General features: G+C 40.1%; 34 protein-coding genes. 14 read left to right on the forward strand and 20 right to left on the reverse strand.

Annotation, left to right across the window (positions count from 1 at the left end):
* The first annotated feature begins 261 nt into the window (after window positions 1-261).
* Complete coding sequence (locus tag RMY63_RS31635; protein WP_322732486.1) at window positions 262-630, forward strand: hypothetical protein; 369 nt, start codon at window positions 262-264, stop codon at window positions 628-630.
* 273 nt (window positions 631-903) lie between these two features.
* Window positions 904-1,236 (forward strand): XisI protein, encoded by a 333-nt coding sequence (locus tag RMY63_RS31640; protein ID WP_322732487.1) that lies wholly within the window; start codon window positions 904-906, stop codon window positions 1,234-1,236.
* A 314-nt stretch (window positions 1,237-1,550) separates the two neighbouring features.
* On the opposite strand, the gene RMY63_RS31645 is transcribed toward RMY63_RS31640, so the two are convergent.
* The 7 genes from RMY63_RS31645 to RMY63_RS31675 form a co-directional block, all read right to left on the reverse strand.
* Entirely contained in the window at window positions 1,551-2,834 is a 1,284-nt protein-coding gene (locus RMY63_RS31645; RefSeq protein WP_322732488.1) for a hypothetical protein, read from the reverse strand.
* Between the two features lie 105 nt (window positions 2,835-2,939).
* On the reverse strand, window positions 2,940-3,578 hold the full coding sequence (locus RMY63_RS31650) for a 4Fe-4S single cluster domain-containing protein (RefSeq protein WP_322732489.1): 639 nt from the start codon (window positions 3,576-3,578) through the stop codon (window positions 2,940-2,942).
* A 147-nt stretch (window positions 3,579-3,725) separates the two neighbouring features.
* A complete protein-coding gene (locus RMY63_RS31655) occupies window positions 3,726-3,932 on the reverse strand; it encodes a hypothetical protein (RefSeq protein WP_322732490.1) in 207 nt (68 codons plus the stop codon).
* A 172-nt stretch (window positions 3,933-4,104) separates the two neighbouring features.
* Entirely contained in the window at window positions 4,105-5,916 is a 1,812-nt protein-coding gene (locus RMY63_RS31660) for an AAA family ATPase (protein ID WP_322732491.1), read from the reverse strand.
* Between the two features lie 185 nt (window positions 5,917-6,101).
* Window positions 6,102-8,540, reverse strand: a complete 2,439-nt coding sequence (locus RMY63_RS31665) for a LamG domain-containing protein (RefSeq protein ID WP_322732492.1) — start codon at window positions 8,538-8,540, stop codon at window positions 6,102-6,104.
* A gap of 192 nt (window positions 8,541-8,732) precedes the next feature.
* Window positions 8,733-9,113, reverse strand: coding sequence for a zinc ribbon domain-containing protein (locus RMY63_RS31670; protein WP_322732493.1), 381 nt, complete (start codon window positions 9,111-9,113; stop codon window positions 8,733-8,735).
* 246 nt (window positions 9,114-9,359) lie between these two features.
* Window positions 9,360-11,204, reverse strand: coding sequence for an AAA family ATPase (locus RMY63_RS31675; protein WP_322732494.1), 1,845 nt, complete (start codon window positions 11,202-11,204; stop codon window positions 9,360-9,362).
* 296 nt (window positions 11,205-11,500) lie between these two features.
* On the opposite strand from RMY63_RS31675, the gene RMY63_RS31680 reads away from it, so the two are divergent.
* Window positions 11,501-11,884 carry a hypothetical protein gene (locus RMY63_RS31680; RefSeq protein WP_322732495.1) on the forward strand — a complete coding sequence of 128 codons (384 nt, stop codon included), beginning with the start codon at window positions 11,501-11,503 and terminating at the stop codon, window positions 11,882-11,884.
* Window positions 11,862-12,221 carry a DUF5615 family PIN-like protein gene (locus RMY63_RS31685; RefSeq protein ID WP_322732496.1) on the forward strand — a complete coding sequence of 120 codons (360 nt, stop codon included), beginning with the start codon at window positions 11,862-11,864 and terminating at the stop codon, window positions 12,219-12,221. Before RMY63_RS31680 ends, RMY63_RS31685 begins: the two co-directional genes overlap by 23 nt.
* On the opposite strand, the gene RMY63_RS31690 is transcribed toward RMY63_RS31685, so the two are convergent.
* Complete coding sequence (locus RMY63_RS31690) at window positions 12,218-14,119, reverse strand: ArsA family ATPase (RefSeq protein ID WP_322732497.1); 1,902 nt, start codon at window positions 14,117-14,119, stop codon at window positions 12,218-12,220. The two genes, RMY63_RS31685 and RMY63_RS31690, sit on opposite strands and share 4 nt — an antisense overlap.
* A 194-nt stretch (window positions 14,120-14,313) precedes the next feature.
* Window positions 14,314-14,994, reverse strand: a complete 681-nt coding sequence (locus tag RMY63_RS31695) for a GvpL/GvpF family gas vesicle protein (protein ID WP_322732498.1) — start codon at window positions 14,992-14,994, stop codon at window positions 14,314-14,316.
* Window positions 14,995-15,123: 129 nt separating this feature from the next.
* Between RMY63_RS31695 and RMY63_RS31700 the strand changes: the two genes are divergently transcribed.
* Window positions 15,124-15,480: a gas vesicle protein gene (locus RMY63_RS31700; RefSeq protein ID WP_322732499.1), complete on the forward strand. Its 357-nt coding sequence runs from the start codon at window positions 15,124-15,126 to the stop codon at window positions 15,478-15,480.
* A 31-nt stretch (window positions 15,481-15,511) separates the two neighbouring features.
* Here the strand turns inward: RMY63_RS31700 and RMY63_RS31705 are convergent, their stop codons facing one another.
* The 5 genes from RMY63_RS31705 to RMY63_RS31725 all read right to left on the reverse strand — a co-directional run bounded on the left by RMY63_RS31705 (window position 15,512) and on the right by RMY63_RS31725 (window position 18,164).
* Complete coding sequence (locus RMY63_RS31705; protein ID WP_322732500.1) at window positions 15,512-15,757, reverse strand: gas vesicle protein GvpG; 246 nt, start codon at window positions 15,755-15,757, stop codon at window positions 15,512-15,514.
* Window positions 15,758-15,771: 14 nt separating this feature from the next.
* Window positions 15,772-16,506, reverse strand: coding sequence for a GvpL/GvpF family gas vesicle protein (locus RMY63_RS31710; protein ID WP_322732501.1), 735 nt, complete (start codon window positions 16,504-16,506; stop codon window positions 15,772-15,774).
* Between the two features lie 37 nt (window positions 16,507-16,543).
* Complete coding sequence (locus tag RMY63_RS31715; protein ID WP_322732502.1) at window positions 16,544-17,017, reverse strand: gas vesicle protein K; 474 nt, start codon at window positions 17,015-17,017, stop codon at window positions 16,544-16,546.
* A gap of 95 nt (window positions 17,018-17,112) precedes the next feature.
* Window positions 17,113-17,514: a gas vesicle protein GvpJ gene (gvpJ, locus tag RMY63_RS31720; RefSeq protein WP_322732503.1), complete on the reverse strand. Its 402-nt coding sequence runs from the start codon at window positions 17,512-17,514 to the stop codon at window positions 17,113-17,115.
* Between the two features lie 497 nt (window positions 17,515-18,011).
* Window positions 18,012-18,164 (reverse strand): hypothetical protein, encoded by a 153-nt coding sequence (locus RMY63_RS31725; protein ID WP_322732504.1) that lies wholly within the window; start codon window positions 18,162-18,164, stop codon window positions 18,012-18,014.
* 575 nt (window positions 18,165-18,739) lie between these two features.
* Between RMY63_RS31725 and RMY63_RS31730 the strand changes: the two genes are divergently transcribed.
* Entirely contained in the window at window positions 18,740-22,585 is a 3,846-nt protein-coding gene (locus RMY63_RS31730) for a LamG-like jellyroll fold domain-containing protein (protein ID WP_322732505.1), read from the forward strand.
* Window positions 22,586-22,808: 223 nt separating this feature from the next.
* Entirely contained in the window at window positions 22,809-27,968 is a 5,160-nt protein-coding gene (locus RMY63_RS31735; protein WP_322732506.1) for a LamG-like jellyroll fold domain-containing protein, read from the forward strand.
* 139 nt (window positions 27,969-28,107) lie between these two features.
* Here RMY63_RS31735 and RMY63_RS31740 read toward each other — a convergent pair whose 3' ends face one another.
* From RMY63_RS31740 to RMY63_RS31760, 5 genes are all read right to left on the reverse strand, one after another.
* Window positions 28,108-29,301, reverse strand: coding sequence for a catalase (locus RMY63_RS31740; RefSeq protein ID WP_322732507.1), 1,194 nt, complete (start codon window positions 29,299-29,301; stop codon window positions 28,108-28,110).
* A 32-nt stretch (window positions 29,302-29,333) separates the two neighbouring features.
* On the reverse strand, window positions 29,334-30,968 hold the full coding sequence (locus tag RMY63_RS31745) for a peroxidase family protein (RefSeq protein ID WP_322732508.1): 1,635 nt from the start codon (window positions 30,966-30,968) through the stop codon (window positions 29,334-29,336).
* A 75-nt stretch (window positions 30,969-31,043) separates the two neighbouring features.
* On the reverse strand, window positions 31,044-32,066 hold the full coding sequence (locus tag RMY63_RS31750; protein WP_322732509.1) for a DUF2235 domain-containing protein: 1,023 nt from the start codon (window positions 32,064-32,066) through the stop codon (window positions 31,044-31,046).
* 45 nt (window positions 32,067-32,111) lie between these two features.
* Window positions 32,112-33,524 (reverse strand): hypothetical protein, encoded by a 1,413-nt coding sequence (locus tag RMY63_RS31755; protein ID WP_322732510.1) that lies wholly within the window; start codon window positions 33,522-33,524, stop codon window positions 32,112-32,114.
* Between the two features lie 510 nt (window positions 33,525-34,034).
* Window positions 34,035-39,224 carry a hypothetical protein gene (locus RMY63_RS31760; protein ID WP_322732511.1) on the reverse strand — a complete coding sequence of 1,730 codons (5,190 nt, stop codon included), beginning with the start codon at window positions 39,222-39,224 and terminating at the stop codon, window positions 34,035-34,037.
* 985 nt (window positions 39,225-40,209) lie between these two features.
* Here RMY63_RS31760 and gvpA point away from each other — a divergent pair.
* The 7 genes from gvpA (at window position 40,210) to RMY63_RS31795 (ending at window position 44,467) form a co-directional block, all read left to right on the forward strand.
* A complete protein-coding gene (gene gvpA / locus RMY63_RS31765; RefSeq protein WP_322732512.1) occupies window positions 40,210-40,428 on the forward strand; it encodes a gas vesicle structural protein GvpA in 219 nt (72 codons plus the stop codon).
* A 161-nt stretch (window positions 40,429-40,589) separates the two neighbouring features.
* Window positions 40,590-41,045 carry a gas vesicle protein GvpC gene (gvpC, locus tag RMY63_RS31770; protein WP_322732513.1) on the forward strand — a complete coding sequence of 152 codons (456 nt, stop codon included), beginning with the start codon at window positions 40,590-40,592 and terminating at the stop codon, window positions 41,043-41,045.
* Between the two features lie 2 nt (window positions 41,046-41,047).
* On the forward strand, window positions 41,048-41,971 hold the full coding sequence (gene gvpN, locus RMY63_RS31775; RefSeq protein WP_322732514.1) for a gas vesicle protein GvpN: 924 nt from the start codon (window positions 41,048-41,050) through the stop codon (window positions 41,969-41,971).
* Window positions 41,968-42,156 carry a hypothetical protein gene (locus RMY63_RS31780; RefSeq protein ID WP_322732515.1) on the forward strand — a complete coding sequence of 63 codons (189 nt, stop codon included), beginning with the start codon at window positions 41,968-41,970 and terminating at the stop codon, window positions 42,154-42,156. The genes gvpN and RMY63_RS31780 overlap by 4 nt, the downstream gene beginning before the upstream one ends.
* A 203-nt stretch (window positions 42,157-42,359) precedes the next feature.
* Complete coding sequence (locus RMY63_RS31785) at window positions 42,360-42,632, forward strand: hypothetical protein (protein ID WP_322732516.1); 273 nt, start codon at window positions 42,360-42,362, stop codon at window positions 42,630-42,632.
* A 165-nt stretch (window positions 42,633-42,797) separates the two neighbouring features.
* A complete protein-coding gene (locus RMY63_RS31790; protein ID WP_322732517.1) occupies window positions 42,798-44,021 on the forward strand; it encodes a vWA domain-containing protein in 1,224 nt (407 codons plus the stop codon).
* A gap of 35 nt (window positions 44,022-44,056) precedes the next feature.
* Window positions 44,057-44,467 (forward strand): FHA domain-containing protein, encoded by a 411-nt coding sequence (locus tag RMY63_RS31795; protein WP_322732518.1) that lies wholly within the window; start codon window positions 44,057-44,059, stop codon window positions 44,465-44,467.
* 361 nt (window positions 44,468-44,828) lie between these two features.
* On the opposite strand, the gene RMY63_RS31800 is transcribed toward RMY63_RS31795, so the two are convergent.
* Window positions 44,829-45,356: a hypothetical protein gene (locus RMY63_RS31800; protein WP_322732519.1), complete on the reverse strand. Its 528-nt coding sequence runs from the start codon at window positions 45,354-45,356 to the stop codon at window positions 44,829-44,831.
* Window positions 45,357-45,704 lie beyond the last annotated feature (348 nt).

Consider the following 45,704-nt stretch of genomic DNA (forward strand, 5'->3'; position numbering starts at 1 on the left):
TCGTAAATCAAGTTTCTGGTTCGTAAATCAAGTTTCTGGTTCGTAAATCAAGTTTATGAGTCGTAAACCCACTTTGATTCTCAAATTTCAGCAAATATACCCGTATTTGTCCAGTTTACTAATTCTAATACTTTCTTTCAAAGTTCTGTAGCTTTACTGTGGCTAGTGTGTCTGCTTCTTGCGTATTTTAATGATATATAAACAACTCAGTGCAAAACCTGGTTACGATTCTTTATCTTGAAATCCAAAGAGGAAAACTTTATGACGCAACGCAAACGTAACTCCATCGCACTCACCAAAGCTGAACGACGAATTGAAGGAATGCAGACTATTAACCTTCAGTTAGACTTTGGTAATGGGTTCTCAATCGCTACGTATAACACTAAAGTTTTGGAGTTACGAGAAAAGCTAGCCGCCTATAATCAAGCACGAACGATGGTGGATAAGACACAGAATGCATTAGTAAATGCAGAACGTGATTTGAATGATTATTCTGAGCAAATGCTGCTGAGTGTTGCATCTCGCTATGGCAAAAATAGTGATGAGTATGAGATGGCTGGTGGAACGCGCAAATCAGACCGAAAGAAAGCACGCTCGACGGTAAACCAAACAGTGAAGCTTGTAGAGTAATTTTTTAAATCAGTCCCCAAGTGCGATCGCTACATTTAATCTGAACAAAATTTTGAGTAATAGCGCACACTCTAGCTTGTCGCTGCTAAGAACCAAATTATCAAGCTAATTGTCTTTGATGATGAAAGTGAGGCAATCGTGCAATGGATACCCGATTAAACCAATTCGCAATTCGCAATTCGCAATTCGCAATTACGTTTTGTGACGGGGATTTTACCCCGACACAAAACGTGCTGCCGTCGTTAGGCAGGGGAATTAAACCCCAAAAAAACTTTGTTAAAATACCAAGACATTATCAAGACCGTACTTCAAAATCATGCCAATTATCATCGAACTGGCCTACCCGATGGTTATGCTTCTCAAGTTTTATTTGATGATGAGCGGGGACAATACTTAGTTTTAGATATAGGTTGGAGTGGTGACAAATATCTCCATGCCACACCCATCCATTTAAGTTTAATTGGTGAAAAAATTTGGATTCAATGGGATGACACAGAAGAAGGTGTAGCAACTAATTTGCTTGAAGCTGGAGTTCCTAAAGAAGATATAGTTCTTGGTTTTCGTCATCCTAAAGTACGGCAATATACAGGTTTTGCTGTGACGTGATGGACAAAAGGGGAAGGCAAAAGTCAAAATTTAAAAGAATATTATCTTTTATCTTTTTATATAGCGGTTCTTGCTTAGATGCAACACACTTTGACCTCTCTCCAAACCTCTCTCCTAAAAGGAGAGAGGCTTTGAATCTTACTCCCCTTCCCTTGTAGGGAAGGGGTTGGGGGTTAGGTCTGTATTGCACTTAAGTGAGAAGTGCTATATTTTCCAAGCAAGAAGACTAACGCAAACAGATTCTTCGTCAAAGCTAGGTATAAAAGTTTTAAACAGTTCCACTCCTCCCTCCTCAGAACTTCCCCTTCCCCTTCCTAAATACTACGACTACGCGATCGCTTCTGAGTTGGCAAATTCTCGGCTTTGCGAAGGACGCGCTTGGGGTCTTTACCTTGCCATAATACTTCACCCATCTTGACACCAAATTTATCTTCTAAAACATCGTGCATCTCGGTTAGCATTTGTTCGGCTTCATCGCAGACTGCGGAGGTATTCCCATCTACAGTAGTAACGCTGTGTTTGACATAGCCATCTACGTCATAAAACACTTGTCCAGCGATGGGAATACTAACGCTAACTCCTTTACCTGTGTTAGTCGTGGCTCCTAAAATAATAGATGTAGCGGGATGTTCTGGATGTTCTGGTTGATGAAAGGTGATATTGAAACCCATTTCTTGTAAAGTTTGAGAAATACTATCAGCAATATAATCTCGCTTGTCTGCTTGGAGTTGGGCTGCATTAGCTGTTTCGAGAATTGTTTCCTGCTGCTGGCTAATCTCTGTTAACTGGGAAATTACTTGTTGGCTTTGACCGTTAGTAATAGCTTGTTGCACTGTATTGATTTGAGTTTCTATTTCTGTTACTGCTGCTGCTTGCCATTGCATAACTACTGGATCGGCTTTCAAACCGGTCAGAATGATTTTGAGTTCTGTGAGTTGTCGGTTTGCTTGTGCTTGTGAATGGCGTGAGTTTGACTGACGCTGGACAATTTGGCGTAAGTGTTTTTGAACTAAAGCTGTTGCTTCTGTTAGAGGTCGGCGTACTGCTATCGGATCTCCAGAAGAAATAGCTTGTCGTAAAGTTTGCAAGATGCGCTGTAATTGTTGCCGACCTGCGGCATCGAATTTTAGAGATTCTGTTTCGGGAATTTGAGCTACTCGCCGTTCCAGTTCTTGGAGTTCAAATTGTTGTCGCTCAATGTCTTTTCGTCTTTGTTTTTCTGCTTCATCGCGGCGTTTGCGCTGCAATGCGGCTTGCATTGCCTGTTCAATTTTAATTAGTTCTTCGGAAATTGCTAGTAGTTTGGTTTCTGAATCTGCTTGAGCGATCGCTTCAAGTTGATTCTCACAGCGAGATTGTAATGCTACTGCTTCTTGAACATAAAAATTTGCCCACTGCCAATTTATATCTGACAGCAATCTCTGGACGCGAATTTGAGTTTGGTAACGGGATTCTTCTAGTTGCCGTTGTCGTTCTTGTTCTTGGGCTTCCTTACGCCTTTGTGCTTCTATTTCTGCGCGACGCTGACGTTCAGCTTCTAAAATTTTTTGCTTCCACTCGGCAATTTCTGCTTCTGAAAACTTAGGACTGCCACTCATAATAATTCAAAATTCAAAATTCAAAATTCAAAATTCAAAATTCAAAACTCAAGACATTTTCAGTCGGGTATTTAAACCCTCTAATTTACGATAATTCGTAATTTTTTAGTTAGAAAATATGATTCCTCGGCTTTGCATTTTTGCTGCAAACTCATCTCGGAAGCCTTTGCGGGCGGGAATGCCTGTAAAGTAAAATGCACCAGTGACATCTATACCGAATTCTATTCCGGTTGAGCGATCGCCTTGTGCTAATTTTTCGATTAAAATCTGTTGATATCGTTCTGTTAACATCAATAATCTTTGGTTGCTAGACCCCCGCCAGAGTAAGTCTTGATGTAGAAATTCTATATATGTACCATCGACAAGTAAATCAATGCACTTGAGTAATGCTTTTTGGGCATCTGTTCCGTGTTGTTGCAGATGTTCTAAACGATAGCCTGTGTAGCACATTACACCTAAATTTCTATATTGATGTATTCTATCAATTAGGTTTACTAAGGTTTGGGCTTGCAACATTGGTTCGCCACCGGAGAGGGTGATTCCTTCGATATCTGGTTGTGAAAAAATCCAGTCTGCTAGTTCGGTGAGGGATATTATTTCTCCGCTTGTTTTATCCCAGGATTCGGGGACTATGCAACCTTGACAGGCAAAGTCACAGCCTTGTACCCAAATTACAGCTCTTTTATAAGGGCCGAGGACTGTGACCGGAGATTGATGGCGGAAGATGCGTAAGTAATCATACATATAAGTAGTCGTACAAAATATATAAGCTGGTAACTTTCATTTTCTTATAAGACAAATTCAAATTTTAAACATCTTTCTTGCACTGGGAGAGAATTCGACTGTGTAAGTCATCAATTAAGCCACGTCCTGTTTTCTCTCTTCAGCAATTTATTTTTTAATTTCTTCCCAGAAAATAGTTCCGTGTAGTCTTATTTCTTCTCTAGCTTCTTTAACAGCTTTTAAATCCTCCTCATCTTCTTCATCTTCAATTGTTTTGAGTAAAGTGTAAATCTCGTCTAAAGTGCTATCATAAGCACTTTCTAATAGTGCATTAATTGCTACTATCAATATTTCTCTTTCACGGTTGGTTTTCATTAGCGTTTACCATAAGACTTACAATTGCGACAAGTGTACCAATTTTTTCCCATCCCCATTTGTTTGGCTTATTATTTGGGCTGCGTTGACTACTCATACTGTCTTTCTTTTTGTCTTCTTCTTTGCGTCTTTGCGCCTTTGCGTGAAATAAAAAATTATTTATGCAAGAGGTCTATTGAAATCGGCGTTCTAGGAGGAATTGATAGGCGATTTCAAAGTCGATCGCAAAGATGTAGGGTTCGGTGGTGTGGGTAAGTCCTTGGAGGCGATAGCGGCGGATGGCTTGCATGGTGGCTTGATTGCTCAGAAGGGCGAGTTCTGCGCCGTTCCAGCCTTCTGTACGGACTGCCCAGGCTGCTAGGTTGATGTCTGCGGCTAGGGGGCGATCGCAGTTATGAACCCGCAAGATTTCAAATCGGCTGGTGACATCGGGTAAGTCTACTTTCAGTTGCAAGTCTAGGCGGCCTGCTCTTAATAAGGCTGGGTCGATGATGTCGGGTCGGTTTGTGGCGGCGATTATTAATACGTTAGTACAAGGTTGGATGCCATCAATTTCGGTGAGGAGTTGACCGACCAGGCGATCGCTTACTCCGAAGTCTCCTTCGTGACCGCCTCTAATGGGGGCAAGGGCATCGATTTCATCGATAAAAATTATACATGGTGATACTTGTCTTGCTCTGGTGAATAATTCTCTGACTGCTTGTTCTGATGCGCCTACCCATTTACTATGTAATTCTGGGCCGTTGATGGCGATAAAGTTGGCTCTGGCTTGGGATGCAACAGCTTTGGCTAAGAGGGTTTTCCCGGTTCCAGGCGGGCCCCAAAGTAAAATCCCACGGGGAGATATTGCTTTTAACTGGCGGTAGAGTTCGGGATACAGCAGCGCACCTTCAACAGTTTCTTGCAAGATGGTTTTGACGCTCTCTAAGCCGCCAATCTGTTCCCAAGTGATGTTAGGAGTTTCAATTGTGACTGGACGGAGAATAGAGGGTTTAACTTCTTTTAAAGCTTGGAGAAAATCTTGCTGATTGATACTAAGTCCTTCTGGTATGGGCGAATCTAGAGGGGGATTGAAGCGGTGGAGGGCGTTGTAGGCTGCTTTTTGACAGAGCGATCGCAAGTCTGCACCGACAAATCCAACTGCTAAATCGCCAACTCCTTCTAAATCTACAGACCCATCTAGGGGCATTGTACTAGTATGAATCTTGAGAATTTCTAGGCGACCGAGGCGATCGGGAACGCGGAAATACACTTCGCGATCGAATCGACCAGGGCGACGCAGCGCCGGATCGATGTGATCCGGACGGTTGGTTGCTGCCAAAATCATCACTCCATTTAGTTGAGCAAAACCATCCATCAGGCTGAGAAGTTGGGCAACAACGCGCTTTTCTACCTCGCCTTCGACTTTGCTACGTTCTGGTGCGAGGCTGTCGATTTCATCAATAAAAATTAAGCAAGGAGCCGACAAGGTAGCTTTTTGGAAAATCTGCCGCAGTCGTAACTCTGCCTCACCGTAATATTTACCAATAATCTCCGGGCCAGCAATGGCTATGTAGTTGACACCGAGTTCTTCGGCTATGGCACGCACAGTCAAAGTTTTCCCTGTTCCTGGCGGCCCGATTAACAACACCCCCCGTGTTGGTTCTAATCCCAGTTTGGCTAACAAGTCTGGACGCTTTAGTGGTAAAGCCACCAAATCGTGCAGTTCTGCCAGCACTTCCCTTAAGCCACCCACGGCTTGTAATGACGGCTTAACAGCAGGTTCTGGGGATGGGGCAGGATGTGGGACTGGCGACAGAGGCTTATACCCAGATGTTCTAGGAGTCCGCATAGTTTTGACCGTCGATTCAGATTGAGAAAAGTTACTGTGCTGGGAGACTTCGATCCAGTCGCTATTATTGGGGTTGTTTGGGGCTTGCTGTTGAGCAGCTTTTTTTTGTGCCAGTTTTAGCAGTTGTTCAAAGTCTCGGAAAAATCTACTCACAGTTTCTGCATAATTAGTTAATGCTGGGTGTTGCTAAATCGGAATACAGTTAAGCTTTTTGGAAAAATGAAAATTCTTTTCTCCCCCTGTTCGTGGCAGTTGCCACAACGGAGAAAACCTCCAAGAGCGCACTGCCTCCCGTGCTTGCCTTATTCATACGCTGAGTCAGCAACGCCCAATATCACCTACCGACGTTGTTGTGCTTGTAGTTGTGCTAACACCTGGGCTGGTGAGAGACCTGTCATTGCTGGTAGTTGTAATAGTTGTGCTGGTGGGAGATTTGTTAAGGCTGAAAGTTGAGCTAGTTGGGGTGCTGAGAGACCAGTCATTGTAGATAGTTGGGTTACTTGGGCAGGTGTAAGTCCGGGTAAGGATACACCTCCTCCAGCAAGTTGCCCAGCTACTGGCGTTTGTGTTGCGCCCCCTACTCCGCCATGAGCTTGATTGGCTATCCCTAGTTGACTGATAAGCTGAGTTAGCTGGGTAACTAATACAGTAAGTTGCTGTACTAATCCAGCTAGTTGTACCACAACTTCAGCCGATGCACCGGCATGACCTCCTTGGGCAGCACCACCCTGACCAGTTAAACCACCAACTACTCCACCGACTCCGGGTAGACCTCCAGCTAGTCCAGCGACTTGACCAGTTAAACCACCAACTACTCCACCAACTCCGGGTAGACCCCCAGCTAGTCCACCAACTTGATTGAGTAATCCTCCAGCTAATCCGTCTCCACCACCTTGACCAGTGACACCACCGACTAATCCACCGACTACAGGTAGACCTCCAGCTAGTCCACCAACTTGATTTACTAGTCCGTCAGCTAATCCACCGCCACCACCACCTTGACCAGTTAGACCACCGACTAGTCCGCCAGCTACAGGTAGACCTCCAGCTAGTCCGCCGACTTGATTGAGTAATCCTCCTAACACTCCTTCGCCTCCTGAATTTTGATTAGTTAAACCACCGACTAATTCCCCAGCTACGGGGAGTTGACCAGCTACTCCGCCTACCAGTCCAGTAGCTTGTCCAACTAGTCCCTCGTTGCCACCTCCCCCTGCGACTTGGCCAGCGACACTTGTGACTGGATCTAATACTCCACCTAAGAGTCCGCCGCCTTGTGCCAATTGAGCAGATGATTGCTGGGGATTTGATTGGTTGCCTTTGGATGTTGACGAAGCACCAGTCAGTCCCCCAAGTTGGGATGTGAGGTTGGAAAGCATAGGCTTATGGATTTGGAGTTGCAGATAATCGATTAGGTGTGCGGCATCCGCACCGTTTGCTGTTGTGATTGAAATCGTATGCGGCCCTTGGCGAATACTTCCTAACGGGATTTGACTCTGTTTAAGCTTGCCTTTGTCTGCACCGGGCGTTTTAGCAATGAGTTGTCCGTCTAGAAATATATTGTCTTCTCCAGAGCCGTAGCGATCGTAAGAGAAGACTAATTGTTCATCAGTATAATCTTCTAGTAGACCAAAGTGAATATTTAGTTGACTGGTTGAATTAGGAATTTTGTTGGCATTAAAAGGCACTAAGCAAGAGGGAATAGTAGGACGGTTGAGGGGATCGGGATCTGTGCCTACTATGTAGTTATATTCAATTGTCCATCCACCTGTTGGGGCTGGCGTTCCGGCTTGACCTGGAAATCCAATTTGCCAAAGAACGGTTTGAGGGTCGGGTATAGCAGCAGTGGTTGGGCCGGGTTGCTGGGATGTCAGAGGTGTTTCCTTTACTGGTAATTGAGTTAAGGGTTTCTCAACACTTGGTTGTAGTGGAGGGGAAGGATTTGTGTTTTGTCCCTTTTGAGTAGAGAAATTAGCTGTAGTTGTTTGTCCCTTTTGTCCAGAGAAATTACCTGTAGTTTGTTTAGTCTGGTCAACACTTTGTCCTTCTTGCCCCCATTGCCCCCCGTTTTCTTGGATAGGTTCTGCTTGAACTTCTATTGACTGCTGGGCTGCAAGTGCCTGAATCTCTTTAGAAGCTAGGACTCGATCCCAAACATGAACTTCAGCAATCTTGCCACGGAAAAAACAAGGGCTTGCTCCCCACTGTTCTGTAGCACCTGCGCCGACACGGGTAGGATTGCGATCGTTGGGCTGGTATTGCACGCCCATTTCTCGCCCTACTTCTCGTCCGTTGATGAGGAAAGCCATCGTTTGTGAGTTGCGATCGTAGGTTCCTGCCAGATGTGTCCAAGCACCTATTTTTGCTTGTGTCCCGCTTAGTACCCGCCAAAATGCTTTTGGTTCGCCATTGCCTAACCAAAATTGCCATTGCCGTGCAGGTGTGATGCAAAAAAGATATCCTTTGCGTCCTGCTAGGGGTGAGCCTCCGACTGAGGCCAGAATAGACTGGTAGCCTGAACCACCCTGAACCATGACCCACATCTCGACAGTAAAACTACCAGGGTTGAGTTCGGGCGCGTAAGGCATATCTAATTTGTCATCTACCCCATCAAATGTGGGAGCGTTGGGAAAAGAATCACTCGGAGGTGTTTGCTGCATAGTTTCTTGAGAGGGCATTGCCTGCTGTGTCGTTCTTTTAGCAGGAGGTATGACGCTCTGAAGGGGATAAGTGATTGATACACCTGCAACTGCAATTCTCAGCTTTTCTAGTGACAGCATCTGCTGCTCCAAAAAACTTACCTAAACCTAACCAAACTAGTTAATTAAGTTAGCGTTTTCTTCCTGCTATCCTTCTCCTGACGGAGACACTACGCCCAGCCTTGCTTAAGAGCAGGGGTACGGGAACGCTATAAGCGAACGACCAAGGTAGACGGCTACTTATTGTCCACAGGCGTTAAGTTAAGCCAGAGCCTAGCTTACTGCTTTAGACGGTGCATTCTTCAAATTCATTGCAGCACTTTCGTCGCGGTCAAAATTGCGATCGCACTTTTGACAAAAGAATATTCTACCTGACAGATTCATCGATTGAATATGACTGAATTTGGAACAGGTTTTAGAAGAAGGAAACCACCTATCAACTATTTCAACTTTAGTTCCATAATGCATTTGCTGATAAACCTTTTTGATTGCATCTATTCGTTTAGCATCTCCAGTTTGGATGTGATTGAAATCCCAACTTGCTATGATTAAGTTCAATCCATAATTGTAAACAAATCCCTTAAATCCAGCCATGCAAAGCATCAAGGAGCATTCTTTGTTATTAAGTTTTAGCTCTCTGTTGATGGCAAACATAACTAAAAACAAGCTATCTTTACCTGAACTAAGTATATACGTGCTTCAGGCATTAATCAAGATAAAAGATAATTTATCTTGATTCATGATTTTGCACGTTTGGCACAGCTTAAGTAGGTCGTTGCTGAAAATTGTCGTTATAAAAAGGCAGGAGGCAGAGGACAGAAGGCAGAATTCAATAGCTTTTCGATAGACTTTACTTTCAGTTACATACTTCGGTTTTTTTGCACCATTTTACTCAAGCTCCTAAAGCGATCGCTGTTGCATTAAAATTTGATGGGCGTAGTTAAAATCTTCGTTTGTAATTTTGATTGCCGCTGGATCGGTCATTCCTTGGGAATGGTAGCGACGAATCGCTTCCACCGCAGCCCGATCGCCAAGCAATGCTAAATCGGCGCCGTTCCAATCCTCGGTTACTGTTGCCCAGTAAGCTAAGTTCACATCTTCTAAGGGACGGTCTTGATTACAAACTTGCAAAATTGCCCACCGGCTTTCTACATTAGGTAAATCTACTAATATCTGTAAATCTAATCTTCCAGCCCTTAATAAAGCTGGGTCTAAGGCATCAGGACGATTGGTAGCGGCAATCACCAAGATAGTAGCACCTGTGGGCAACCCGTCTAATTCTGTGAGCAATTGTCCGACAACGCGATCGCTTACTCCAGAATCGCCATGATAACGCCCTCTTGCAGGTGCTAATGTATCTATTTCATCGAGAAATATCACGCAAGGTGATGCAAGTCTGGCTTTGGCAAATAATTCCCGCACCGCTTGTTCGCTAGCACCCACCCACTTACTGAGTAATTCCGGGCCGTTGACACAGATAAAATTCGCTCTACCTTGGGAAGCAACGGCTTTGGCTAGCATAGTTTTGCCAGTTCCGGGTGGTCCCCATAATAAAATTCCTTTTGGCGATCGCGCTTTGGTTCTCAGGTATAGTTCTGGATGTAACAATGCGCCTTCTACGGCTTCGCGCAGGGTTTGTTTAATTTCCTCCAGCCCACCAATTTCTTCCCAAGTTACGTTGGGAGATTCCACTTCTACCGAACGTAAAACAGCAGGTTTAATTTCTTTGAGTGCCTGCAAAAAATCTGAGTGTTGCACTGTCATCTGGTCGGGAATCGGCCCTTCTATTGAGGGGACTTGACGGCGTAAGGCGCTATAAGCAGCTTTTTGACAGATAGCTTTTAAGTCTGCACCCACAAATCCCACAGCTAAATCAGCAATTTCTGCTAAATTTACTGTCGGTTCTTTCGGCATGGCACGAGTCAGAATTTCTAGTATCTCCAAACGACCTTGGCGGTCTGGGACGCGAAACAGCACTTCTCGGTCAAATCTTCCAGGGCGACGTAAAGCCGGGTCGAGATGTTCTGGACGATTGGTAGCAGCCAGGACAATTACCCCTTTAGTTTGGGAAAAACCATCCATCAAGCCCAGAAGTTGCGCCACTAGTCGTTTTTCTACTTCCCCTTCTACTTTGCTGCGGTCTGGGGCGAGGCTATCAATTTCATCGATAAAAACTATACAAGGCGCACTTTTAGCAGCTTTTTCAAAAATTCCCCGCAGTCTTTGTTCTGCTTCACCGTAGTATTTACCAATAACTTCTGGCCCGACTATGGCAATATAGTTAACTTCCAATTCTTTTGCAAGGACACGGGCTGTAAGGGTTTTACCAGTTCCGGGAGGCCCGACTAATAAAACTCCGCGCGTCGGTTCTAATCCGAGTTTTGTCAGTAAGTCAGGACGTTTTAAGGGGATGGCGATTAATTCTCTGAGTTCTTTGAGAACTTCTCCTAGTCCACCGACATCTTGTAAGGAGGCGGTTGCCGAGGAGTCTGGTGTAACTGGGTTTGGGGATGTGTAATTCGTTTGGGCAGATGTATCGCTGGGCGGTTGTGGAGTCCGAAAGCCAGTATTGCCGACGTGGACATTAACAGTACGAGGACGATTTACGCCAGTTGTACGAGGTATACTGCTAAGAGGACGAGTCCGAAACTGCATATCCGCCTTGATTTCTCCGTTTTCAATTTTTTCTTCTAAGGCTTTTGCTAGTTCTAGTAACTGCTCAAAACCTTTGAATATATCGCTCATCAAATTCCTCCCTTTTTTAGCAAAGCGTTGCGATCGTCTGGCAAAGAATTGAGAAGTTTTCTAGTTGATTGAGGGTGTTCTGCTGAAATATACCGATTTATCCCCCAATATCTCTTCCTCCGCAAAGTTGATTTATTCAACATCATACTCTGACTTACTCTTACGTCAGAAGCCCAGCACCTAGTTTTTGTCGTCATTGTGGATTTAAGCTTGAAGCTTTAAATGCTTTCTGGCTAAGTTGCGGCAAGAACGTTTCTGTCTAGAATGAACATTAAGCACTGTTAGGAAACGCTTTTATGTCACTACAAGAACTCAAAGAACAAGCTTTCAAATTGTCTGTGAGTGATCGCCTTGCCCTGATTAGTGCCCTGATTCAATCTTTACAAACTGATAGCCAAACAGAAGATTGGAAATATTTAGTCACACGTCCTCACCCTTGGCGACGACAACTTTATATTAAAGGACGTAAGCTGCTTGTCTCAACCGTTTGGCAAGATATGATTGCCAATAAAATGTCAGCCGAACAAGCAGCAGAAAACTGGGACTTACCCCTAGCAGCTATTCACGAGGCTATTAACTATTGCGAAAATAATCGGGAACTGCTGAAATTAGAGGCAGATGAGGAGCGATATCGTTTAGAAACAAAGGGAATTTCTGTTGAGCCTACGACTGCTGCTTGATGAGGACTCTCAAGCAAAGTATCTGGTCAATTTGCTTCGCACAGCAGGGCATGATGTAATCACTGTCAATGAAGCAGGTTTAGGAAGTTGCTCAGATTCAACCGTATTTAATTACGCTAGGCAACAAGGGTTAGTGGTGCTGACTCGCAACTGTGATGACTTTGAGCAACTTCATCAAGCTGAACCAGTTCATCCAGGTATTTTGGCAGTCTATCAAAACTCAGACTCATCAAAAAACATGAGCTATCGGTCAATTGTTGCAGCAATCTCCAATCTTGAGGCAATGAGCTATGTGCTTAAAAACCAGTTCGTTATTCTCAATCAATGGAATTATTAAAATAATAATTTTGCCGCTCCAATAATCCGGTCTTGCGATTCTACGGAACGGGGTAAAATTGGTAAGCGAATAATAGTTTGATTGATAAATAAACTAGCATCAAGCTCTACCTCTTTACTGTGACGATTATGCACAATATAACGCTGAGAAACGTGCATTTTTGCTAAAGATTCAGTTAGCCGCATTTGTTCAGCAATAATTGCTGCTTCTGCTTGAATCACACCAATGAATTCTGTATGATTTGGATCTTGTAATTTTTTCTGGGCTTGTACGACTTGTTGGCGCAATTTTCGCAACTTTCCCATAAAATCTATGCGCCCTAAAACACTTTGATATTTCATCCATAATTTAAATATCCATGCTAACCATTCTGCTAGTGCAGAGGGCATTTCTAAAAATCTGAGCAGATGACCTGTAGGGGCTGTATCTAAAATAATTAAATCTTGCTGTTTACTGTCTAATAAATCCATGATGGTAATCAGAGATAGCATTTCATCAATACCGGGTAAAGCTTGAGCTACAAGTTGTCGCCAAGCTTCGGGAGTATAAGCAATTTTGATTGCTCCTGGTTCACTTCCCTCACCACTCATCATTTCAGCTAATTCCCAAAGATAATCGTTACGAAACTCATCTAAAATGATTTTGGCATCGATTTCTTGACCGCTTAAATTAGCAGTTAATTGAGTAGGTTCGTGTCTTAATTTCTTACCAAAAGCATCTCCTAAAGAGTGGGCGGGGTCGATAGAAATCAAGCGAATATTTTTGTCTGGATAAGAGCTAGCTAATGCCCATCCTATGGCTGCTGCTACTGTAGTTTTTCCGACTCCACCTTTACCACCAATGAGGATTAGTTGTTTACCTTCGTTTATAAAATCACTGAAACTAGGAGATACTTTTACAGGCCATTGTATAGTTGGTGCGGGGACAATGGCGACGCTATCAACTTTTTTAATTTGGCTAATTAAATTATCTAAAGCTAGGCTTCCTAGAGGTTCTGTTATCTGTTGTGGAACAATAAATAGGGACTGGTTTACTGAAATATCTAGAAAATTATTCAATAAGTTTTGTTGTTCGCTGTAACGGTCTAAGTCTATATTTGTTTCTGTCAATATTTTGTTAATTATTAAACCACCACAAGTTATTTCTAGTTGCTGCAAATTATCTAAAAATCTTTTTGTTTCTAACAGGCTCATTGGTTCTGCGATCGCCACTACTAAGCAAGCAGTAAAATCCACATCCTGCAATAACCGTTTGCCTTCTGCTAATTCTGATTTCAATTTAACTAAGAAGTCATCAACTTCATCCGGTATATAGCGTCCTCTAAAACTTTTGGCGATCGCTCGATGTTTTTCTTGAAATAATTCTAAAGAATTTAATACTACATCTAAAAAATCTTTAATGCCTAACAAATTTAAAGTATGCCCAGAAGGAGCCATGTCTACTACTATGCGATCGACCGCCTTTTCTGTTAGCAACCTTTGAATTTCTAGCAAACCCATGACTTCATCTATACCAGGCCATTCTAAATCCCAAACAGGCGTTAAATCTTCTCCTTCAACAAAGCTTCCACGTTCAACTAGCAGTTCTAAATAATTACCGTATTTTGCTTTAAATTCTAATAGTAATTGTTTAGCATCCAATGCCTGAACGCTTAAATTAGGTAAATCGGGTAAAGGCGAAGCTTGTTCTGCTACTTCTATTTGCAGTACATCACCTAAAGAGTGGGCTGGATCTGTGGATATTAAAAGTATGTTTTGATTAGGAAATAATCTAGCCACTCGTCGAGCAAAAGCACAAGCAAGTGTAGTTTTTCCAACTCCACCTTTACCGCTAAACATGGTTAAGTACAGTGAGTCATATTGATGAATACTATCAAGAATTTGGGGATTTGAGTTCATATCAAGAAGGGGAAGGGGAAGGGGGAAAGGGGAAGGGTAAAACCTTGCCTCTCGTGGGCGAAATAATCTTTATCAAGAAGCGGAAGGGGAAGGGGAAGGGTAAAAACCTCGTCCCTCGTGGGCGAAATAATCTTTATTTTTAAAATTCTAGATTTAAAAAAGTGACATCAGACACAATTGCTCATATTCAATAATTAAATAAAGTCATAAGGAGGTAGTGCTTCTCCTAATTGTAACTCCCAACGGGGAGAGGCTTCTTGCCAAGCCAAAAGTTGTGCTGTTAGTAAAGATTCATTTTGACTACTAACTAAAAGATAAATTCGTGTTTCTTTACCTTCTTGCTGAACAATTTTAGATTCATGAATTTCAGTAATTGTCTGAGTTAGATTTTCCAATTCTGTTATTTGAGCAGTGTAAAAATCTTGCTGTGCTTGATAGCGTTGCTTTTTGGCTAATAAATACTCTCTTCCTCCCGATGCTACTGGTGTATTTGTTTCATCTAAAGTACGAGGAATAAATTTTAAAATATATTGATTTTTACCTTTGATTTGGCATAACTTTTCTAAATATTCCTCAGCATGGGTTTCTAAATGATTTAATAAGCTCTCTTGTGAAGCAAATGAAGTACCAAATCGCAAGGGTAAAACTGTAGTGTGGCGAAATACTTCACAAATTACGCGATCGTGAGACAAGACTGCCTTAATTAAGGTTTCGTCGTTATTTTGCAATGATTCCAAAGAAATGGCTGATTCTACCAGAGCAGAAACACCGGATTTGCTAATTAGGACTACAATATTGCTGATGCCTAGAGGTAAATTTAGATCAACAACTGGTGTTTGGATAAAAGCATAAACGTAAAGATTATATAATTCCACACTTAATACTTAAAGTTAAATCATTTTAATATTTAAATTATATTATAAATTAAATGTAAAAATTTTCATCTATATTAAAAAGGAGAAAATAACCACTTACAATAAAACTAATTTCCTTAAAAGTATACAATGAAGCACATTCGCAATGGTGGACTAAACAGACCTAAAATCAGCACAATGCCTCGTCTAAAGTCTGAGGCATCTGAGCAATTAAAGCTATATAAAATGGTATCAGACCGACAGCGTATCCAGCAAGAACTGAAATTTATGACTGAGCGTTTGGAACAATTAAAACAGCACCTCAGTGATTTAGATACTCAAATACAACAAACTGAATTATCAATTCAAAACTTGCGCCAATCACCTCCCAGCCAGACTCAGACTATGCGCGTTACTCCAACTAATAATACAATCGAAACTCTTTTCCACGCTTCTCACAAGGCTCACGAGTCCAATAGTTTTGATACTTTTTACTTAGATATTTAGTCACAATTTATCGTGTAGAAGAGGTTAAAATTTAATCAACTTCTTCTGCTTCTTCTTCCATTGCTTGAATTTGCAGTAAAAGTTCCTCTTCTTGAATTTCAAACTCTTCTTCAGATATTTCGCCAATATCAAAGGCCAGTTGCAAAGCTAACAAGCGTTTGTGCAAATTTTCATTTTCATCTAATTCACCACTAGCACGTTCTAGAAGTTGTTCTCCTATCCAGGTTATGCCTTCAAGTGGGCCGATGATAGGAAATAATAAGATTTTCATCAACATCAGGTTAATTTCCCTTAAGAAAGCTGGGCAAATGTATAAGGAGCAGTAAAATTGTTGTAGCGAATTCGCAGGCGATCGCTAAATTTTTTATCGATAGATTCTACTTTTTCACTAAAGATAGATTCACTATCCCAAGGAATTAAATAAGCTGTATTATAAATCATCTCTTCTGTCATCGGAACATTTTCTAATACTTCTTCTGCCAAACCGTTTAATTCATCTTGAAAAGTTTGGATAATAGCTTCCTTACGAACTTGCAAACCCTTTTCAATCATTTGACCAATATCGATGACTTCTTCCATTTTCAAAGTTTTACCTTCCATTGCATCGCGTTTTTCTCGCAATTGTGGATTGGACTCTAGCAATGCTTGAATTTCTTCTTGACTATTCCATATGACTTTGACGCTAACTTCCCGGCGTCCATCCAGTTTTTGAAATAACGCTTCTAATTCTTCCTTATAAGGAACAAGCAATTGTTCGTTAACTGTGTCCCAGGTTTTCACAACTAAGCCAAAACGTAGAGGTAAATGGGTACGAAACCCTTGACTCATTGCTTCTTCTAAAACTTTTTCATGACACAATAAATTGCGTCTGGAAGCAAAATATTTTTTTTGTTTAGCTTCAGAATACAAAAAGTTAAAGCCATCAAGAGAATAGCTCTTAACTGTTTGTTTATCCAATCCTTCTAATATGACATTTTCAGAAACAGCTTCGGGAAAAATTCCGTATAGGTAAATGCCTAAACTCATAAATATTTACTAACTTTTTTCTAAAGTTTTACAAAAACTAAATTGGTTTTGATGTCAGAACTAAGCGTAGCTTGGCGTGAATTAAATTTAAATTACCCAAACCTAAATCAATATCGCCATGTAACACTATGCCAATATTTAAAAGCCTGTCTAGCAGTTCCAAGATAGAAGGATTTTGGCTAGGTTCCCCTGGATAGTAGGTTCCGGGTGCAGGTAAAAGAGTACCAGCTTCTCCCAAATCTATATTTAAATCCTCTGGTTTTATTTCAAAAATTTTGCATAAGTGTAATACTTGTTCTTCTAGTTTTTGCAAACTTTCTGCTGCTTCATCTAGCTGCAAATCGCTGAGGAGTTGTTCATCCATGCGGCGAATAACTTGTGCTTCCATTAACTGGCGAATAACTTCCAGCACTGTTAACAATAAAGAAGCTAAACCTGCTTTACTGCTCAGTTTGCGAACATTCAGAATTTTTTCAGCAGAACTTTCTGAAGACTTGCCAACTAACGTCATAATCTCACTAATTTTATTTTTAAATTAAAAACGGTTGTAGCCTTTTATCAACATGTTTAACTAATATTCCTTAAATCAAAGTACAAAAATCTTATTTAAAAACCTTCCCCTTCCCCTCCCCCTTCCCTTATCCCAAAATCCACCTGGCTAGTAGCTAAAGCTTTAAGCGATCGCATTTCTGCTTCTAGACTTTGTAGTCTATCCTGGAGTTGTCGATTTTCCTCAATTAAAGTCTGGGCTTTGCTACTAAGGTAAGGATCGCCTTCCCACCAATTTATTCCCATTTCTCGTGCTTTATCTACAGAAGAAATCAATAAGCGAATTCGGATATGTAAAAGTTCGGTAGAGGCGATAGAGACAGAAATATCACCTGCGATTACAATTCCCTTATCTAATATTCGTTCTAGAATATCCGCCAAAGTCGAACCTTGGGTAGAAGTGGTAATTGTTCGACTCGAGTTGGTTTTAGAACTAGATGAAATTGGTGTAGAAGTCACGATAGCTTTGACTCTTTAGTGATATACAAAGTGTTTTTCTCTATTAGCAATTATTTACGTAACAGAGAATTAACAGACAATACAAAATATTTATAGCTTAAATTATGTCAATTTTAATTAAATCAAACAAGGTATCTAACAATATAAAGACCATATCATATTTATCTTATAAAAATATATCATATCTTATCTATCTTAAGAAATATATTAAACTTCATCCATCTCGATAACTGGAGTTTTTCAAGAAGATATAAGTAAATTGGCGTCAAAATTTGTAGCTCAAATAAAGAAAGTAGTAATGGGCGAAAAGTAAGAGACAATAAGGTTTTAGCCTAATTTATTTTTCTTTACATAGTTTGGTTTTATCATGCCTATTTAATATTAAATATCCTACCTTTCCTACTTTTCCTACCTTTCCTACTTTTGTCTACTGAAATTATTACTGTTTATGTAATGAGTTCGCTTTGCGAGAACAATTAGAGAACCCAGAGGAAGTTTTAGAGGAAGACCTGTACAGAACCCATTTGATATCTTTTTTCTAGCTGGCAGCTAGTCGTTTGAGCATCAATCGGACAAAGCTTGAGCTTGGCATTGGCACGAGCGAGTGTCCGGCCAAAATTTTTGACTAAACTTAAATAGGTTGACGTCAAAATTTGTAGTTCAAATAAAGAAAGTCGTAAGAGGCGAAAGACAAGAGTCAACAAGATTTTAGCTTAGTTTATTTTTCTTTATATAGTTTTGTTTTATTGTACCGACCTACTTAAAAAATTAGTTAAAATTAACTAATTTTTGATTTTTATATTACAAAAAAAATATTTTGTGCTATTTAGGGTATTATGTAACCGAGTAAATATTTTGGAATTAAACCTAGCAAACTAATTACTAACTACAAAATAGTAATTAGTTAAAACTGAAAGTTTACATTTTTAAATAGATTTATAAAGCGTAATCATATATTTTTTTGTTTCAATCTCTCCAGCATTGGGATTGACTCATAATTATTTTTGACAGCAATGGTTTAAACTTATGTATTTAGAAGTTGCAGAATTTTTATCCTTGATCACAGCTTTAACGTATCAGAATTTTTTTATTGTCAAAGCTTCAAATTTAAAGTGTAATAGCTGAAATCGCTAGCTTATTAATGTTTCTAAAGTATTTCCTATGTTGAGAACTATTCGGTTAAAGTTTTGCACTAATTCAGATGCAAATAGGAGTTAACTATACCATGCCAAATCAACAGATAAATTACTTGCCCTACTTTCTTAAATTTAACGGACAAAACGACCATATTGTTTTGTCTAAAATGAATGTAGATTATTCACAGGGTTTCACTATAGAAGCATGGGTTTATTACAATAGCTTTAAATTTTGGTCGCGTATCATTGACTTTGGTAATGGTGTAGACAAAGACAACATTGTATTTGCGAATGAGGGTAACACTAATACACTTATCTTACAGATTAAAAAAATTACAGTAGAAAGAATTAGAGCTAACAACGTCCTCGAAACTGGGAAGTGGATACACTTAGCAGCAACAATTGATAGCTCTGGTAATGGTAAACTCTACAAAAACGGTACAGAAATTCAATCTGGAAAAATTCAACTTCCTGGAAACCTTAACCGAAGTCTTAATTACATCGGCCGAAGTAACTGGACACAAGATGGTTATTTTGACGGACGAATGGCAGAAGTACGTCTGTGGAACCGCACGCGTTCAGTAGAAGAACTGCAACAAGACTTACACCACCGTTTAGAAGGTAAAGAAGCCGGATTGGTACAATATTGGCCTTTGAATGAGGGAACTAGCAATATTGCCAACGATAAATTTAATATTATTAATCAAGCAATAATTTATGGAGCTACTTGGCAACAACAACAAACCTCTATTCAAGCTGATACTCATACAAATCTTCCTGCTTATTTTCTCTCTTTTGATGGTATAGACGATTTTGTTGATATCGGCAAAAAACCAGAATTTAAAATCGAAAAAACTCTGACTGTAGAGGCTTGGGTTTATCCTGAACAACAAAAGCAATGGGCTGGTATTTTTGGTAATATTTTTGATACAGGTTTTACAGAAAGTGGATATGGTTTGTGTCTTGATGGTGCGAGTGGTGTGAATTTTGCTTGCACCCCGGAAAAGCGAGGAATCCAGTACCTCAGTAGCGGTAGTAAGACATTAACTTTATCTCAATGGCAGCATATTACAGGTACTTACAACGGTCAAGAGATGAAGGTTTATGTTAATGGGGTTCTCAAAGCAACAAAAGCAATCTCGGCTAATAAAATTAACTATAATCCTGAAAATAATTTAAGAATAGGTGTTTATCAAGATGATAACGAAGCTTATAATTTTAAAGGCAAAATAGCCGAGGTTAGACTTTGGAATTGTATCCGTTCTGAAGCTGAAATTAAATCTTGTATGTACGCCCGCTTAAAAGGAGATGAGCCTGAATTGGTCGGTTATTGGCCTTTAAATGAAGGCTCTACTACTACAGTTAAGGATGGTACAAGCCGTAGTAATAACGGCAAAATTACTGGAGCTATTTGGGATTGGCAACTATTCTTTATCAATGAAATACTGGCTCAACCTAAAGCATCTGTGCTTGAACAGGAAAATATTGAACTCACTCACAAAGTAAGTGAATTAGAAGAAAAGAATATTGAACAAGATAGACAACTATCAGAACTGAAGCAAAAAAATCCTGAACTCGATAAGAAAGTTGTTGAATTAGAACAAAAGAACGCTCAACAAGATAGACAACTATCGGAAGTTAAGCAGAAAAATCTTGACGAAGCTCAAAAAATTGCTGAGTTAGAACAAAAGAACGCTCAACAAAATATACAACTAGCTGAACTCGATAAGAAAGTTATTGAATCGGAACAAAAAAACGCCCAACAAGATAAACAACTATCAAAACTCAAGCAGAAAAATGCTGAACTCGATAAGAAAATTATTGAATCAGAACAAAAAAACGCTCAACCAGATAAACAATTATCAGAATTCAAGCAAAAAAATGCTGAACTCGATCAGAAAGTTGCGGAATCGGAACAAAAAAACGCTCAACAAGATAAACAACTATCAGAACTCAAGCAAAAAAATACTGAACTCGATAAGAAAGTTATTGAATCAGAACACAAGAACGTTGAACAAGACAAACAAGTATCGGAACTTAACCAGAAAAATATTGACCAAGCTCAAAAAATTAGTGAGTTAGAACAAAAGAACGCTCAACAAAATATACAACTAGCTGAACTCGGTAAGAAAGTTGCTGAATCAGAACAAAAAAACGCTCAACAAGATAAACAACTATCAAAACTCAAGCAAAAAAATGCTGAACTCGATAAGAAAGTTATTGAATCAGAACACAAGAACGTTGAACAAGACAAACAAGTATCGGAACTTAACCAGAAAAATATTGACCAAGCTCAAAAAATTAGTGAGTTAGAACAAAAGAACGCTCAACAAAATATACAACTAGCTGAACTCGGTAAGAAAGTTGCTGAATCAGAACAAAAAAACGCTCAACAAGATAAACAACTATCAAAACTCAAGCAAAAAAATGCTGAAATCGATAAGAAAGTTGTTGAATCAAAACACGAGAACGCTGAACTAAATAAACAACTATTGGAACTTAACCAGAAAAATCTTGACCAAGCTCAAAAAATTGCTGAGTTAGAACAAAAGAACGCTCAACAAAATATACAACTAGCTGAACTTGATAAAAAAGTTGCTGAATCGGAACAAAACAACGTCGAACAAGATAAACAATTATTAGAACTTAAGCAGAAAGAATCTGAGTTAGAACATAAAAATGCTGAATTCGTAGAAAAATTGTCGGAATTATCGCCAAAAATTATTGTAATTGATTCAAAAACAGTAATTCCTCAGAATGATTGGCAGCAATTACAAAAGCTGCAACCTGCGGATTTAAAGAGCGAATCATACTTTGGCGAAGAAACAGCTTTAAGTGGAGAATGGGCGATCGCAGGCGCACGCAAAGCCGATAGAGCCGATATTCAAGATGCTGGGATTGCTTATATTTTCCAATTGCAAAATCAGATGTGGCTACAAAAACAGCAACTCCAGCCTAATGATACCCGTGTGGGGGATCAATTCGGCTCTGCTGTCGCTATGAGTCAACAATGGGCAATTATCGGCGCACGCAAAGCAGATTATGGAATTATTAAAGATGCTGGTGCTGCATACATTTATCAATTAGCAGATGGAATCTGGCAACAAAAACAGAAACTGCAACCTCCTGATTTGAATGTCAACAGTTCTTTCGGTAAGGGAATTGCTATCAAGGGAAACTGGGCAATAATTGGTGCATCTCATGCCAAATCAACGACTATTCAAGATGCAGGCGCAGCTTATGTATTCTATCTAGAAAACGGTGTATGGCAGCAAAAACAAAAACTGCAACCAGAAGATTTAGGCGTTAATCAATGCTTTGGTAACGTCATCGCTATGACATCAGAATGGGCAATCATCGGCGGTGGCGATCGCTACACTTCTGCTAGTATCAAACGCCCCGGAGGAGCCTATATCTACCACCTAGAAAACGGAGTATGGCAGCAAAAACAAAAACTAAATTCACCACGACCTGGAATTAATGACTTATTTGGTTATTCCGTCGCCATTTCTGGAGAATATGCTTTTGTTGGAGCCGTCAATACTCCTATCACCAATATCTTGGGTACTGGAAGCGTTTACATCTACAAATTAATAGAAGGAGTTTGGCAACCACAACAACTATTGCAACCATCCCAACCTAAATATTGTGCCTTCTTTGGGGCAACAGTAGCGATCGCCAATGACATCGCCGTAATTGGCTCAACCCGCGCCGATTCATCCAAGCTCAAAGCTACTGGTGATGCTCATATCTTCAAACTAGAAAAAGGAGTATGGCAACTCAAAGAAAAACTTCAGCCCACCGATTTACATTATGAAAGCTACTTTGGTTTTTCTACCCCAACAGATAGGGAATGGATTTTTACAACTGCTGCTTGGGCAAATACTTCAACGGCAAAAAGAGTGGGTGCAGTTTATGTTTTTGGATCTCGATAAGGGAAGGGAAAATGTTAAAGGTTATTTGCTTTTTGTACTAACTAAAACTTTGTATTTTTATGGTTTTATTATGACTAAAAACTCAATATTTCTCAGTTAAACGGCAATACAGTCTAGGAGTAAGTTGGGTTGAGGAACGAAACCCAACATTATCATTTCTCTCCCTTCCTTTTCCCTTTCACCTTCTGCTTCCCCTTTTCTTCCCCTTCTTTTTCGGAGAACTATGTCAAATACGCAGATTAATTACTTACCCTACGTCCTCAAGTTTGATGGACAGAGCGATCGCATTATCTTACCCGAGCTAAATATTAACTATTCCCAAGGTTTAACAATAGAAGCTTGGGTATACTACAACAGCTTTACATCTGGTGCATCAATCATTGATTTTAGTAATGGTGCAGGCAAGAATAATATTGTTTTTGCTAATCAAGGAGCTAGCGATACTTTAGTTTTAAATATCAACAATCAAGAAATTATTGCTGAAAAAGCCTTAGAAACAGGTAAATGGCTACATCTAGCAGCAACAGTAGATGCGGCGGGAAATGTCAAAATTTATCAGAACAGCCAAGAAATTCAATCGGGAAAAATTCAACTACCAGAAAGTATCAACCGTACTCAAAATTTTATCGGCAATAGTCATTATTCAGAAGATGGCTATTTTAACGGACGGCTGTCAGAAGTGCGTCTATGGAAACACGCACGTTTACCAGAAGAACTGCAAAGAGATATGCACCGTCGTCTCGAAGGAAATGAAACGGGACTTGTTGGTTATTGGCCTTTAAACGAAGGCAGCGGCTATACAGCAAGTGAAGAAGGTAAAATTCAAGGTGCAACTTGGTATCAGCAAATTTTCTTTCCTATTGCTAGCCCTTTAAGTTATCCGCAACCTGTTCTCTCTTTTCACGGACAAAATGATTATATAGAGATTAAAGATCCGTTTGCTAACAATAAAGAATTCACTATTTCCTTGTGGGTTAAACCCAGCTTTCTCAATGATGAAGGTTGGCATGGGTGCATAGGTAAACAAGGAGATCAATATCGCAAACCAGGGTTGTGGTTATCTCCCAATCAAGGATTACATTACGATTCCTATGACTTAAATGGTAAACGTTATAGCGATGTTTTAAATAACTTTTTTGAAGTTGAAAACGAATGGATACATATTACTTGGGTGAAACAAGCAACAGAATACAGATTTTATCGTAATGGTGAACTGTTTATTACCAAAACCGCTCCCGAACTATTTTATACTAACCAGCACACCTGTTATTGGATAGGTCGAGTTGATAACTTCTGGTGGGGTGAAATTGCAGAAGTTTCTATCTGGAATTTCCCCAGAACGCAAGAGGAAATTAAAGCTGGTAGGTATCAACATTTAGTAGATAACGAACCAGGATTAGTGAGTTATTGGCCTTTAAACGAAGGTATTGGCCAGACAGCTACCGATCGCACCAGTCGAGGCAATGTTGGTAAAATTATTGGAGCCAATTGGCAACAGGAATACTCCATAAAAGCTTTTGAGCAAAAGGCAAACTTCATTGAATATGGTCTAGATTTTGATGGTGTAGACGATTATATAGAATTATTTCCAGAGAGTATCCCTTCAGGCAATGAAATTACTGTCACCTTTTGGGCTAAAGGTGGTAGTCGTCTGCCAAAAAACGCTACTATAATTGAAGCGATCGCCGAAGACCATCAACGAGTTTTAAGTATCCAACTTCCCAATGTTGATGGGATTGTTTACTTTGATTGTGGCTGCGATATATCCCAAGCAACAGAGAATTTCGATCGCCTAGAAAAAGCCGCCCAAGTTTATGAATATCAAGATGAGTGGACGCACTGGGCATTTGTCAAAAATGTCACGGCGGGAGAGATGAAAATTTATCGTAATGGACTCCTCTGGCATAGTGGTAACGAAAAAACAAAAGCTCTCCCAACAACCAGAGTTGCTAATATAGGCAGATTAGCTCGGAGCGCTTCTGCATATTATCACGGAACTCTAGCTGAATTTGCGATTTGGAATCAAGCCAAAACACTAATAGAAATTCAAGCAGATATCGGTAAATCTCTGAATGGTAATGAACCTAATTTAGTAGCTTACTGGCCTTTGCAAGATAGCTACGGCGATTTAACTGCGAATAAAGTTAGCGAACAAAACTACGGTAAAATTAAAGGTGCGAAATGGCACCCAAAAGTTGTTAATAATCAAGCCTTACATTTACCATCAAGCCTATATTTTCAAAGGTACGATAATCATATTGAAATCAAAGACCCTTTTGAAAATGATAAAGAGTTTACTATTTCTTTGTGGGTTAAGCCGACCTTAATTGAAGATGGTAATTGGCAGGGAATTATTGGTCATGAAGGAGATAAGTATCGCAAACCTGGAATCTGGTTAACTCCAGAGAAATCAGGATTAGTTTACGATTCTTACGATTTAACAGGTAAACGTTATTTTGCCTGGATAAATAACTTCTTTGAAGCTAAAGATGAGTGGATTAATATCACATGGGTGAAACAAGGGACAGAATACAGATTATATCGTGATGGCGAACTTTTATTAACTCAACCAGCCCCAGAGCAGTTTTTCCATAATAAAGATACTGCTTATTGGATTGGCAAAGTTGATAATTTTTGGTCAGGTGCGATCGCGGAAGTCGTAGTATGGAATTACGCCCGTTCTGCTACCGAAATTAAAAGTAAAATATACAACCCCCTCAGAGGAGATGAATTAGGGCTGGTTGGTTATTGGCCTTTAAATGAAGGTAGTGGCGATATAGTTAGAGATAGAAGCGATGTCCAAGGACAAGCCGCTTCGCGTCTACGCGCCAATCATGGCAAAATATCTTTCGCTACTTGGACACAACAAAACTTTATCAAACCTGCGGCAGTCAACGATGAACCAAACGTCATCAAATCTGGTCTCAAATTTGATGGTCACGACGACCATATTTCATTACCAAGAATGGATTTCGATTACACTTTAGGTTTCACAATCGAAGCTTGGGTATATTACAATAGCTTCCAAAAATCCTCACGAATCATCGACTTTGGTAATGGTATTGATAAAGACAACATCATCTTTGGGAATCTGGAAATAGATAATGATTTGATTTTAGATATTAAACGCGATGGCGTAGGGCAACAAATCATAGCCACCAATGTATTAGAACCTAACAGGTGGATGCACTTAGCAGCAATGGTTGGTGCTGATGGTACTGGCAAAATCTATAGGAATGGTGAAGAAGTTAAATCTGGAAAAATTCATTTACCTAAAAATACTAACCGCACTCTTAACTACATTGCTCGGAGTAACTACTCATTTGACGGTTATTTTGATGGCATGATTTCAGAAGTACGTTTTTGGAACAAGATTCGTACTCAAGAAGAATTACAAAAAAATATGCACCGCCGTTTATTAGGAAATGACCAAGGATTAATCGGTTATTGGCCATTTAATGAGGGATGTGGTAATAAAGTTTTAGATAAAACCAGCAATAGCAACACAGGTATTATCAATGGAGCCATTTGGCCCCAGTCTTATCAATCAGATTACTTGCAACCTATATTAACATTTGATGGTAAGGGTGATTATGTAGAAATTCCAGAACATACTAACTCTAGTAACCAAGTCACAGTTTCAGCTTGGGCAAGAAGCAATACGCCAATTTGGAATCAATATGGTTGCCTAGTTTCCAAACGCAATCCTTTTAGTTTACATCCCGAAGCTGGTGGCAAAACTTTCCATTTTTATATTCGTTCTGGTATGTGGAAATGTGCGAGTTTTACACCAAACATAGATATTACTAAATGGCATCATTATGCAGGCACATTTGATGGTCGCACTATTCGTTTATACATTGACGGCGAAGAAGTTGCCCGCACTGAAGCACCAGGACAATTAAATAATGATAACGGTCGGTTGTATATAGGCAGAGATGTTGATTCGCCATCCCGATATTTCAACGGACAAATTAGTGAAGTTCAGGTTTGGGATAAAGCACTTACCAAAGCAGAAATAGAAGATAATTTGCACCGTTCTCTGGTGGGGAATGAGCCAGGATTAATTGGCTACTGGCCTTTAAATGAAGGTTCTGGAGATAAAGTTTTAGATCGCACTCACCGCGCCTTGCACGGAAAAAGGATTGGTGCAGCTTGGGACGGACAAATTTTCTTCGTGAATGAACCCTTAATTACCAGACGCGGATGGCAACAAGTACAGAAGTTACAACCAACAGACTTAAATAGTAACTCTTTCTTTGGCGAAGAAGCCGCAATTAGTGGAGAGTGGGCGATCGTCAGTGCCCGTAAAGCTAATGCATCGCGTTTGCCAGAAGCAGGAGCCGCCTACATTCTGCAATTGCAAAATAAAATGTGGCATCTCAAACAGAAGTTGCAACCTCATGACTCGCGCGTAAGCGATCAATTTGGGTGTGATGTCGATATTAGTGGTGAATGGGCAATTGTGGGAGCTAGGAAAGCCGATACTGTAGGAATGCAAGATACTGGAGCCGCTTACGCTTTCCGCTTGGAAAACAGGGTATGGCAGCAAGTACAAAAATTACAACCCATAGACTTGGCTGCTCATGATTACTTTGGTAAAGGGTTAGTCATCAGTGGTGAGTGGGCTTTAATTGGGGCTTACAACGCCAGAGCAAACGGTAATCGAGGCGCAGGCGCAGTGTATGTTTTCCGCCTAGAAAATGGAATATGGCAGCAGATACAGAAGTTGCAACCAAAAGATTTAGGTGTTAATCAATGCTTTGGTAACTCGATCGCCATTAGTGGAGAGTGGGCAATTATCGGTGGTGGCGATCGCTATGCCTCTGCTAATGTCAAACGTCCTTTTGGTGGTGCTTATATATACCGATTAGAAAATAGCGTCTGGCAGCTCAAACAGAAACTACAATCTACTCAAGTCGATGGGAAAGATTTATTCGGTTACTCCGTCGCCATTGCTGGAGAACACGCTTTTGTCGGGGCAGTTGGTACTAAAATTGGCAATGTTCTATCTGCTGGCAGTGTTTATACTTACCAACTAGAAAAAGGAGTCTGGCAACCCAAACAAAAACTGCAAGCCGAGCATCCTAAATATTGTGGCTTCTTTGGTGCGACGGTGGCGATCGCTAAAGATATGGCGATCGTTGGTTCCACCCGTGCCAATTCTGCCAAAATAATCGACACCGGAGATGCTTGCGTTTTCCACCTAGAAAAAGGCTTATGGCAGCAAAAACAAAAACTGCAACCAACTGACTTGCATTACGAAAACTATTTCGGTTTCTGCACTCCCATTGATGGCGAATGGGTGTTTAGTACTGCTGCTTGGGCAAATAATTCCCACTTCCGCAGAGTTGGTGCTATCTACATCTTCCAAGGTCGTTGAACAATAGACATCTGGTGACAATGACGTAAGGGCGAACGGCCGTTCGCCCCTACCAAGGCTTTCGGACAACGCAGAATTAATTTCACCAGATGTCTAATGGCTGTTGCTATTAGGAACTTTGCGATAGTTGAGCAATTACCTAAAATTTTGCCCCGACTGTTGGTTCCTGATATTTGACTCCTCGTTTTTCGTGACGGTCATTAGCAACAATAGGATAAATAATGCTGCGTAACCGATTAATCGCACCGACAGGACGATGCACTGCTAGACCATTGCCGGGAGCAAAACTGAGATTTTCCCCAAAGTCATTTTCTAGGGGAGAATCAACCTTCTGATGCTTAACTGTCAGACGACCAACTGTAAAGAACGGTGATTCTTCTTCATTCCAAGGAATGGTAGTATCATCAATCGACATCTCTGGTTTAGTTTGAAATTGGATTTGAAAGTCCCAAGTGTATTCAGCATCAGGCTTGGCTAAAGCTTGAATGATATCCTCTCGGTAGTAGTTGTCCTCTGAACCTGAAGCTTTGACACGCTGAAGCTCACTTTCTGGTCTGGACTCTAGAGGAAGCTGTTGATGAGGTGGTTGACTGGAAACTGGAATAAATCCATATTTAATTACAGCTGGATATTCCACAGGAACTTGACCCGGTTTGTAGGGATCAAAATCAGACTTGAGTCCCACAGAATACGCCGAAGCACTCCAATAGCGTTCTATGAGCAAAGTCTTGGGAAACCGTTTGAAACTGGTTTCTAGAAGTGTGTATTCGTAGGGATGCAACGCTCGCCATAAAAGGAAGAACGGTATCAGAAACGGAGACAGTTTTGCTCTATAAACCTGCAAAAAAAAGCCGTAAAAGTCTTTGATGGTTCTAATAAAAAAGAGTTCGGTATTGTGGACAATAATATCCTGGGTTTTTAACTCGTGACTTTGCGGTAGTCGTTCTCCTTCTACTCCTATCACTTTTACGGCCATAGAGCGCGTATCTCCTTCATAATCATTTTTGACGGAGAAAGCACCACTAGCAAATCGTAGCCAAACCGGATATTGTTTCGGTTTGGCAAATAAACCTTGTTTTAGAGAAATTGCTTGAAGTTGAGCTTCAGTTAATGAGGTGCGTTTGCTCAATTCTTGCTTAATTGCTGCTTCATCAAAGTCAAAGATTTCTAAAGTACCTTGAACAGCAGCGTGGGTTTTTGAGTGAGTATCTCTCTTGGCAGTTTTTTTCTTATCACCTCCATAAAGATTGTCCATGTTCTTTTTGACTAGCTCGCTCATGAGAGTGCAATATTTAGCTTCGTCTTTTTCTGGATATTCGGTAAAAAGTTTCATTTATTTATGTAGAATTAATTGAAAATATTTCTCTAATTCTTAAGGTCAAAAGTAACTTTGTACTTCTTACCTGAGGGCGGAACGTTGCGATTAACTAAATCTGAGACAGTGTTTGTACTTTGAATTATTTCCCAACCTACAGGAGAGAAAGTCTCTTTATTGAAGATATTGGGTGATAATAAAGGATTATTTAATGCTTGAGAAAAAGCATCAATCCCAATTAAACGTGCTACTAAAGGAGGAATAGTTGAATTTTCCCGTCCATCCTCAGCGTAGATTCCCACAAAAAACTCAATATTATCAACATGACCATATAATTCTTTAAGTTTCTGTTGAGCAAATTCATTGCCAGTAATTTGCTCAAATTTTGTTACTCTGGGGAAACCGCACAATTGGCGATAATCGTTGTAACTTGCTAATTGCAGTTGCCGTCCTAGTCTGATTGAGGGTAACTCGGTTAACTCAACTAATATATCAGGAGTGTTGAATAAACCAATTTTTGTACCTGGTTGGGAACAAGTTTCTTCCATCAATGCTCCCAAACCTTTATCAATTAATATCTTATTGTTCCAAAGAGATGCGGCAATATGAGTGGGTTTGCCGTCACAAATAAACGTTTCTGGAATCGCACTATGCCAGCGATAAACAAAGTCAAACTCAATTGCCATCCAATTAGGCTGATGCCAACTTTCTTTAACAAAAGCTTCAGGGTCGGCAAACAACTTAAAGTGATAGGGAGTAATGTGGTTAATATACTCTTCCATGATGATTTTGAGAATAATTGCCATGAGAATGTTTCTGGCAGTTTGGAAGAGACGTTCATCATCCCAATCTGGATAATTTCGTGCTAACTCATTACAAAGACGATTATGTTCTCTAATACATAAAGTATTGAGCATGACATAGCCAATTTGCACATTCGCTCGTTCTACTCCCATCGCAAACAGATATTGTTTTTTCTCTGCTGGCTGTCTTTTTTCATCATTGATGGGTTCGTAAAGACCAACAAATTGAGGATCGACTATACCCTGTGCAGGATCGGCATAATAAAACAGGGGATATTCTTCTTCTACACCATCTTGACGTTTGAGTTTTTGAGTTTTGAATTTCCCTCCTTCAAAGGTTCTTAAAAGGTGTATTTGTTTTCTAGTTAAACCATAAACATTACACAAATCAATTTCATGATTGGAGGTATTTTTTAATTTATTATTATGATCTATACGGAGGAAGCTATCAGTAAACCACTGCACCCAATAGGGAAACAACATAGTTGATTTGGGAGAGTAAATTGTTTGACCATCTCTTTTCCGAAATAAAACAGCTATGTCTTCAACTTTTGGTAAATTTCCCTCAGAGTTTAACTTTGGATCGGGTGGTAAATGTCGTCCGGTATAAGTGCGATCGTTGAGTAATTCCCAGGAAGTATAAGTATCAGTTTTCTTAGGAATTTTAGTATCAGGAGTATACTCATCTAGAGTCATCATACTGTACGGATTGGGACGAGTAGGAATTTTGTAGATGAGACTATTGATCAGCGTTTTGTTAACTTTACGTTTGAGAGATTCATTGCTTTGGATCAATTGCCAAAGACCTTTAAAGTTAGTTAAAACTAATGTTTGAATTTTATTGCTTAAACCGTCTTTAGATGTGTCTCTTTTACCAGCCATAGTTATTATCTGTGTATTGGTTGAACTTAGAATCTTGTGCTTTTAGCGATCGCAAAGGAATTTCAAAATCTCGAATTAATCCAATAATTTGTCAATAATGTTTTTTAAATTTTCGGGTCGGTAGTCCTTGCGACCTTTCAAACGGTTGATTGTGCTGTCATGAATATCTTCAATGGCATCGCCTATCTCACGCAGCTTGATTCCTGCCAATTTAAAGAATCCAGGATCGTTCTCAAACTCACATTCATAATTGGGGTTGATGCCTGTGGGAATCACACTTGTATCGAAGTCAAGTCCCAATCCTAAATCACCTATAGAATCAATCATCCACTGTAATGCAGCATCAGATAACCCGCTGTGTTCTTCAGTTCCACCACCAACGCAACCATGTCCACCTGGAAACCACTTTTGAATCACTCGTTGGTTTTCAGTCTCAGGATGCGGTTTCATGGGAGTCACATCAAAGGATTCACGGATTTCGTCGATCGCCATTGCGTGCAGTGCATTTTGGATATCTTTGTTTAAAGTAGTGTCGTGAAAACTGTAGCGCTCATTGAGCTGGTCGTGAAAATTTTTCAAGACAGCTAACCCAGGAATACCAAGCGCTCCAACGGTGTCAAAACAACCGATCAAGGTAATCGGAACGCGATCGCCGTAACTTTCACGGTATTTTACTGCTTCTTGATCCTTTGGTTTCACACCTCCGTTACGGTAAAGCTCGTAAGCTTCATGTGCTTTGGTGACATGGGGTCGGTCTAGCAGACCTGAACAATAGATCATCCCCGCTAGACTCCTGACTGTGTAGGCACCACGACTGAAGCCGAACAGATAGATTTCATCACCACGAACATAATTGAGGCTAAGAAATCGGTAACCATCTTCTATATTTCTATCGATTCCTAGTCCAGTCGCTCCGCCTAAAACTTTTTGGCTCTCGGTTCCAATGCCCTCGTCGTAGAATACAATCTGTGGAACCCCGTCACTGGCAATTGGTTTTACAGATTGAGCCAGCTTAACTATATTGCTTGGGTAAGGACTCGTTAACTGTTGCCACGTTCCATCACAGCAAACTACAAGACGTTTTCCAGTTTTTTTCATGGTTTTATAACTCAATTAGATTGCTTTGCTCGTCGTTTTGTGTAGTTATGAACGAGCGATCTGCTCTTGCTGGTTGGGAGCTATCGAGATAGGTCTGAACCGCTCGAAATTTTTGATGTCTACACAGGGCGTACAATCGAGCTTGGTTCTAAGTTCAGCACTGAAGGAAACGAGTTGATCGCTAAGAACCTGACGGTCGGTTAAGCAGCCTTTGATTGCTATGAGTTCTCCCAGAGTCCACTCATAGAGATGTCTATCTGCATCGTTCATTATTACAATCAGTTCGTTCTTGGTTCTTATGATTTGGTTGAGAAGCTCATCTACCTTGACAGCGATCGAATTCGCAATCAGGATGTTAAATGCCTCTTTGCCACCAATTATATCGATCAGTTCATCAACGTACTGTCTGACCAGACTTATAAATGTCTGATTCCAATCGTTGCGGATGCTCTCTATTTTGATATCAACATGTCTGTAGACTTTATTAATCTTATTGTTAATTTCAGTACTGTTAGCAACACAGTTTACAATCTCATTGTTAATTTTAGTGTTATTGATGACACTGTGGTATAAGCGCTGGTTAATGTACTGATTTAATTCCTCATTATCATTCACAACGTTGTGAGTTATTAATGGGATAGAATTTTGTATCTTTTGCTCAAATATTTGGTCGATTTGCTGAACTATATACTGGTCGATATAATGCTTGAATTCTTGCTTATTAGCAATTTTGTTAATAATAAATCCGACATTGTTACTTATCTTTTGCTCAAGGATTTGGTCAACGTACTGGTTGACCTGCTGCTGACGACGCCTCCGGAACCACCACACAAGCAAAACCAGCAGTCCCAGCAAGAGCAACCACAGCAGCCATGAAAATGGATTTTTCAAAAAGGAGTTCAAGGTACTTGAGTGTACAACATTATCAAGTAAGGTAGGATTATTTTTCTGGTTTTCTTGACTTTGATTGAAACTGCGAATCGGGTCATCAGGCGAGGATGTCAGATTTCCTGAGTCAATTTTTCTTCCCGAAGGTGATGTATCATTAGGTTTTATATTAGAAGATTCTTGAGGCTGTTTTCCTATTTCGTCTGTTTTCTGTACAGGCGAGGATGTCAGATTTCCTGAGTCAATTTTTCTTCCCGAAGGTGATGTATCATTAGGTTTTATATTAGAAGATTCTTGAGGCTGTTTTCCTATTTCGTCTGTTTTCTGTACAGGCGAGGATGTCAGATTTCCTGAGTCAATTTTTCTTCCCGAAGATGATGGATTATTAGGTTTTATATTAGAAGATTCTTGAGGCTGTTTTCCTATCTCCCCTGTAGAGTTTTTTTCACTCTCCAAACTCCTAAACTGTTCATTGATTACATTAGGTGGTGCATCAGACAAAACGGGGACTGGGATCAAGAGAGCTAATAAAACTGATACCCCAACAGATGAATATCTTTTTTTTGCCATAAGTAGTATCTTCGACCCACGCAAAGTAATTTTTTATTAACCAGAGGTGCAGATTTAAATATGTTAGGACTTACGCATTGACAAAAGTCTTCAAATATGGATTTATATTTTTCGACTGTAGAGTGGGCAATGCTTAGTAAAATCTGATTAGCTGGACATAAGTTTAAGGCACTACCCACCCTACAAGTTGCGATCGCAAACCTAGTTAGGAAAAAAATCAAAGAGCGATCGCTACATCAAAATTTAGGAAAATATTCTCATCCTTCCCTGGTTTGTTTTGTTCGGTCTTCACCAACAGTCATTTTTTTCACATTTAGATGTTTTATTGGAGTAGAGTGCGTTATTGCATTGCTCTAACGCAACCTCTACCCCATCAATTTTCAGTCAACTCAGTAAAGTCTAGTACGTCACGGCGTCAATAGAGCAACCATTTAAAATCCCTAAAAAGCCCATTCCATAATACTTTTGACTTTTGACTTTTGACTTTTGACTTCCGCCTTGCGGTACTAGTTATTTGTTTCCTGGTAACTGCTGCGATTTTACAGGTGACAGTGGTGCAGGATTTACTGAAATAGGTTTGAACGGCTTGAATGTGTTGATATCTACACAGTTGGTGCTATCCAGCTTGACTCTGAGTTCAGCGCTGAAAGTAACTAGCTGCTCAACAAGAGCTTGGCGATCGGTTAAGCAACCTTTGATTGCCATTAGTTCTCCCAAAGTCCACTCATAGAGATGTCTGTCTGCGTTGTTAATGATCACAGTCAGTTCGTTCCTGATTCTCAAGATTTGGTTGAGAAGCTCGTCCATCTTGATGTTGATTACATTAGCAACCTGAATATTGAATGATTCTCTGTTGCCTATTATGCCGATCAGTTCATCGACGTACTGTGTAACCAAACTCATGAATGTCTGATTCCACTCGTTGCGGACGTTCTCAATCTTGATGTCAACATCTCTGTAGACGTTATTAATCTTGTTGTTAATTTCAGTACTGTTGACAACAAAGTTCAAAATCCTGTTGTTAATTTCAGTACTATTGATCACAACACTCTCAATCTTCTGATGAATTTGAGAATTATCGTTCAAGATATTCTGAATCTTCTGGGTTATTTGATCGTTATCAAAGATTTGGTTAATGATGACGTTGTTGTTGGTTACATTCTGTTGTAAGCGGCGATCAACGTACTGATTCAATATGTCATTATTATTGACAATATTTTGAGTAATTAACTTGACGTAATTTTGTAGCTTTTGCTCGTAGGTATTATCGATTTGCTTGCTGACATACTGATTAATATCAGTATTGTTATTGACGATGTTTTGAGTAATTAATCTGACAAATGTTTCTCTGCCACCTATTATCTTAATCAGTTCATCGACTCGCTGTGTAACCAAACTGATAAATGTCTCATTCCACTCGTTGCGGACATTCTCAATCTTGCTGTTAATTTCAGTGCTGTTGGTAACAAGGTTCACAATACTGTTGTTAACGTCAGTGTTGTTGGTGACGTTTTGCTGTAAGCGTCGGTCAACGTACTGGTTTAATACATCATTATCATTGATAATGTTCTGGGTAATCACTTGAATGTGATTTTGGATCTTTTGCTCGAAGGTATTGTCGATTTCCTGGTTGAAGTACTGGTTCAGTTCAGAATTATTGACAAGGTTTTGAGCAATGACGCTGATGTTGTTGCGTATTTTTTGCTCAAAGCTTTGGTCGATTTGGCTATCGACGTGCTGGTCAATATACTGGTTGAGTTCCGGCTTATTGACGATGTTGTTGATGATTAATTCGATGTTGTTACGTACTTTTTGCTCGAAGCTTTGGTCGATTTCCTGGCTAAAGTACTGTTTAATTTCAGTATTATCATTGATGATATTCTGGGTAATTAAACTGATGTTGTTGCGTATTTTTTGCTCAAAGCTTTGGTCGATTTGCCCGTCTACATGCCGATCAATATATTGGTTAAGTTCCGGTTTATTGATGATGTTGTTGATAATTAATTCGATGTTGTTATGTACTTTTTGCTCGAAGGTATTGTCGATCTCCTGGTTGAAGTACTGCTTCAGTTCAGTATTATTGACAAGGCTCTGAGCAATGACGCTGATGTTATTGCGTATTTTCTGTTCAAAGCTTTGGTCGATTTGGCCATTGACATGCTGGTCAATATACTGGTTGAGTTCCGGCTTATTGACGATGTTGTTAATAATTAATTCAACGTTGTTACGTACCTTTTGCTCGAAGGTATTGTCGATTTCCTGGTTGAAGTACTGGTTCAGTTCCGGATTATTAACAAGGTTCTGAGCAATGACGCTGATGTTATTGCGTATTTTCTGTTCAAAGCTTTGGTCGATTTGGCCATTGACATGCTGGTCAATATACTGGTTGAGTTCCGGCTTATTGACGATGTTGTTAATAATTAATTCAACGTTGTTACGTACCTTTTGCTCGAAGGTATTGTCGATTTCCTGGTTGAAGTACTGGTTCAGTTCCGGATTATTAACAAGGTTCTGAGCAATGACGCTGATGTTATTGCGTATTTTCTGTTCAAAGCTTTGGTCGATTTGGCCATTGACATGCTGGTCAATATACTGGTTGAGTTCCGGCTTATTGACGATGTTGTTAATAATTAATTCAACGTTGTTACGTACTTTTTGCTCGAAGCTTTGATCTACTTGCTGATTGACATGCCGATCGATATACTGATTGAGTTCTGGCTTATTAACAATGTTGTTGATAATTAATGCAACATTGTTACGTAATTTTTCCTCTAAGTTTTGGTCGATTTGGCGATCGACATGGCGATCGATGTACTGGTTGAGTTCCTGCTTATTGACAATGTTGTTAATAATTAATCCGACATTGTTACGTATCCTTTGCTCAAAAGTCTGGTCTACGTACTGGCTGATTTGTTGATTAATTTTCTTTGATATCTCAACGTTGATCTTATCTTCTACAAGCTTGTCTAAGTAGCCAGACCAGCCTTGCAAGTGCTGGTTCAGACTAAATTCCATCTGCTGTATATAAGCATCCATTGAGAATCTGACCTTTGCCACTTCTACAGCCAAATTCTTAAAGTGCTTCTCGTAGTTCTTCAGCAACCAAGTTTCGAGCTGATCCCAATACTTAGCCTCCAGCGTCACATCAGCTTCATCTATCACGTTAATAGATGCATCAATCTGCTGTAACTGTTCCTCCCACTTCTTCTTAAACTCGTCTTCGTTAAAACGAAAGGTAAACTCTACTGAGCTGTTCGCACCTACCGCTTCACGATTCACAGATCCACCTGAGCCTTGAATATTTGTAACAGTTTCGCTTGAGCTGTTCGCACCTACCGCTTCACGACTCACAGATCCACCTGAGCCTTGAATATTTATAACAGTTTCGGTTGTACCATTTGTTATAGACTCTGTTGTAATATTTGTAACAGACCCTCTTGTAACAGTTACCTTATTCTCCTGCTTTTTATACTTCTGGGTCAGTTCAGTTGCACTCACTGGCTCTATTGCCAGAATAATTTGGCCTTCGTTATCTTCTTTGTAGGTATCAATAAATAAACCTGATAAAGTAGTTTTTTCTTTGACCTCTAAAACTACTTCGTCTTTCAGACCATTCAATGAAAACCAAGTTTCTTCAACTTCAATATTAGTGAGTTTTGTAATAAATTTTCCGCCTTTGGCCCAAATTAAAGCCCAAGGTTCTATATTAAATTTCTTTTTATCTGACCAATAGCTGGCATTCCCTTCACGAATTTTTATCTTATAATTTCCAGGTGTTAATTCAACAAAATTGGAACCCGATTGTTTCAAGGTAGACAGATTTGTTTCATCCAGCACATAACAATTGCGTTTACTGTCTACTGTTAAAGTCTGAGGACTGAAAAATGCTTTATTACTAGTAATAAAAAGATTAATTCCTCCACTGTTATCAGCATTGTTGACATCAAAAAACAAGGCGTTCAGAACTGCTTTCTTTTTGACTTCTAACTTCAGACTATCGTTATATCCATTTAAGGTTGTCCAGGTTGCACCTACTTCAAAACCTGTGTTTTTATTGATAAATGTACTACCATCAGCCCCATATATCCAGAGTAAAACAAAAGGTTCACTTTCTGTTTTACTCTGGGCATAGCTGTAGCGACCATCAGTAATTTTGATATCAAAAGTACCTTTCTCGAAAGTAAAGGAAGTTGCAACATTTTGTTGCAGGTTATTCATTTGATCGGGGTTGATAACGTAACAATTGTTTTTAGTATCGATGGTTAAAATACTCATACTTTCTTCCTTGATAACTTTAATTTCTTGAGATTTTGTCTCTTCGGATTTTTTGTTTGAGTTTACTTCTGGAACGATTTCTGTTACTGCTGCTGTAGCTGGTTCATAAATAGTGATACCTGCCCAACGACCAATGGGATCGGTTATGGCAACTAAAGTTCCAATACCCGTGGTAGTATCAATACGGATTAATTGACCGTCTTTACCTAACTTAAAGAAGTTGCCAGTTACGCCATAGAGAATATCACCAACAAACTCCATACTTGCAAGATCGGCAAAGCCAATATCACCGAGAGTTTTGACTTCACCTGTATCAAGATTGGAGCAAGCTAATACTTTCTTCTTGTCGTAACCAATCAAGGTAATATAAGCTTTGCCATCAGCATCAAAAGCAACTTCGCCACAGTTGTAGTTTTTATCGGCAACCGTTACTACTGGTGTACCTTTACCTGTTTCAAGATTAATAGTAATCAGTTCTTTAGCAGTTGTAGCGTAGAGGGTATGACGCTGGCGATTATATGCTAAACCAGATGTAGCAAAGCCAATATCACCAATTACAGTAGCATCACCGGAATTGAGGTCAATTTTAACTAGTCTGGTCTTATCCTTGTCTCGATCAAGTCCATATAGTTGAGAACCGACAAAAGCAATGTCAGAAACTTCTGTAACTATCTCGCCAATAAAGGTAGCTTTACCTGTGACTAAATCTAGAGTATAAAGTTTGCTTAATTCATTGGAGACACAATCTTGAATATAAACTGCTCCTGGTTTGAGCTTAATTGTTTTAGCTGTGCGACTACCACAGATAACTTTTTCTAAAACTGCACTAAAACCACTGATAGCGTCTTTATCTGTAAAAGATTGTCCATCTGTTGAGGTTGCAACTCTGCTGTATTCGGTTTTGATACCTTCTTGATACTTGCTCTTAGAAGTTCCAAAATAGGTGTGAACGGTAACTTCTGCTGTTTTGGCTTTTTGGATAGCCAAATCAGCCGCCGTAATATCCTTTTGCTCTGTTTTATCTCCACCCCCATCCAGTGCTTCATCGCCGAGATAAAAGATAGCTCGTGCTGCACCTTTGCGCCAATCAAAGTATTCTGAGATATCTTCAATGGCACGAGCTGCATCTTCTTGCGCTCCTGCAGACTTTAGTTCTCCTCTTTTTCTACCCCGAAGTTTGGATTCAGATACCTTAGACTTTTGAGTAAGATAAGCTCTGATAGTTTGGTCAAAGTTTGTCCCTTTCCAAATACCTTCTATCCCTAACCAAACTACTCTTAATTCTGTTGGACAATTAGATTTAGCAGATGCGATCGCACTCATAGCAGCATCACTTAGAGCCTGCGCTTCGTCTTTCATCGAAGGACTAGTATCGATGACGATAACTAAATCAACAGTAGGTATAGAGCTTACTTGTTTATTCATGCTTTTTTCCCTTTTTTTCTTGTAGATAAAATTGAAGAATTTCATATTTGCAGAGCTTTATGAATTTCAATGTAAAGTAAAGGATCAAAATCCAAGCAGTAGACAACCCACTTATTACTTTAAATAAGTAGGTGTAGCTGAGAACGAAACAGAAATGCTCAAAGTAGAATGCGATCGTTGGAATAAAAGTAGCTCAATATCGATTGATGAAAGCACTTCTACTTCAAACCGAACAAATACATAACAGCAAAAAAATCATATCATTTTTCTTCTAGAAAAATATATCAAATTTTATCTATCTGGAGAGATAGATAAAACCTCATCCATCTTGATAACTGGATTTTTTCAAGAATATATAAGTAGGTCTGCGTCAAATTTTGTAGTTAAAATAAATAAAGAATAAGGGGTGATAAGCAAGATAAAGCAAGGTTTCAGCCTAGTTTATCTTCCTTTATATAGTTTAGTTTTATCATGCCAACCTACTTAATATTAAATATCTTACTTTTCTCACTTTTCCTACTTTTCCTACTTTTCCTACTTTTCCTACTTTTCCTACTTTTTGGTCTACTGAAATTATTACTGTTTGTGCAAAGAGTTCGCTTTGGGAGAGCAACTAGAGAACCCAGAGGAAGTTTTAGGAACTTCCAATAAATAAAATGCCCTTTTTGTGGTAAGTTAAAAAATAATTTTAATTTTCGGGTGTTAAGTAAGTGGCAAGGAAAATTTTATTTTTTGGATCTCCTTTAAGAAATTCCAGTTCTCAAGATGGATGATGTTTAAGTAAAAAAAATTAACATTGTAATTTGGAATTATTTACGCAATAATAACTACGAGTAATAAACACTACTCAATTTGTAAATATCTGAAGAAAAACCTGCCATTGAACCTGGTAAAACTACTTGCCAAATAAAATTGAGGTATGTTTTGTAGACTATCTCAGCAACAGGTTTTTAAAGGATTTATCGAAATTATGGAGTAATCTATCATGGCTGTTGAAAAAGTAAACTCGTCCTCGAGCTTAGCAGAGGTAATCGATCGTATCCTTGATAAGGGTGTTGTCATTGATTTATGGGTACGGGTATCCTTAGTTGGGATCGAACTCTTAGCAGTAGAAGCACGGATAGTAATTGCATCGGTAGAAACATATTTAAAGTATGCTGAAGCTGTTGGTTTGACTGCTCAAGCTGCTGTACCAGCTGCTTAAGTCAGGTTATTGCCCTTTTGATATACTCTTAGTTAGTTTGCCTGTTGCCAAACCCCAAACCACAGTAGCAGGCATTTTCAGTAATAACGCTCAAAAGTAATAGTTTAGAAGAAGCTGATTTGTGGTTTTTTATATAGTACAGCCGGGAAGGAGTTTAAGTTGTGTCTCTTAGAGAACAATGGTACGCTGCACGGCAGCAACGCGAACAGGAAGTTCGCTTACGTCAACAACATGTGCTGGAAACTCGTCAGCAATTTCAGGCAGAAATGGCAGCTTTGCATCAGTATCAACGAGCTTGGCTGGAAGAGTTTTGCCAAAACTTAGCGGCTGAAACAGCAGAATTTCTGCATAATACCACTGCCGATCGCGCTGCTATGTCTGCTGCCATGCGCGAATCGTTAAATAACTTCCATACCACCTTGCAAGCCGAGGTAGCTGCCTTTTTGGAAGAAACGCGATCGCAGCAACAGCAAACTTGGACAGAACAAGCTCAAGAACGAGCCGCTTTTGTCGCTGCTTTGCAAGATTACGTTTGGGGAACAGCACCCTCATTTGACAATCTCCAAGCAAACGCTCTAACTCCGGGAGTAAAATCCAGTAATCTTGATTGGAGATAATTGTGGCTACAGTTCTCCAAGTTAACTCACAAAATTTCATCGAAACGCCGAAAGTCAATCATATGACAAAGCGTGCTTTACGTTATCTGCACACAGGCTTCTCCATTCACCTGCGCGGCCCTGCTGGTACAGGTAAAACTACACTAGCAGTACATCTAGCGAATATGCTAGAGCGTCCTATTTTATTAGTGTTTGGAGACGATGAATACAAATCCTCCGATTTAATCGGCAATCAACGGGGTTACAGCCGTAAGAAGATTATAGATAACTACATTCATAACGTCGTCAAGATGGAGGATGAATTACGGGAATCCTGGGTTGATTCACGCCTAACTACAGCTTGCCGCGAAGGTTTCACCCTGATTTACGATGAATTTAATCGTTCTCGTCCTGAAGTGAATAACGTCTTGCTTTCGGCGTTGGAGGAAAAGCTGTTAGTATTGCCAGCAACTGCTAATCGCCAGGAATATATTCGCGTTCATCCTGAGTTCCGGGCAATCTTTACCTCCAATCCAGAGGAGTATTGCGGGGTACACGGCACGCAAGATGCACTCATGGATCGTTTAGTGACAATAGATATTCCCGAACCAGACGAAACAACCCAACTGGAGATACTTGTTCAAAAAGCAGGGTTGGCTCGTAAGGATGCGCTAGCCGTTGTCCATTTGGTCAAGCAGTTTCAACAGCGGACAAAAAATGACAAGGCTTCCGGTTTGCGGGCTTGTTTGATTGTCGCTAAAGTCTGTAACAACCAGAATGTTCCTATCAATGTCAATAGCGACGACTTTCAAGATATCTGTAGGGATGTCTTGCTTTCTCGTTCTAAACTGCCCTTAAGTGAGTCAAAGTTGATTTTAGAGGAACTGTTTCAAGAACTGCCAATAGCAGGCAAACTAATTGCTAAACGTCGGGAGGTAAAGCGATGATCCAGATTCGCACCATGCGCCAAATTCGCACAGGCGCAACGATTTCTAGTTTTCGGGCTTGCCAAACCTTAAGCGGTTTGGACTTATCTGGTAGCGATCGCGCTCGTGCTGTTGGTGCTACAGCCAAAATGCTAGCTGGTGAAGCCCGTAGACAATGGTTAATCAAGCAATGGAAACGGTTATAGAAGGAAGGGGAAGGGGAAGGGGAAGTGGTAGAAGGAAGGGGTAGAAGGAAGGGGTAGAGGAAAAAAACTGTATTTTAAATTAGCTTGTTTTTCCCATCTCCTCTGCTCTCTATCTCCTTGTTTCCCCCATCTCCTCTGCTCCCTAATCCTCCCATCCTCTTCTTGTCCCCTTCCCCTTCCCCTTTACTTTGAGGTTTTTAATCATGGCAGATATTTCTAACGTTCCTTCGCATTTACTGGCTCACGAACATTATCGCCAGATGTTGGTGCGGGATGGTGAACGTCGCTTTCAAGAATGGCACAGCGAGTATCTCAGATATCAACGCAAGTTTCTTAAGGATCAAGAAAATCGGATTAAAGAACTTGAGAATTTGCGGAAGGATATTCACACAGATCATAAACGTCGTTCTGAGGAATCACGCCAAGAGTTTTTGCACTATCAGAACAAGTTCCTTAACGAGATGCGGCGTTACTAAATAATTCGTAATTCGTAATTCGTAATTAATTTTTTGGCGTTGCTGATTGATTATATGGTTTACTCACGTAGAGAATTTCAAAAAGTATGAGAGTTATTCATAGTCCAATTAAGCAATGCCACTTTTTCAATTAGGAATTATCAACTACGAATCATTTTAACTCTTATGTTCAACCTACAACTTGATTGGGATCGCCCTGCTAAAGTTAGTTCGCAACTCTCAGAACATATTCTGCGAGTGCGGATTTTACCGTCGTTGGGCGATGTCCAAAGACAGGCGACATTACCGTTGCAATTGGCTGTTGCTCTGGATACTAGCGCATCAATGCAGGGTGAAAAGTGGCAATGGGCAAAAGCAGCAACCCAGGCGTTAGTATCTCAGTTACGAGAGAGCGATCGCATTTCCATAGCAGGCTTTGCTGATTGGGTGACTCCTCTAGTGCAAAATCTGCAAAATAATCAACTTGACAAACTGCAAGCTGTTGTGCATAACTTAGTCGCCCAAGGAGTTACCAGAACTGATTTAGCCTTGAGTTGGATTGGGTCTGTTTTATCTTCAGAGACACAGAGAGCAAGGATAGGAATTCTGATTACAGATGGGCATCCAACTACTGGACAAGGAGAGGTTTTGGAGGATGCAGCAATTTTGATTGAGCAAGCCAAGAAAATGGCAGAAGATGGTATTACCCTCTGTACCGTAGGATTAGGAGATGCTGCCGATTTTAATTCAGCGTTACTGATCAGCTTGAGCGATCGCGGACAAGGAACGTTTATGTATGCAGACAATCCGACACTGCTGACACCCCAACTACAAGAACGATTGCAGGCGGTACAAGCGATCGCACTTACAGATGCAATTATAAAATTGAACTTGACGGCTGGAGTTAAGCTCAAAAAATGCTGTCAGTTCCGTCCTGATTACCTACCTTTGATAGAAACAGCCTCCCAAGAAATTCACTTACGAAACTTGCGAGTAGATACTGCAACAGACATACTGTTAGCTTTAGAAGTACCTGCATTAAGTACAAATCAACTTCTCGGTAATTACGCGATCGCCCAAATTCAATTATCACCTTCCCCTTCCCCTTCCCTCTCCCCTTCCCTGCAATTTACCTCCTCCTACACAGAAGCACAGCAAGTTAATCAGGAAGTCGATCGCGATCGCCTTTGCTGGGATATCAATCGCTACAGCACCGAACTCACCTTGGCAAACGATCCTCTGCAAACAGGAGAACTCTTGAGTCAAATTCAGGCAGCAGCTTTAAAATCAGGTCAGATAACAATTGCTCGTGAAGTATCTCAGCAATTGAACGATCTTCAGAAAACAGGTAAACTTAGCGCCCACCAAACCACAGATTTACTAATAGCCACACGCCAAAATAATTCGTAATTTCCCCTTCCCTCCTTCCCCTTCCCCCCTTCCCTATGTTTAGTGGTCTAGGTTCCGATCCAATTCCCGGACTCAGCCAACTTACTCCCGATACAGCTTACCTAGCGGTACATAATGGCCCGAAAGCTCAAAATAGTTTTCCGCTGAATCGATTGCGATCGCTAATTGGACGCAAGTATCCACCACATATCATCGTTGACATCGATTTGAGTGGCTACGAACAAGGGCCGATATTAACTGTATCGCGGCATCATGCGATCGTGCAGTGGGTGAATCAAAAGCTTCAGATTGTGGATCTTGCTAGTCGTAACGGTACGTTTGTGAACGGACAGCAACTCATCCCCCAGCAAATTAATCAACCCTCAGCCCCTGCCTTACTTAGAGTCGGCAGTAAAATCAGGCTGGGCGATTTAGAGTTTGAAGTGACAATCCTATCCCTCTTGTGAGAAACTCTTTGCTCCACACTTACAGGTTAGAAACGCTAAAAATGGTGAAAATTTCTATATTGCATAAATTTTCACACATCAAAATTGCCTAGAATTAATCTGAACTCTAGGGTTAAATCATAATGAGATCCCTGACCTGGGGATGTACTCATAGATAATCTTTCAAACGGGATAGGAAACTTTGTCCTTCACCAATGTCATCGCCATAAAGCCCCAGAACCATGCTCCTAATCAGGCTCAACACACTATTGTGGGTTCGGTTTTAACTGTCAGGATAATTATTAATATACCCGTTCATTAGTCGCCTCAAAATAGTTTCTTTTATTCATAGCGGGTGGCAGTGCCGCCTGTGCGGTTGCTCCTAAGAAACCGTATTTGCTTCGGGCTGAGGAACAAGCTCAAAACCTAAAGCTAGAGCCTTTTTTTGGAGATTATTGATAACTCTTTCTTGGTAACGTTGCTCATAATAATCCATGCCAATATCTTGATAGTTACCTCCAGTTGTCCAAAGTCGATAGAAAATTCTTGCCAGCTTATGAGCAGTAGCAGTGATAGCTTTGGGCGTACCAAGGCGAGAACGTAAGCGACGATAAAAAGCACGACTCGGCAGAATTGCTCTTGCCAATTGAGCCAAACACTCCTGTATTTGGCGATCGCAAGCGGCTATCTGAGCTTGATAGACATCATAAAGTTGTAGTTCCTGTTGAAGTACAAAAATATGCTCATTGCGATAATCACCATTTAAAGCAGCAGCAATTTCTGTTTCAGAGCGTTTAGTACGGTGATGTCTTTTCGCTGCCAAAATTTGTGGGTCTGTTTCTCCAGCAACAATTGCTCGAATAATTGCCATCCCAGTAGTGCCTGGCAGCAGCCATTTCACCAATGTCATAACCGTCTCAACCCAGAACCAAGCTTCTGTACGGGCGACAAAGCACCATTGGGGGATCGGTCTTAACTGTCAGGACACAATAACAGTGTAATTTTTTTCGGTGCATCTTATTTTGTTTCTTCCATCCATAACGGAAGCGATCGCGTCCGTAAACAGCTATTGATCACCAAAAGCTGACAAGACCAATGTCATGGTCAAGCTGTTGAAATTTTTCCTTTTATCAGCATTGACCAATTTGCGGTCAGTTGAACATCGCTGACCGCTTTTTCTTTTCAGGAATTTTTCTCCTGACCAGATATAGCAGTCGTCACCTCAGTTAGGACGTAGGATATATAAAAGAAGTGATTG

It is taken from the genome of Nostoc sp. ChiQUE01b (assembly GCF_034531255.1).
Taxonomy (GTDB): domain Bacteria; phylum Cyanobacteriota; class Cyanobacteriia; order Cyanobacteriales; family Nostocaceae; genus Nostoc.

What these genes read in the sequence shown, in the direction of transcription:
- RMY63_RS31800 (WP_322732519.1), bottom strand. Translation starts at nt 45,356, where the DNA reads ATGACATTGGTGAAATGGCTGCTGCCAGGCACTACTGGGATGGCAATT.
- RMY63_RS31705 (WP_322732500.1), bottom strand. Translation starts at nt 15,757, where the DNA reads ATGTTGATGAAAATCTTATTATTTCCTATCATCGGCCCACTTGAAGGC.
- RMY63_RS31655 (WP_322732490.1), bottom strand. Translation starts at nt 3,932, where the DNA reads ATGAAAACCAACCGTGAAAGAGAAATATTGATAGTAGCAATTAATGCA.
- gvpA (WP_322732512.1), top strand. Translation starts at nt 40,210, where the DNA reads ATGGCTGTTGAAAAAGTAAACTCGTCCTCGAGCTTAGCAGAGGTAATC.
- RMY63_RS31760 (WP_322732511.1), bottom strand. Translation starts at nt 39,224, where the DNA reads ATGAATAAACAAGTAAGCTCTATACCTACTGTTGATTTAGTTATCGTC.
- RMY63_RS31740 (WP_322732507.1), bottom strand. Translation starts at nt 29,301, where the DNA reads ATGAAACTTTTTACCGAATATCCAGAAAAAGACGAAGCTAAATATTGC.
- RMY63_RS31755 (WP_322732510.1), bottom strand. Translation starts at nt 33,524, where the DNA reads ATGGCAAAAAAAAGATATTCATCTGTTGGGGTATCAGTTTTATTAGCT.
- RMY63_RS31750 (WP_322732509.1), bottom strand. Translation starts at nt 32,066, where the DNA reads ATGAAAAAAACTGGAAAACGTCTTGTAGTTTGCTGTGATGGAACGTGG.
- RMY63_RS31745 (WP_322732508.1), bottom strand. Translation starts at nt 30,968, where the DNA reads ATGGCTGGTAAAAGAGACACATCTAAAGACGGTTTAAGCAATAAAATT.
- RMY63_RS31635 (WP_322732486.1), top strand. Translation starts at nt 262, where the DNA reads ATGACGCAACGCAAACGTAACTCCATCGCACTCACCAAAGCTGAACGA.
- RMY63_RS31710 (WP_322732501.1), bottom strand. Translation starts at nt 16,506, where the DNA reads ATGAGTTTAGGCATTTACCTATACGGAATTTTTCCCGAAGCTGTTTCT.
- RMY63_RS31650 (WP_322732489.1), bottom strand. Translation starts at nt 3,578, where the DNA reads ATGTATGATTACTTACGCATCTTCCGCCATCAATCTCCGGTCACAGTC.
- RMY63_RS31700 (WP_322732499.1), top strand. Translation starts at nt 15,124, where the DNA reads ATGAAGCACATTCGCAATGGTGGACTAAACAGACCTAAAATCAGCACA.
- RMY63_RS31790 (WP_322732517.1), top strand. Translation starts at nt 42,798, where the DNA reads ATGTTCAACCTACAACTTGATTGGGATCGCCCTGCTAAAGTTAGTTCG.
- RMY63_RS31680 (WP_322732495.1), top strand. Translation starts at nt 11,501, where the DNA reads ATGTCACTACAAGAACTCAAAGAACAAGCTTTCAAATTGTCTGTGAGT.
- RMY63_RS31665 (WP_322732492.1), bottom strand. Translation starts at nt 8,540, where the DNA reads ATGCTGTCACTAGAAAAGCTGAGAATTGCAGTTGCAGGTGTATCAATC.
- RMY63_RS31795 (WP_322732518.1), top strand. Translation starts at nt 44,057, where the DNA reads ATGTTTAGTGGTCTAGGTTCCGATCCAATTCCCGGACTCAGCCAACTT.
- RMY63_RS31675 (WP_322732494.1), bottom strand. Translation starts at nt 11,204, where the DNA reads ATGAGCGATATATTCAAAGGTTTTGAGCAGTTACTAGAACTAGCAAAA.
- RMY63_RS31645 (WP_322732488.1), bottom strand. Translation starts at nt 2,834, where the DNA reads ATGAGTGGCAGTCCTAAGTTTTCAGAAGCAGAAATTGCCGAGTGGAAG.
- RMY63_RS31780 (WP_322732515.1), top strand. Translation starts at nt 41,968, where the DNA reads ATGATCCAGATTCGCACCATGCGCCAAATTCGCACAGGCGCAACGATT.
- RMY63_RS31715 (WP_322732502.1), bottom strand. Translation starts at nt 17,017, where the DNA reads ATGACGTTAGTTGGCAAGTCTTCAGAAAGTTCTGCTGAAAAAATTCTG.
- RMY63_RS31670 (WP_322732493.1), bottom strand. Translation starts at nt 9,113, where the DNA reads ATGTTTGCCATCAACAGAGAGCTAAAACTTAATAACAAAGAATGCTCC.
- RMY63_RS31690 (WP_322732497.1), bottom strand. Translation starts at nt 14,119, where the DNA reads ATGAACTCAAATCCCCAAATTCTTGATAGTATTCATCAATATGACTCA.
- RMY63_RS31785 (WP_322732516.1), top strand. Translation starts at nt 42,360, where the DNA reads ATGGCAGATATTTCTAACGTTCCTTCGCATTTACTGGCTCACGAACAT.
- RMY63_RS31735 (WP_322732506.1), top strand. Translation starts at nt 22,809, where the DNA reads ATGTCAAATACGCAGATTAATTACTTACCCTACGTCCTCAAGTTTGAT.
- RMY63_RS31730 (WP_322732505.1), top strand. Translation starts at nt 18,740, where the DNA reads ATGCCAAATCAACAGATAAATTACTTGCCCTACTTTCTTAAATTTAAC.